We start from the raw sequence: 55,697 nt of genomic DNA, 5'->3' as shown, positions 1-55,697 counted from the left end.
TCGCCAGCTTGATAAGGGCATAGTGGCTGATGTCCTTGAAGTCCTCCGCTTCATAGCTTCCCAGCGCAGACTTGGAGAGGTGCGTCTGCTCCGCAAGTTGTTCCAACGTCAGCCCACGCTCCACACGCAGGTCTTTCAATCGTTCTTGTATGGATAATTCCATGCTCTCCCTCCTCATCTGCCCGATAAATAAGCGATAATAAAAGCTATTTATTGTTGAAGCCTTTTCTTTATTGAGAGTTTATCCTCTTTCCATGCTTCATACAATTCCTCGTTTTCTTCCCACAATTCTTTTAATTCGGAATTATCAGAAAGAACAGCGTCAATGGCTTTTACAGCTTTATGTTTGAGTGGAGAGAAATCAAAGCACTTTTGCAATCTCGTCCATTCAAAATAATCATCACCATCACACCTATATTGAGTATCATTTATAACACTGTCAATAAATGCGGCTGATACCAAAGCATAATGCGCTTCGTCGTAACCGACATATTCTGCCTGTATAACCTCATCAAAGTATCTTTCAATATCAGCGATTATATTTGATGATGCTTTAAGGTCGTCCAAAGCGTCATATGCAGTATCATCATCAAAAACGCCATAATTCCATGCGCCCATATATTTTCCTCCTATATTTTTTCCCTTATTTCGATTCGCTGTTTGGATATTTTTATTGTACCACAATTCCGAGAGCGTGGAAATAGGGAGTTTTCCGGGCTGATTTCCGACTTTATGGATATACGGGACGGACGGTCATTTAGGTGTAGACTTAGGTTAGTTCATCGGTGAACAGCACCTTGAAAACAGGATGACCGTCCGAAAAGGAATATCCCGGCAGGGGAAGCACCGCAACGAGCCAGCTTCGGGACAAAATGTCCCGAAGTCCGGGGAGCGTGCCAACGCCGGAACACGCCGCAGGAATGGGGCAGGAAGCCTTTTCGGGGAGAACGGCAGCAAGGAAACGGAGGAACGCATGAAAGAAAATTTATACAAGCGATTGCCGTCCTTGGAGCGCAGGCCGGACGGTTCCCTCTACCGCATGACACCGGCGCAGAGGAAACAGGCAAACAGCCTAATCCGCCGGGAGTGCTGCAACTGTGAGGGCGGGGACTGTATCGCTCTTGACGACGGGGACGGTCATACCTGCCCGCAGATGATTTCTTTCTCGGTCTGCTGTAAGTGGTTCCGCTGGTCGGTCTTGCCGCTGGTCGGAACACTGGAAGCGGAAATTTTCCGGGATAAGGACTTGAAACGCTGTGAGGTCTGCGGCGGCGTGTTCGTCCCAAAGTCCAACCGGGGGAAATACTGCCCGGACTGTGCCGCCAGAGTTCACAGGCGGCAGAAAGCGGAAAGTGAACGGAAAAGGAGGTCGAGTGTGGACAATTAGGCAGGAAAAAAGCCTTGATTTATAAGGCTTCCAGAGGGCAGAACCGGGGCAGGTCATATAAAATATCGTCTGCCCCCGGAAATGCCGTTCTAACTGTCCACAAAGCACACTATGACAAACACGATTTATATTCATCAACCGGAGAAATCGGTCAGCTTCACCCGGCTCCCGAATTTTCTCTTTGAAGCCCCTACATTTACGCCCCTGTCCAATGAAGCGAAGATACTGTACGCCTTTATCTTGCGCCGGACGGAGTTATCCCGCAAGAACGGCTGGGCGGACGAGTACGGGCGCATTTACCTGTATTATCCAATCTGCGAGGTGGTCGCCCTGCTCCACTGTGGGCGGCAAAAGGCGGTCAACACCTTGCGGGAATTACAGTATGCGGGGCTTGTGGAGATACAGAAACAGGGCTGTGGAAAACCAAACCGTATCTACCCAAAATCCTATGAAGCGGTTTCAAACACTGACTTCAAGAAATCCGGTTCCGGTACGCCGGAGGGCTGAAAACCGTACTCATGGAGTACGATAATCAATCCTCTTGAAGTACGAAAACTGGACGGTATATAGAAATACAGAGATTAAAACGATTTATTTATATCAATTCCATTCCAATCCTATCAGAGATATTTCCGGCGGGATTTTCCTTTGGAAAAGTCCCGGATAGGAAAGGGATGGGGAAAGGAGTTTATGGCACAGCACGCAATTTTGCGATTTGAGAAGCATAAGGGCAACCCGGCAAGGCCGCTGGAAGCCCACCACGAAAGACAGAAAGACCAGTACGCCAGCAATCCCGACATTGACGCCAGCCGGAGCAAGTACAATTTTCACATCGTCAAGCCGGAGGGCAGATACTACCATTTCATTCAGAGCCGCATTGAACAGGCGGGGTGCAGGACACGCAAAGACAGCACCCGGTTTGTGGATACGCTCATAACCGCCAGCCCGGAGTTTTTCAAGGGCAAGTCCCCAAAAGAGATACAAGCCTTTTTCCAGAGGGCGGCGGATTTCCTCATTGACCGGGTAGGCCGGGAAAATATCGTGTCGGCGGTGGTACACATGGACGAGAAAACACCCCACCTGCATTTGACTTTTGTTCCGCTGACAAAGGACAACCGCCTGTGCGCCAAAGAAATCATAGGCAACCGGGCGAATTTGACGAAGTGGCAGGACGATTTTCACGCCTACATGGTGGAGAAATATCCCGACTTGGAGCGTGGAGAGAGCGCCAGCAAGACAGGCCGGAAGCATATCCCTACCCGGCTTTTCAAACAGGCCGTTTCCCTCTCCAAACAGGCGAGGGCGATTGAAGCCACGCTGGACGGTATCAATCCGATCAACGCCGGAAAAAAGAAAGAGGAAGCCCTTGCCATGCTGAAAAAGTGGTTTCCGCAAATGGAGAACTTCTCCGGGCAGTTGAAGAAATATAAGGTCACAATCAATGACCTGCTGGAAGAAAATCAAAAGCTGGAAGCGAGAGCCAGAGCCAGCGAAAGCGGCAAAATGAAAGACCGCATGGAACGGGCGAAGCTGGAAAGCGAATTGCAGAATATCCAAAGGCTGGTTGACCGTATCCCGTCGGACGTACTGGCGGAGGTAAAGCGGCAACAGCGATACACAAAGGAAAGGTGATTGAATATAAGCAAAATTTCACGCCGCCCCTGTGCGGCATTGTACCTTGAAAATTGAATATGGGAGGTTCTATGGAGCATATCAGATACAAGAAAGAAACAGAGGTCGTAACTTTTCAGGGAAAGGAAATCACGCTGGAAAATCTCTCCCCGGTGTTCACGCCGGAGCAGGAAGCGGCGAAACGCCGGGAGTTGGAACAGCAGCTTTATGAAGTGTTCCGCAAGTATGCCGATAAACGGCAGAATGAGGGCGCCGGGGCGTAAGGTTTTCCAAAGCCACCGTTGATTTGCGGGGCTGCTGGCGGTATAATAATAGTGTCAGCAGCTCCGTTTCTTTTTTAAGAAAAGGAGCGACAATATGAACAACAGAATAGACGCAATCTATGCAAGACAATCGGTGGACAAAAAAGACAGTATTTCCATTGAAAGCCAGATTGAATTTTGCAAATATGAATTGAAAGGCGGTAACTGCAAGGAATACACAGACAAAGGGTACAGCGGCAAAAACACAGACCGTCCAAAGTTTCAAGAATTGGTGCGGGACATCAAGCGGGGCTTGATTGCAAAGGTCATTGTTTACAAACTTGACCGTATCAGCCGTTCCATTCTGGACTTTGCAAACATGATGGAACTGTTCCAGCAGTACAACGTGGAGTTTGTTTCCTCTACGGAGAAGTTTGACACCTCCACTCCTATGGGGCGGGCTATGCTGAATATCTGTATCGTGTTCGCCCAGCTTGAACGGGAAACGATACAGAAGCGGGTGACGGACGCTTATTACTCCCGCAGTCAGCGGGGCTTCAAAATGGGCGGTAAGGCTCCCTATGGCTTCCACACAGAGCCTATCAAAATGGACGGTATCAACACAAAGAAGCTGGTGGTAAACCCGGAGGAAGCGGCGAATATCCGGCTCATGTTCGAGATGTACGCCGAGCCGACGACTTCATACGGGGACATTACCCGGCACTTTGCCGAACAGGGGATTTTGTTCAACGGCAAAAAACTGATACGTCCCACGCTGGCGCAGATGTTACGCAATCCCGTCTATGTGCAGGCAGACCTCGACGTGTACGAGTTTTTCAAAAGCCAGGGGACAGTCATTGTCAATGACGCCGCCGACTTTACGGGCATGAACGGGTGCTATCTGTACCAGGGGCGGGACGTAAAGCCGGACAAGGCGCAAAATCTCAAAGACCAAATGCTGGTGCTGGCTCCGCATGAGGGGATTGTCCCCTCGGACGTATGGCTGACCTGCCGCAAGAAGCTGATGAACAACATGAAAATCCAGTCTGCCCGGAAAGCCACTCATACATGGCTGGCAGGAAAAATCAAATGCGGGAATTGCGGGTATGCTCTTATGAGTATCTTTAATCCGTCCGGCAAGCAATATCTCCGTTGCACAAAGCGGCTGGATAACAAGAGTTGCCCCGGCTGTGGGAAAATCATCACTTCGGAACTGGAAGCGGTCACTTATCAGCAGATGGTGAAAAAGCTGGACAGCTACAAGACACTGACGGGCAGGAAGAAAGCGGCAAAGGCAAACCCGAAAATCGCCGCTCTGCAAGTGGAGCTTGCTCATGTGGACAGCGAGATTGAAAAGCTGGTAGACAGTCTGACGGGCGCAAACAATGTTCTGCTCTCCTATGTGAATGTGAAGATAGCCGAACTGGACGGACGCAAGCAGGAACTACTGGCGCAGATAGCGGAGTTGACGGTGGAAGCCATAAGCCCGGAACAGGTCAGCCAGATTTCCGGCTACCTCGACACTTGGGAGAATGTAGCCTTTGACGACAAGCGGCGGGTGGTGGACTTAATGCTCACTACCATAGCCGCCACAAGCGATAGCTTGAATATCACATGGAAAATCTGACGGGCGGCACACCTCCCGTCAGATACCTACCCTGTGTAGTCCCTTGTAAACTGTACTTTACAAAAATACAACAAAAGCTTTACCAGCCATGGCTTGTAATCCCTTCCAGATGGTGTTATTTTAGCAGTGGGATTGGTTTGGGTGCACAATGTTTGGACAAAACTGAGTTGGGAAAATTGTCTGAGTGCACAACACTCGCACCGCGCTACACACTACTTAGAAACCGCGCATTTTGAAAGGGAGGGTATCCATGCAACAATTCAAGCGGAAGATTGCTCCGGTGCTCTTGGTTCTCACCGCAGCGCTCGGCCTTCTGCTCACCACCGCCTTTGCGGAAGGCGAGGCCGAGTACGTCAGCAGCTTCTACTCCAGCGCACTTTCACTTTTGCCGCCGGTAGTGGCCATCGGACTCTCACTCATCACGAAAGAGGTCTATACCTCTCTGTTCCTGGGCTGCCTGGTGGGCGGCTTCCTGTACGCGAATTTTAACCCTGTCTTGGCCGTCACCAGCACATTCGACACGCTGTGTACCGCGGTGGGCGGCAACCTGGGCATCGTGGCATTCCTGGTCATTTTGGGCATCATCGTGGTGCTGATGAACCGCTCCGGCGGCTCCAAGGCATATGGCGACTGGGCCAAAAAGAAGATCAAGACCAAACGGGGCGCTCTGCTGGCCACCATGGTGCTGGCCATTGTGCTGGGCGTGGACGACTATTTCAACAACCTCACCACCGGCAACGTCATGCGTCCGGTGACCGACAGCCACAACATCTCCCGCGCCAAGCTGGCCTACATGTGTGACGCCACCGCCGCTCCCGTATGCATCATGATGCCCATCTCCTCTTGGGCCGCAGCCGTCTCCGGCGTGGCCGACACGATGGAGGGCGTCAGCGGCCTGCAGCTCTTCATCAGCGCCATCCCCTGGAACTATTACGCGCTCCTCACCCTCTTCATGCTGGTGGTTCTGGCCGTGTTTGATCTGGATTACGGTCCCATGAAGGTCCACGAGGACAACGCCAAGAAGGGCGATCTCTACACCACCCCCGAGCGCCCCTATGCCAATGCGGACGACAGCAAAAACTCCACCAACGGCAAAGTCACCGACCTGGTGATCCCGGTCATCATCCTGATCATCTTCTGCGTGACAGGTCTGCTGTACACCGGCGGCATGTTTGAGGGCGGAATCAGCGTCATCGACGCCTTCTCCAACTGTGACGCGCCTACCGGTCTGATGTATGGCTCCTTCCTTGCGCTGGTACTGATCTTTGCCTTCTACATGATCCGCCGCACCATGACGTTCTCCCAGTTTACCGACTGCATCGCCGAGGGCTTTAACATCATGGTGCCCGCCATTCTGATCCTGACCTTTGCCTGGACCATCAGCGACGTGACCAACGGGCTGCTGGGCGCCAAGTACTTTGTGGCCGACGCCATGGCCTCGGTGGCAGGCAGCTTTGCAAATCTCCTGCCTGCGGTGATCTTCCTGGTGGCCTGCGGCCTGGGCTTTGCGACCGGCACCTCCTGGGGCACCTTTGGTATCCTGATCCCCATCGTGGTGAGTACCTTCGGGGCCGACGCCGGCACCATCCTCACCATCGGTATTGCCTCCTGCTTGGCGGGCGCGGTCATGGGCGACCACTGCTCTCCCATCTCCGACACCACGATCCTGGCCTCCACCGGTGCCCAGTGCTACCACCTCAACCATGTAAAGACACAGATCCCCTATGCGGTTACGGTAGCCGCTGTGGCATTTGTCAACTACATCATCGCCGGCTACCTCCAAAATGTCATCATCGACCTGATCATCGCCTTTGCCTCCATGTTTGGAGTGCTGGTAATTATCCGTATGGTCGAGCAGAAAAAGCAGCCGGCTGCGGTAAAGAATTAAAAACAAAATTTAATAGGAACTGTGGGAGGCGGGGTAAAACCCCGCCTCCTTTTTGCACTTTTATTGAGTGGAATTGCACAATTTAAAGCAGCAGAGAAATGAAATAAAATTGAAAAATATGGTATGCGTAGGCATTAACTATAAAGAGCTACAAAAAACACACATTGTTTTTATGAAAAATGCCTTGTCTTTTCTCGGGAACTATGATATCCTGAGTGTGGGAATTGGTTTGGTTTATTTCAGCGCAGCACGTACCTTGACAACCGCATATTTGAAAGGGAGGGTAAACATGCATAGAACAAAGAGGAATTTTGTCCCCTTTATTCTGACCATCGCAGCAATTGTAGGAATCCTTATGACCACCGCCTTCGCAGAGGGCGAGGCCGAATACGTCAGTAATTTCTTCTCCATGCCGCTTTCTCTTCTGCCGCCGGTGCTGGCCATTGCGCTGGCCCTCATCACCAAGGAAGTCTATACGTCCCTGTTCCTGGGCTGCCTGGTGGGAGGTTTCCTGTACGCCAATTTTAATCCCGTCATGGGCGTTACAAGCACCTTTGATACGCTGGTGGAATCCGTGGGCGGCAACGTGGCCCTTCTCGCGTTCCTGGTCATGCTGGGTGTGATCGTGGTGCTGATGAACCGCTCCGGCGGCTCCAAGGCCTATGGTGACTGGGCCAAGAAGCACATCAAGACCAAGCGGGGCGCCCTGCTGGCCACCATGGTGCTGGCCATTGTGCTGGGCGTGGACGACTATTTCAACAACCTCACCACCGGCAACGTCATGCGCCCGGTGACCGACAGCCACAACATCTCCCGCGCCAAGCTGGCCTATATGATCGACTCCACCGCCGCTCCCGTATGCATTATGATGCCCATTTCCTCCTGGGCCGCAGCCGTTGCCGGCGTGGCCGACACCATGGAGGGCGTCAGCGGCCTGCAGCTCTTCATCAGTGCCATCCCCTGGAACTACTATGCCATCCTGACCCTGTTCACGCTGGTGATCCTGGCCGTCTTTGATGAGGACTTCGGTCCCATGAAGATTCACGAGGACAACGCCAAGAAGGGCGATCTGTACACCACCCCCGAACGTCCCTTCGAAGGGGCCGACGACGAGAGCAAGAACTCCACCAAGGGCAAGGTGGCGGACCTGGTGATCCCCGTGATCGCCCTGATCATCTGCTGTGTGTCCGGCCTGCTGTATACCGGAGGCTTTTTTACCGGTAGTTCTGATTATTTTATGGATGTAATGGGCGCGTTTGCCGACTGTGATGCGCCCACCGGCCTGATGTACGGGTCCTTCCTGGCGTTGCTGTTCGCCTTTATCTTCTATATGGTCCGCCGTACCATGAACTTCGCCCAGTTTACTGACTGTATCGCCGAGGGCTTCAAGGTCATGGTGCCCGCCATCCTGATCCTGTGCTTTGCCTGGACCATCAGCGGCGTGACCAACGGTCTGCTGGGCGCCAAGTTCTTTGTGGCCGACGCCATGGGAGCTGTCGCCTCCAACTTCGCAAACTTCCTGCCCGCAGTGATTTTCCTGGTGGCTGTGGGCCTTGGCTTCGCCACCGGCACCTCTTGGGGCACCTTCGGCATTCTGATCCCCATCGTGGTGAGCACCTTCGGCGTGGACGCCGGCACGATCCTCACCATCGGTATTGCGGCGTGCCTGGCCGGCGCCGTGTGTGGCGACCACTGTTCCCCCATCTCCGATACCACGATCCTGGCCTCTACCGGCGCTCAGTGCTTCCACCTCAACCACGTGAAGACGCAGCTTCCTTATGCGCTCACTGTGGCTGCGGTGGCCTTTGTGAACTATATCATTGCCGGTTTGATCCAGAATGTCATTGTCAACCTGATCATTGCGTTTGCCTCCATGTTTATCGTACTTATGGCACTGCGTGCCACCCTGGGCAAAGACAAGGTCAATGCCAGAGCGGCTGCAAAATAACACCGCGCGATTTGATCCAAAGGGAGTGGGCTCCGGCCCACTCCCTTTTTGCATGGAAACCGCCGATCCGCTTGACTTTTTCCTCCTTTCTGCGTATACTAAAAAGCAGTAATCATGAAAAAGGCTGTGACGGGAAGGAGTACGCTGTTCCCCCAGGTCCAGAGAGGAGCCGGACGGTGCAAGGCTCCCCCGGGAGAAGCGGAAGGTGGTCCCAGAGCTTCGGCGCACAACAGGGCGGAGCCCTCAGTAAGCGCCGGCGTGCTGCCCGCGTTATGGGCAATGGAGTGCGGACGCGGCGCGTCCGAATTCAGGTGGTACCGCGGAGAGATTCGCCCTGAGGCCGAGAGGCTTCAGGGCTTTTTTATTATATGGGCATTGCAGAGCCTTTGCAGACCGAAAATAGCGGAGCGACGCAGTGCGTCGGGACACACGGCAATTTGATTCCGCCGATTAATGAGGAGGACGGGGAGCATGAAGCGATTTGAAGTCCGTACAACTGGGAAGGTATTCAGCAGTTGGACCGATCAGTATTGTCTGTTCCGGCGGGCCAGAGAGGTACAGGGCAGATCCTTTCGACTGGCAGTGGCGGGTGAGGCGATTGTGGCCGCGGCGGCATTTGTTTTGGCGCTGTGGGGACGGCAGTCGCCGGCACAGCTGCTTTTCTTCTTCGGCGGGTCCCTGTTGATCACCTGGCATGTGACCGGGAAGATCCAGGGCCGGGACACGAAAAAATTTATCAAAAAGGCCCGGGAACAGGTGCTCTCCCCGGAGGACGCGGCCAAAAAGCTGGTGGTGTCCTTTGACGAGGAGGGGTGTACCCTCAGCGCACCGGGCACAACTCTCCCCAATCAGGAGGTGGAGTCCAGGCGGCTGTTTGAGTACCCGGAAGTAGGCGGCCTTTTCGTATCGGAGGACTACATGCTGGTGGCCTGCAAAAAAGCGGTCAGCGTATGCTTTGCCAAATCCTGCCTGACGGGGGGATCTCCTCAGGCGTTTCAGGATTTCCTGGAGGAGAAGTGTGGGCGCCCTTGGGTGTCCTACACCCTGAAAACCAAAGCACTTCAGGCTATGCTCCGGTGAACGGGCCCTGATCCGGAACCGCGATGCCGCATGAGAGTAAAAAATAGGAGTGAAACCAATGAACAGAGAACTACCGAAGGTCTATGAACCCCAGGAGGTGGAGGGCCGCATCTATAAGATGTGGGAGGAACACGGCTGCTTTGAGGGACATCGGGACCCGGATAAAAAGCCCTTTACCATCGTGATGCCGCCACCCAATGTCACCGGGCAGCTCCATATGGGGCACGCTATGGACTCCACCCTGCAGGATATCCTCATCCGCTTCAAGCGAATGCAGGGATACGCCGCCCTGTGGGTTCCCGGCACCGACCATGCCGGCATCGCCACCCAGATCAAGGTGGAGGAGGAGCTCCGCAAGAACGAGGGCCTCACCCGATACGACTTGGGCCGGGACAAGTTCCTGGAGCGGGTGTGGGACTGGAAAGCCAAATACGGCGGGCGCATCGTTGAGCAGCAAAAGAAACTGGGAGCCTCCTGCGACTGGTCCCGGGCCCGCTTTACTATGGATGACGGCCTCTCCGCCGCCGTCCGGCACGTCTTTGTCACCCTCTATAACAAGGGCCTCATTTATAAGGGCAGCCGCATCATCAACTGGTGTCCCCACTGTACCACCGCCCTGTCCGACGCAGAGGTGGAATACAAGGAGAAGCCCGGCCACCTCTGGCATATCAAGTACCCCATCCAGGGGGAGGAAGGCCGGTATGTCGTGGTGGCCACCACCCGTCCGGAGACTATGCTGGGCGACACCGGTGTGGCCGTGAATCCCAACGATGACCGCTATCGGGACCTGGTGGGCAAGACGTGCATCCTGCCCTTGGTGGACAAGGAAATTCCCATTGTGGCCGACGAGTATGTGGACATGGAATTCGGCACCGGCTGCGTGAAGATGACGCCCGCCCACGACCCCAACGACTTCGAGGTGGGGCTCCGGCACAATCTGGAATCCATCCGGGTGCTGGATGACGACGGCAAGATCAATGAGAACGGCGGCAAGTATCAGGGGCTGGACCGCTATGAGGCCCGGAAGGTCATCGTGGAGGACCTAGAGAGGCTGGGCCTGCTGGATAAGATCACCGACCATACCCACAACGTGGGCACCTGCTACCGCTGCGGTACCGATGTGGAGCCCCTCATCTCCGCCCAGTGGTTCGTCAAGATGGAGCCGCTGGCCCGAGAGGCGCTGCGTGTGGTAAATGAGGGAGAGGTCAAGTTTGTTCCGGACCGCTTCTCCAAGACCTATACCAACTGGATGGAGAACGTCCACGACTGGTGCATCTCCCGCCAACTCTGGTGGGGCCACCGTATTCCCGCCTGGTATTGCGACGACTGCGGCCGGATGACAGTCTCTGAGACCGATCCCACCGAGTGTGAGCACTGTCACTCCACGCACATCCACCAGGAGGAGGACGTACTGGATACGTGGTTCTCCTCTGCGCTGTGGCCCTTCTCCACCCTGGGCTGGCCCGCGGAGACCGAGGACTTCAAGTATTTTTACCCCACTGATGTGCTGGTCACCGGCTATGACATCATCTTCTTCTGGGTGGCGCGGATGATCTTTTCCGGCTGCGAACACACCGGCAAGCCCCCCTTCCACACCGTGTTCATCCACGGCCTGGTCCGGGACGACAAGGGGCGGAAGATGTCCAAGTCCCTGGGCAACGGTATCGATCCGCTGGTGATCGCCGAGCAGTACGGCGCGGACGCGCTGCGCTTCAACCTGGTCACCGGAAACTCCCCCGGGAATGATATGCGCTTCTATACCGAGCGGTGCGAGGCCATGCGTAACTTCGCCAATAAGATCTGGAACGCCTCCCGCTTCCTGATGATGAATCTCACCATCGACCGGTGTGAGCTGCCCGAGCACCTGGAGCTGGAGGACAAGTGGATCCTCTCCAAGCTCAACTCGGTCATCCCCGAGGTCACGGAGAATATGGACAAGTACGAGCTGGGCGTGGCAGCCCAGAAGGTGTACGATTTCATCTGGGACGACTATTGCGACTGGTATATCGAGCTCACCAAATCCCGCCTTCAGGGGGAGGACGCCGAGGCAAAAATCAACGCTCAGAAGGTCCTGTGCTATGTCCTCACCCATATCCTCAAGCTCCTTCACCCCTTTATGCCCTTCCTCACCGAGGAGATCTGGCAGGCCCTGCCCCACGAGGGGGATTTCCTCATGCTTCAAAGGTGGCCCGAGCACCACGTGGAGCTGGACTTCCCTGAGGAGGAGAAGGCTATGGAGATGATCATGGACGCCATCGGCGCGGTCCGTACCAGAAGAGCCGAGATGAATGTCCCACCCTCCAAGCGTGCCCACCTTACCGTTTCCACTTTGGAGCAGGAGGTGTTCACCGCCGGGATTCCCTTCCTCAAGCGCCTGGGCTATGGCAGCGATGTGACCATCACCGGTGTGGCGGAGTCCGGCAGTGACGCCGACCAGGCCGCCAAGGGCATGGTCACCGTCATCACCCACGCAGCGCGCATCTCCATGCCTATGGCTGAGCTGGTGGACATGGAGAAGGAGAGGGCGCGGATGGAAAAGGAGCTGGGCAAGAGCCGGGCGGAGCTGGAAAAGCTCAATACCAAGCTCCATAACCCCGGCTTTGTCAACAAGGCCCCCGCCAACGTGGTGGAGGCCGAGCGGGAGCGGGCCGAAAAGCTTGCCGCCCTCATTGCCAAACTGGAGGAACAGCTCTAGGCCATGTGAGTCCTGTGCTGGCAGACCACCCCACGCCGTCCCGGTTTTCGAGCCGGGACGGCGTTATCATACATAAATTGGGGAATCATTAAATTTCGACGAAATACCGCATCAATACCGCGCTATAATCGGGTTATACCAATATTTGGTATAACCCGATTTTTTACTATCCGGACGGGAGGGAGAGAGAATGGGTTTGACTTGTACCGGGGGAGACAGGGAAATCTGCATGGCCCTGTCCGGCGAGGTGGACCACCACCACGCCCGGGGCCTGATGACGGAAATAGAGCGGGAGATCGACCGGGAGCTGCCCAAACATGTGACGCTGGACCTAGGAGGCGTCACATTTATGGACAGCTCCGGCATTGCGGTGGTGCTGCGATGCTACAGGCGGACCGCTGAGCTTGGGGGGGCGGTGACGGTAAAAGATGTGCCGCCCCAGGCAGAAAAGGTTCTGCGGGCCGCCGGATTGGAGCGGCTCATGCGGTTTGCGTGAAAAGATGCGCGGGCGGCGGAGTCCGCCCGCGGCCAAGGAGGAAGTACATAGGATGAAACCGGTCAACACAGCCACGATTGAATTCCTGAGCCGCTCGGCCAACGAGGGGTTCGCCCGCACTGCGGCGGCCTGCTTCGCCGCCCAACTGGACCCCACTCTGGATGAGATAAACGACATCAAAACCGCTGTCAGCGAGGCGGTGACCAACGCCATCGTCCACGCCTATCCGGACCGCCTGGGACGGGTAAAATTGAAGCTGAGGCTCTTCGAGGACAGCCTGCTGGAGATCACCGTGCAGGACTGGGGTGTGGGGATCGCCGATGTGGCGCAGGCCAGGACCCCTCTTTTTACCACAGGGAACGAGGAGCGTTCCGGCATGGGGTTCACCATCATGGAGAGTTTTATGGACACGCTGCGGGTCCGCTCCACCCCGGGAAAGGGCACCACAGTCACCATGCGCCGCCGCATCGCCCGCCGCCTGACGGCGGGCGGAAAGTGAGTACCCTGGAGGCCCCGCTCTCGCAGGAAAGGGACATGCTGCTGGCTTCCGCCCGGGCCGGAGACAACGACGCCTGTGAACGGATGCTGGAGGAGAACGCCGGTCTCATCTGGAGCATCGTGCGGCGATACTATGGCCGCGGGGTGGACCCGGAGGACCTGTACCAGTTGGGGTGTCTGGGTTTTCTGAAGGCGGTGCGGGGCTTTGACCCGGCCTTCGGCTGCCAGTTCTCCACCTATGCCGTCCCCAAAATCGCCGGGGAGATCCGGCGATTTCTGCGGGATGACGGGGCGGTAAAGGTGAGCCGTGGGATCAAGGAGCGGGGGATGACCATCCGCCTGGCACGGGACAAGCTGGGCCATATGCTGGGACGGGACCCCACCCTCTCCGAGCTCTCGGAAGAGACGGGGCTGGAACCGGAGGATATCGCTGCCGCGGAGGAGGCAAACCTGCCCGTGGCCTCCCTCCAGATGGAGACGGGAGAGGACGGGTTTACCCTGGAGTCCATCCTGGGCACGGAGGGCATGGAGGAGGGAGTGGTGGAACGTCTCGCCCTGCGCGGCGCCATCGACGCTCTGCCGGAGCGGGAACGGCAGGTCATTTTTCTGCGGTATTATAAAGGCCTCACCCAGGATCGGGCCGCCAGAGTGCTGGGCGTGAGCCAGGTCCAAGTCTCCCGCATCGAGCGCAAAGCGATGGAGCATTTGCGGGAAAAGCTGGAGGCGTGACCCGTCGGATGCGCCCGATAAAGCAGCGCGCATCCGAACGCTTTGCCGATTCGCGGCAATAGCTGAAAGCTATTCTTTACTTTGATAGTTTTCAGCTATATCATGAACAATGGTGATTGTTTTGGTGGATTATGTTGGGATCATAAAGGCAAGGCGGAAAAAATTCGGCTACAGTCAATATAAAATGGCGGCTCTGGTCGGGATCACACAACCATTTTACAATGAGATCGAGCGCGGAACAAAAAAGCCGTCACTAGAGGTTTTTTTCAAAATTTGTGAAGTGCTGCATATTTCAGTTATGAGCGAGGCATCAGATGACCATGTGTGACACGCTTTATATCGTCGTTCCGTGCTACAACGAGGAGGAAGTTCTGCCGGAGACCGCACGGCGGCTGGGGGACAAGCTCCGGGGCCTGATGGCGGCGGGTAAGATATCGCCGAAGAGCCGGGTCCTCTTTGTCAATGACGGCTCCAGGGATGGGACCTGGGGGGTCATTTCAAGGCTTCATGCCGCGGACCCCCTCTTTTCAGGGGTGGACCTGAGCCGGAACCGGGGTCATCAGAATGCCCTGCTGGCCGGGCTCATGACTGCCCGGGACCGCTGTGACATGGCAGTGTCCATGGACGCCGACCTCCAGGATGATGTGGATGCGGTGGATGCCATGGTGGAGAAGTACAGCGAGGGTTGCGACATTGTCTATGGCGTCCGTTCCTCCCGGAAAAAGGATACCTTTTTCAAACGGGTTACCGCCGAGGGGTTTTACCGGGTGATGAATTTCCTGGGGGCGGAGACCGTGTTCAACCACGCCGATTACCGGCTGATGTCCCGCCGGGCCTTGGATGGATTGGCCGAATTCCGGGAGGTGAACCTCTTCCTCCGGGGCATCGTCCCCATGATCGGCTATACCGTCGGCACGGTGGAGTATGAGCGGGGAGAACGCTTTGCCGGGGAGAGCAAGTATCCCCTCAAGAAAATGCTCTCCTTTGCCATGGAGGGCATCACCAGTCTGTCTACCAAGCCCATCCGGTATATCACACTGCTGGGCTTCCTCATCTTTCTGGTGAGCCTTCTGATGCTGGTCTACTCCATCGTCCGCTGGGCCCATGGGGATACAATCGTGGGCTGGGCCAGCCTCATCTGTTCCGTGTGGGCCATCGGGGGACTGATCCTGCTGTCCCTGGGGGTCATTGGAGAGTATATCGGAAAAATCTACCTGGAGACCAAGGCACGGCCTCGGTTCCTGATCCGGGAGATTCTGGAGGACGGCAATGGCAAGGCTGATTGATTCCTCCATCCTCAAATTCCTGCTGGTGGGGGTGGGCAACACCCTCCTCTCCATGGCGCTGATGTTCCTCCTGGAGGATCTGGGCTACTGGCCCTCCACCGCCATCGCCTATGTGGCTGGGGCGGTGATGAGCTTTTTCCTCAACCGGTCCTTCACCTTCCGCAGCGACGAGACGCTGGGCCGTTCGGCGGTAAAGTTCGCCCTGAATGTGGCGGTGTGCTATGTGCTCGCATACGGCGTGGCACAGCCCGTTGGCGGACTGATCTTGGGCCGCACATCCCTTCCCACGGTCTGGCGGGATAGGCTGACCAAGTTGGGCGGTATGGCGCTTTATACGGGCTTCAACTATTTTGGACAGCGATTTTTTGCATTCAGGAGAAGATAGATTTTGACCGGGACGGCCGTCCCGGTCAAATTTTTCAGATATCCCGAGCGCAAGCGGTACATCCCCATTCAGGGGAATACCGGCGGCCCTGGCGATTGGATGCCGGAACCATGCGAGAAAGGGGCGATGCCGGTTGCGGCGGCGCCCCTTTTAAGGTAAAATAAGAAACCGATGGACCGCCCGGCACGGAAAGGGGGAGCTCCCATGGAATATGTACCCTGCAAACACCTGATTATCCGCAATCGGGATACCTCTTGGTTCGGTACCGACCATACCATGAACATCTACCGGGGCTGTCCCCACGGCTGCATCTACTGTGACAGCCGCAGTGAGTGCTATCAAAATGAGGACTTCGACCGGGTGCGTGTGAAGGAAAACGCCCTGGAGATCCTCCGCGACGACCTGCGCCGGAAGATCCGGCCCGGCGTGGTGGGGACAGGCTCTATGTCGGACCCCTACCATCCGCTGGAGGAAAGGCTGCAGCTCACCCGGAACGCGCTGGCGCTGCTGGACGCCTACGGTTTTGGAGTGGCCATCGCCACCAAGTCGGACCTGATCGTGCGGGATATCGATGTGCTCACCCTGCTGCATGCGCACGCGCCCGTGCTCTGCAAGCTCACCGTCACGACCTGTGACGACGCCCTGGCCGCACGGCTGGAGCCCGGTGCGCCCAGCCCCACCCGGCGGCTGGAGGCGGTGCGGAGGCTGTCGCAGGCGGGCCTGCCCGTCTGTGTCCTTCTCATGCCTGTGCTGCCCTTCCTGGAGGATACGGAGGAAAATGTGCTGGAGGTGGTGGAACGGGCGGCGGAGGCTGGGGCGCGGTATATCTACCCCGTGTTCGGCATGACCCAGCGGGACAGGCAGAGGGCCTGGTACTATCAGGAGCTGGAGACGCGCTTTCCCGGCCAGGGCCTGGCGGAGAAAAATCGCCGTGCCTTTGGGAACCGGTATTGGTGTGTAAGCCCCCGGGCAAAACGTCTGTGGGGAGTGTTTTCCGCGCGGTGCCGGGCACTGGGCCTCCTCTATGAGATGAAGCAGATCGTCTCCAGCTATCAGCAGGGCTATGGGGACAGGCAGCTCAGCTTTTTCTGAGGGGAAAGAGCAGCGGGAGAGGCGTGCACCTCTCCCGGCGGGACTATAAAAAGCCTTTCATCTGCTGGATATTGGCCTCCTCTGTTTGAAGAAGCTTGTCGGCCAGGTCCTTTACCCGGCCGTCCTCGGAAGCATAGGTCCGCATCTGGCGCAGACTCTTGGTCATGCCCATGGTGTTGCCCTGGACCATCATCTCGGCGATTTTGGAGGGAGAGGGGTCCATCCACGTCTTTACCGCAGAGGTCATCCGGGCGGACAGCTTTGCGGCTGCCGGGACCCCTTTCGGTGTTTTGCCCCGCTCCTCCAACAGCCGTGCCGAACTGCCCATCATCTGCTCATATTCTGTAAGCTGCTGTTCCAGAGCCGTCCGAAGGGCGGTGTCCTTGGCGCTGCCCAAGACGGAGAGAATTCCCTCGCGGCCCATTTCCGTGCTCTTGTGGATGTGATGCAGCATCTCGATATCTTGCATAACAAAAGATCGCCTCCGGGGAGAGTTTGCCCAGGAGGCGGCTTTTCTTTTCAAAGAAATTCATGTATACTAAGAAAAAGTCCAAAATAAGCGAGGAACCGTTATGCTGCTATCTGCGGAACAGATTTCTAAAACCTACGGGACACGGAAGGTGCTGGACCGGGTGTCCCTCTACCTGGAGGCGGGACAGAAGCTGGGAGTCATCGGCGTCAACGGCACGGGAAAATCCACCCTCCTGCGGATCCTGGCAGGTGCGGAGGAGCCGGACGAGGGACGGGTGAGCCGGGACCCCAATGTGCGCCTCAACTATCTTCCCCAGCTTCCGGCGTTTGATGAGAAAAATACGGTGCTGGAGCAGGTCTTTGCCGGGGTCTCGCCCGAGGCGCGGGCTCTGGCGGAATATGAGGCCAAGACCATCCTCACCCGGCTGGGAGTGCCCCTGTTTGAGCAGCGTGTGGGAGTGCTTTCCGGCGGCCAGCGCAAGCGGGTGGCGCTGTGCTCCGCGCTGGCATGTCCCTGCGATGTGCTGATCCTGGACGAGCCCACCAACCATTTGGACAGCGGTATGGTCGCTTGGCTGGAGGACGAGCTCCGGCAGTTCAAAGGCGCGCTGGTAATGGTCACGCATGACCGCTACTTTTTGGAGCGGGTGGTCGGACGCATGGCGGAGGTGGAGGGAGGAGCCCTTGCCTTTTATGAGGGCAACTACGACAAGTACCTGGAACAGAAGGCGCTGCGGGAGGAGATGGCCCAGGCCAGCGAACGCAAGCGGCAGGCCATCCTGCGCAGAGAGTACCAATGGGTCATGCAGGGCCCCACCGCCCGGGGGACCAAGAGCCGGGAGCGTCTGGAACGGTACGAAGCCCTCAAAAGTCAGTCCGGCCCGGAGGAGCGGACGGCGTTGGAGCTCTCCGCCGTCTCTTCCCGCCTGGGGAAAAAGACGGTAGAGCTCCACGGTGTGAGCAAGTCCTTTGCGGGGAGAACTGTGCTCCGGGACTTTGACCTGATGCTGCTGCGGGAGGACCGGATCGGAGTGGTGGGCCGGAACGGCAGCGGCAAGTCCACGCTGCTCAACCTGATCGCGGGACGGCTCATGCCCGATTCCGGCGAGGTGGCGACCGGTAAGACGGTGCGCATGGGCTACTTTTCCCAGGAAAACCCGCCCATGGACCCGGAGATGCGGGTCATCGATTTCGTCAAGGAGATCGGTAACAGCATCGAGACAGCGGAGGGGAGGGTGACGGCGTCCCAGCTTCTGGAGCAGTTTCTTTTCCCGGCGGACGAACAGTGGGCTCCGATCGGGAAACTCTCAGGCGGGGAGCGGCGGCGGCTTTTTCTCCTCTCCATTCTGGCTGCGGCGCCCAATGTGCTGCTGCTGGATGAGCCCACCAATGACTTGGATATCCAGACCCTCACCATCCTGGAGGATTATCTGGAGACGTTCCCTGGCGCGGTGATCGCCGTCTCCCACGACCGCTATTTTCTGGATAAGACCGTCCGGCGTATCTTTGAGGTGGGGGAGAGCGGCGCGGTTACCGAATACGTGGGGAATTACACCGACTACCTTGACGCCCGGAAGGCGGAGGAGAAAAGGGAAAAGACGGTCTCCGCCCCGGCTGAAAAGCGGCGGGAGAGACCGTCCGGCTCCAAGAAGCTGAAATTCAGCTATAAAGAGCAGCGGGAGTATGAAAACATTGATGGTGAAATCGCCGCCCTGGAGGAGCAACTCGCCCAGATCCGGACGGAGCAGGAGGCGAAGGCCAGCGACTATGTGGCCCTCCAGGCGCTCCAGAGCAGAGAGTCCGAGCTGGAGGCTGCACTGGAGGAAAAAATGGAGCGGTGGGTCTATCTCAACGATCTGGCGGAGCAGATCGCCGGACAGGCGGGAGGAACCTGATCATTTGTAGAACCAATGGACGCCGATGGTCATGATATAGTCCCGGTTTTCCATGATCCAGTGGTTGTTGGTGAGGGTGGGGGCCAGGAAGTAGAGGCTCTCGCCAGCCACGTCGGCCCCCTCCAGCACCAGCTTGGCGGCAGTCACGCTCTCCTCGGTGGGGGTGTGATAAATGGTGCCGTTGCGCACCGGCTCAAACTGTCCCCCCCAGCGGGAGTCGAAAATCACGCCGTAGATGGTGTTGGGGAACTCGCTGTGAGCCACTCGATTCAGGACCACATTGCCCACAGCGATCTTTCCGGTGAGGGGCTCGCCCCGGCTCTCTGCGGAGATGATGTGAGAGAGCCAGCGCAGGGCGTCCGCGTCGTACTGCTCGTCAGCGGAGGGAATGGCATCTGTACCGGTGGTGACATTTACATGGCCGGTGGCGGAGTCCCACTCCACTTCGGCGCCCAGCGCGGCGGCCAGGACGCGGACGGGCACCAGTGTGCGTCCGGACTCCAGCAGAACGCCGTAGGGTATGTACAGGGCACGGCCGTTAGATTCCAGGTACAGAGCGCCGGGGGATGCGGTCAGGTCCAGACCGGTCCCCCGGACTGCGGCGCAACTCCCCTCCCAGGATACGGCGGCGTCCTCCAAGAGGGCCTCGGCCATTGGGCGCAGGGCTACGTAAGTTGTGTTTTGGCGGACGGTGGCATATGCGGCCACGGGAGTTCCATCCACAGATACCGAAGGGCTTGCGGCCAGGGCGGGGTTGGCGGCCAGCGTCAGACTCAGTGTGAGAGCGGTCAAAAAGCGTTTCATAGGGAAATCCTCCGTCGGTCGTTTTGTAACCGAATTGTAACGAATTTGGCCTTGACAGGCAAGTCACAATCATTTCCAGCAGAGGACAGGCAGAGAGGAAAGGGCGGCGGAACCCGCGTCGTACGCATTTGACAGATAGGATGCGGTGGGGTGGGGCACCGCGGGCGCGCGAGCGCAGAGTGAAAGGAATCATTTGCCGTGAGATGGGGCTGGAATAGCGGTTCAAGGGGTGGCGGTCATGGACAAGGAACGCTTAAAAGAGCAATGGCTGAAGGAGGAGCGCGCCGCCCATATCCAGGGGTGGGATTTCTCACACATCCAGGGGCGGTATGAGGAGGAAAACGACCTGCCGTGGAGTTACAGAGCAGTGATTGAGCAATATTTGGAATCAAGATACCGCCTGCTCGATCTTGATACGGGCGGAGGGGAATTTTTACTGTCCCTCCGCCACCCCTATTCGAATACCAGCGCAACGGAAGCATATCCTCCCAACGTGCGGCTATGTGAAAAGACGCTGTGTCCGCTTGGAGTAGACTTTCACAGGGCCGACGCATCCGAAGACCTTCCCTTTGAAGATGAGGCTTTTGATATCGTCATAAACAGGCACGGCAGCTTCTGTGTATCAGAGCTACATCGCGTGGTAAAGCGCGGCGGGATTTTTATTACCGAGCAGGTAGGCGCTGAAAATGACAGGGCCTTGGTGGAACTTTTGCTTCCGGGTACGGAGCTTCCCTTTCCCGAGATGCGCTTAAAGCTGGTATCAAAACGGTTCCAAAAGGCAGGGTTTGTGATTCTGCAATCGCAGGAGGCATTTCGACCGATCAAATTCTACGACGTGGGGGCATTTGTCTGGTTCGCCCACGTGATTGCATGGGAGTTTCCCGGTTTCACGGTAGAGAAATGCCTGAAAGAGCTATACCGCGCGCAGGAGATATTGGAACAAACGGGATGCCTCGAGGGACAGATCCATCGGTTTCTGCTTGCGGCAAGGAAAGCGTGAGGCAGGCTTATATTTGCCGGTTGTGTGGTTTATAGCTGCGCGGCCCATTCCGCGCTCCGCCGGAATGGAATAAAAACGGAGAGCCGCCTCAAATTCAGGGACTCTCCGATCAATGGGGGCGGCTATTGCCGCTTCCATATCATAGAATATTCTCTTTCGCCCGTATTTTGCTCCGTGTGTTCTCCTGAAATCTCAAAGCCCTCTCTTTGATAGAACCGTACTGCCCGTGTATTTTTTTGATATACATCCAAACGCAGTTGACTTCGTATGCCTTTTGCAAAATGGATCAAACGTCTGCCGATCCCACTGGATTGAGCCTCGCCGGAGACAAAAATACCGGCGATATAGTCCTCCTGCAATCCAATAAAACCTTGTATGCTGGCGCCCTCTTCATAGACGTACACTTCCGCTTGCGGAAACATTTCTTGCACTATTTCAAAATGGTCCATCCAGTACTGGGCGGAAATAAAATTATGGGCTGTTATATTGACCGCGAACCAAATGGTTGCAACCCGATTTATATCTGCTTCTTGTAATTTCCTGATCATGTTGGTAAGCTCTCTTTCATAATCAATGATCGTTTGTGCGTCCTATTGTACCACAGGAGGGAGCGGCCCACAAGAAGTCCTGCTGGTAAAACCGATCGTAAAATGGACTTGAAAATGTCCTCTTGACAATGGAGATAAAATTGCATATAATACTACTGTTAAAGCCATACGAATGGCCCTTTCGTGGCAGGCTTGGCTTGTCACTTCGGAGGGAGGGGAAACAATAATGTCGGAAGTCCATGTCAGGGAGAATGAGTCTCTGGAGAGCGCGCTGAAGCGTTTTAAGCGTAGTTGCGCCAAGTCCGGGGTGCTGGCCGAGGTGCGTAAGCGTGAGCACTACGAGAGTCCCAGCGTTAAGCGCCGCAAGAAGTCCGAGGCGGCCCGGAAGAACAAGAAGAAATTCTATTGATGAACAATAAAGCCCGGCGCCGTACGGCGCCGGGCTTTTGTTATCTCTTTCGCCTACAGCAGGGAGGAAGACCAGCGGATCAGCCGTTCATATTTTTTCTCTGTGCCGCCGGACCAGGGGCCATAGGACAGAGCGGTTTCCCGACGCGTGGACGGGTAAGCGCCTGTACGACGGAAGAGCTCCAGGCGGGCCAGGAAAAAGGCGCTCTTTTCCAGCGCCGGGAGCGCGGTGGAGGGGTCATTGTCGTAGAGAAAACAGTGTACCGCGCTGTGATAGAGGGCGGAAGCGCCGATTTGTATGGCCATATCCACATCGTCGGGGGTAAATTCGTGGAGTCCCTCCAGCGTACCATAGAGAGGGCGCGTATCCCAGACGAGCTGCATCAGGTCGTAGCGGGGCCAGCGATCCAGTTCTACGCGCCCGCATAGAAAGCCGCAGGCCAGCGCCCCCTGATCCATGCCCCGTACCAGACCGCGATAAGTCTCCAGCTCGGGGAGCCCCACATGGTCCAGGATCACAACGAGGTCGATGTCGCTCTCCGGTGTGGCCTCCCCCCGGCCGTAGCTCCCCTGAAGCCCGGCGAATATCAGCCTCTGGGGAAAGGCGTCTAACAGCCGACGGAGGAATTCCTCCGTCCAGGCGCAGAGATCCGTTAACATAATGAGCACCTCCTATTGAAATAAATGGATGCTCAATTTATCAGAAAATGGTGAGAAAGTCAAGGGAGTACGCTACGGAGAAAAAATCAGGCCAGAATTTCCGGCAAAATATCCGCCACCTCGGGATAGGGGAGAAGGGCGTCGGAGATATCAAGTGTGCGGGCCACATGCAGCTTCTTGCGGATGGAGGACGCGTCATCAAAAAGGATAAAGTGGGCGCCGTTCTGTTTATTCATATAGGTGAAGTAATGGGCGCACAGTTCGCCTGAGAAGAAAATGGTAGGACTGCGCTCCTCGATGCGAGCCTGCAGTGCTTCCTGGCTCAGGGGGATACCCTGCCCGGTGGGCGAGGGAAGGAAAAAGTCTTCGGCGGCGCGCTCTACAGCCAGCGCGATCCGGGATGCGCCGTACTGGGCGGCGGCCTCTTCCAGGCGCTGGTGCAGGGAGCCGCCAGAGAGGGCGGTGGGAATCAAAATTTTGGCGGTATCCGAATAGCGGGCGTAAAGTTCACTAATGTAAAAAGGCCAGCCCTGGCGTTCCAACAGGGGTGAGAGTTCGGCGATGACCCTGCCCAGCAAGGGGAAGGGACGGTCGAAACCGCAGATCACGCCGGTATAGCCTCTGGCTGTGCACTCCCGCATTACCTCCTGGCAGAAGGGACCGGGGTCGCCTCTGCCATCGAAGCCGGCGTCGTCGATCATCATGAGCCCGCCGCGGGCGGGGATGGGCAGATTGGCCCGGAACAGGTGGGGGCCGCCGCCCACCCGATACGCCATGTGGGCCAGGGTGAGGCCAAAGGACTGGGCCGCCATCATTTCGGTGGGAGCGGCCGCCAGGATCAGGTTGGATTTTGAAAGCATGTGGGTTGTCCCCCTTGTCCGTGTTGTGTTATAATGCAATCTATGCGGGCAAGATTATTTTCATGAGGTGAATACATGGCTTTTTCCCTGATTCCTGATCGTGTTTATTCCTCCATTTTTGAGATCGATGGGACGGAGCTCTCCCGGCACGGCGTCTCGTTATTGCTGGCTGATCTGGACAATACCCTGGCCAAATACGGACAGCCGGACCCGGAGCCCGCCGTCCAGCAGTGGAAATGCGGCCTGGCGGAGGCAGGGGTGGAGCTCTTTCTGCTCTCCAACAGCCGAAAGCCCACCCGGGCCGGACACTATGCGCGGTGCCTGGAGGTTCCCTATCTGGGCCATGCGGGAAAGCCGAGGACAGAGGGGTTTTTCAGGGCCATGGAGCAGATGGGCCGCACGCCTGCCCAAACCGCCATGGTGGGGGATCAAATTTTTACGGATATACTGGGGGCCAAACGCGCTGGCGTACTGGCCCTGATGGTTGAGCCGATGGAACTGCGGGGAAATCCCGGGCGCTATCTCCGCTATGCGGTGGAGGAACCCTTCCGGGCCTTGGGGAGGAGGAGATGAGTCTGTGGGTGTAAAATTCGGCCCTGCCGGGCAGGCGGGGAACTATCCGGGCAGGTCCTCGGTGGAATATCCTGGATGGCTTGCCTCACAGGGCCTGGACGCCTTTGAATATCAATGCGGGAAGGGCGTCAATGTGGGGGAAGAGACTGCTCGGGCAGTGGGTGTAGCGGCCAGAGAACATGGGATACAGCTCTCCCTCCACGCCCCTTACTTTATCAACCTGGCGAATCCGGACCCGGTGAGTTTAAAAAAGACCACCAACTACGTCCTGGCGGCCTGTCAGGTGGCGGACTGGATGGGGGCCGTCCGGGTCACGGTCCACACCGGCGCCCTGATGAAGCGGACCAGGAGGGAGGCGTTGGACATTGCCCTCATCTCGCTGCGGGAGGTCATCCGGGCCTGCGACGGGGAGGGGTACGGACATATCACCCTGTGTCCGGAGACCATGGGAAAGATCAATCAGCTTGGAGACTTGGATGAGGTACTGGAGCTCTGCCGGCTGGATGAACGGCTTTTGCCCTGCATTGATTTCGGCCATCTGTACGCCCGCTCCCTGGGGGAGCTTGAGGGCGAAGAGGCCACCCGGCGAATACTGGATCGCGTGGAGGAGAAGTTGGGGGCCGACCGGGCGTCTCGTTTTCACAGCCACTTCTCCAAAATTGCCTTTACACCCGGCGGAGGAGAAAAGTGTCATCTGACCTTTGACCAGGAGGATTTTGGGCCTGACCCGGTACCGCTGATGCGGGAGCTGGCGCGGCGGGGATGGAGCCCCACCGTGATCTGTGAAAGTGCCGGTACCCAAGCGCGGGACGCGCAGGAGATGCAGACGCTGTATCGGAGGTTTCTGAAGGGCCACGGCGAAAAAGAGAGGGAAGGGGTCTGATGCGGAAGGCGCTGCTATTCCTCTTGATGCTGCTGGCGCTGCTCCTGTGTGCCTGTACGAGGGAGACCCATCCCAGCGTTTATGAGGTGGAGCAGAATGGAAGAGTCTACACGGTAGACAGAGAGAACGGCGTCCTCACGTGTGGGGGCCAGACATACCAATATTGTGTCGATAAGGATGGGAGTATTGAGATTCTCTATCCGGACGGCGCGACTTTCTGGTGGACAGTGAGGGGAAACACCGGCTTCGGCGGGTGGAGCGATGACTATACCGAGCGGGAGCGGGTTCCGGGAGAGGAACTGCTGGAGGTACTCGGCCATGAGATACCCCGCTCTTCCGGGAATGGCGCCGGCGGAGGAGGAAATGCCCTGTTTGCCCTGGCGGCGCTTGGATTCGGCATATGGGGCCTGGCGGCTCCCTATTCGGCCTGGTATGCGGCTTATGGCTGGCGGTATCAGGATGCGAAGCCGTCCGTCCCTGCGCTGACGGCAGAACGGGTTGGCGGTATTGTGCTGATTGTGGTTGGACTGATCGCGTTTTTTTCCTGAAAGAATATTTATCATGACGGATTAAGAAAGGAAGTCATTAGGATGAATCATTTAAAACAGATCGCGGCCAGGCTGCCCGAATACGGTGTCGACGCCATGCTGCTCACCAGTGAGCCCGGAGAGTTTTATGCCGTGGGCTTTCATGGAGAGGGCGTGGTGGTCGTCACCGCCGGGGAGTGCTTCTACTTTACCGACTCCCGGTATATCGAGGCGGCAAACCATCTGATCACCGGGGCCTCCATCTCCATGACCGACCGGAGCCGTAACTACAGGGCGATGGTCCAGGAGGTGGTGGATCGGTGCGGCGTCAAACGGATGGGATTCGAGGAGGAGTATTTGTCCGTTGCCTCCTATCAGATCTGGAAGGAGGGCGTTACCCCTGAGCTGGTCCCCGCCCAGAAGCTGGTGAACGGCCTCCGGGCCGCCAAGGACCAGGAGGAGATCGAGCTGATGGTCAAGGCGCAGGAGATCACGGATCGGGCGTTTCGTGAGATCCTCACGTTCATTCAGCCCGGCATGACGGAGCAGGAGATCGCCGCGAAGCTTCAGTACGACATGCTGCGTTTCGGCGCTATGCGGATGTCCTTTGACCCCATTGTGGCCTCGGGTCCCAACGGGAGCAGGCCTCACGCCATTCCGGGGCCCCGCAAGATACAGCGCGGTGAATTTGTCACCATGGACTTTGGCTGTGTATACGGGGGCTATTGTTCTGATATGACGCGCACCGTCGCCATTGGGGAGCCCACAGAGGAGATGAAGAAAGTCTATCACATCGTGTTGGAGGCCCAACTGGCGGGGATCGCCGCCGCCAGAGCCGGGGTGCCGGGAAAGAGCATTGACGCCGCCGCCAGAAAGGTCATTGAAGAGGCCGGATACGGCGAGTATTTCGGCCACGGCTACGGACACAGCGTCGGCATTGAGATCCATGAGTCCCCCAACGCCAACACCAGAGACGAGAGCCTAATGCCGGTGGGGGCCGCCGTGTCCGCGGAGCCGGGCATCTATCTGCCGGGGAAATTCGGCGTGCGCATTGAGGATGTGACCATTCTCACCGAAAACGGCTGTATCGATATCACGCAATCCCCGAAAGAGTTGATTATTCTTTGAAAGCAGGGGAAAAACCCTTGCAATACGGGGAAGAATAAGGTAAAATAACTTAGATAATCTATATGTCGGGTGTTGATGTGCCCGGCAAAAAATGAAAGCTGCTTTGGAGGATGAATACCAATGCCTATTACTGCCAGTGATTTTCGGAACGGCGTGACCTTTGAGATGGACGGCCAGGTGATGCAGGTCGTCGAATTCCAGCACGTAAAGCCCGGCAAGGGCGCGGCCTTTGTGCGCACCAAGATGAAGAATGTCATGACGGGCGCGGTCACTGAGACCTCCTTCAATCCCACCGCCAAGTTCGAGACGGCCTATGTGGAGCGCAAGGATATGGAGTACAGCTACAACGACGGCGATCTGTACTACTTCATGGACCCCGAGACCTTTGATTTGGTGCCTGTCAGCAAGGACACCCTGGGTGACGATTTCCGTTTTGTGAAGGAGAACATGTCCTGTAAGCTCAACAGCTATAAGGGCAAGATTTTTATGGTGGAGCCCCCCACGTTCGTGGAGCTGGAGGTCACAGAGACCGATCCCGGCTTCCGGGGCGACACTGCCACCAATGTGACCAAGCCCGCTACGCTGGAGACCGGCACGGAGATCAAGGTGCCTTTGTTCATCAACCCCGGCGACAGGATCAAGATCGACACCCGCAGCGGCGAATATCTGGAGCGCTGCAAGAAGTAAGCAAGCCGAAAGGCGATATTAAAGGAGATTTTTGCTATGACGATTACTGAGAAGGTCGCCTATCTGAAGGGGCTGTCCGACGGGCTGGGGATCGATACCGAAAAGTCCAAAGAGGGCAAGCTCATCTCTGTCATCATCGATATCCTGGAAGAGATGGGGATGTCCATTGAGGACCTGGAAGAAAACGCTACCGCTCTGGGTGAAGAGCTGGACGCCGTGTCCGACGATCTGGCCGACGTGGAGGAGCTCCTCTACGGGGATGACGAGGACGAGGATGACGAGTGCTGCTGCGGCGATGAGGACGAGGACGACTTTTTTGAGGCAGAATGTCCCAACTGCAAGGAACCGCTGGTCATCGATGAGGACGTGCTGAGAGCCGGCGTGATCGAGTGCCCCAGTTGTCACAGCCAGTTTGCAGTGTCCGATGAATGCGACTGTGATGATGACGACTGTGATTGCGGTTGTGGCTGTGACCACGACGACGAATAAGATGTGACGAAAAGCGCCGCCCGGCAACATTGTGCCGGGCGGCGCTTTTTCATCTGGGGAGAGGGATCTGCCCTGCGGTGGCGGAGAGATTCCGCCAGTCAGAAGGATTGGATCACAGCTCTATGGCCTGTCCGTGCTCCAGAAGGACCTTGCCGGGACAGTCCAGGCGGTTGGCCTGGGTGTGATTATACGCATAGCTGGGGTCTGTATGGATAGGGATGGTGTGCTTTCCACCGATACGGCGGGCGCAGGTAGAGGCCTCGGCCGGGTCCATATTGTACACGCCGTCCACTGGCAGCAGGACCCAGTCCAGCTTCCTGGGGGCAAGGACCACCATATGGGGCATGGTGGAGGTGTCCCCCGCGTGATAGAGCGTGACGCCGTCCACCGTGAGGATGTAACCCACGCACTCCTTCGGATTGTGGTTCCGGTTTCCGGCGGGCACTGTCTGGATGTGGACGCCGTGGATGTCAAAGTTATGGTATTGTCCGCCGGCCAGCGCATCAGTGGACCGGATCACAGTGCAGTCCGGCCTTTGTGGTACCTTGCCCAAGTCGTTGTGGTCCTCGTGTTCGTGGGTGATGAGGACCAGATCGGCCGGCAGATCATAGCCCTCGCCGGCAAAGGGGTCAATATAGATGACCGTGCCGGAATGGGTGGTGATGCGGCAGCTTGCATGTCCCTGAAAGAGCAGTTTAGCCATAACGATACCTCCTTGTATCACAGCCTCTGTTTACGGAAACAAAATGTAACGGCGAAAAAGATCGCCAGGTACAGCGTAATGGCGGCGCCGGCGGAAGCTTCAATATAATAAGAGGTCATCAGGCCGGCAATGCCGGCGCAGACGGCCGACAGAAGGGAGACGAGATGATACTGACGCATGTTTCGGGAGACGTTCCGGGCCGCTGCCCCGGGCAGCACCAGCAGGGAGTTGATCACCAGCAGGCCCACCCAGGTCATGGAGATGGTCACGACCACAGCGATGGCGGCGGAAAACAGGGCTTCCTGCCAGAAAACCTGGATGCCGCGGCTGTCCGCCAGGGCAGGATGGACCGAGGCGAGCATGAGCTGATTGAAGGAACAGACCCATAAGACGACGACCAGGGCCAGGATTCCGGCCAGCAGACCGATTTTACGGGGCTCCACGCTGAGGATGTCGCCGATGAGCAGAGCATTGAACTTGGTGAAGCTGCCGCCGCCCAGAGTAGCGATAAAAATACCCAGAGCCACGGCTGTGGAGGAAAAGACGCCGATCACAGTATCGCTGGCCAGGCTGGTCCGTTTGCGCACAAAGGTAAAGAGCAGCGCAAAGACCACGGCGAACAGAACGGCGAACCACATGGGGTCGGCGCCGGAGAAGAGGGTGACGGTAGAGCCGAGCAGGGTGCCGATGGCGATTCCGGTAAAGGCGGAGTGACCCAATGCGTCGGAAAAAAAGGACATCCGACTCTCCACCACCATGGTGGAGAGCAGCCCGAAGAGGGGGGAGATGACCAGTACCGCCAGCAAGGCGTTCTTCATGAAGAACATGGAGCCCGGCTGCGCCCATTCAAAAGGCAGCAGATCGACAATGGAGTACCACAGATTCAATTGCTCCACCCCCTTCCCAAAGAGAGATGAAACACGTCCCGGAATTCATGGGAGGACAGGACTTCTCTTGGAGGCCCGGACTTGAGCACGGAGCTCTGTAGCAGGATCACCTTGTCCGCGTACTCCTCCAGCGTGGCGAAGTCATGGGTGGAGAGGAGAATGGAGAGATCATACTGCTGCCGCACCTCGTCGAGCATGTCGAGGAGCTGCCGCTCCCCCTCGATGTCCACACCGGAGAGGGGCTCGTCCAGGATGAGGATATGGGGAACCGGCTCCAGCGCCATAGCCAGCAGGACCCGCTGGAGCTCTCCGCCGGAGAGAGAGCCGATGCGCTTATCCACCAGGGGCTCGGCGTGGACCCGGCTCAGGCAGCGGAGGACCCGTTCCCGCAGCTTTTTCGGGGTGGGCAGAAAAACGGGCCAGTCCGCGATGGAGGCGATGAACAGGTCCAGCACGCTCACCGGGTCGCCGCGGTCGAAGCTGGGGCTCTGGGGCACATAGCCGATGAGCGGACGGGTGTGTTTTCCGCCGGCGCGCTGGAAGTCGATCTCACCGGAGTGGGGCAGTTGTCCCAGGATCGTCCGGAACAGGGTGGACTTTCCCGCCCCGTTGGGGCCGATGAGGGCGGTGATTTCCCCGCAGTGGAGATGGAAATTCACGTCTTCCAGAATGACCTGGTCACCCATGGATACCCCAAGGTGGGCCACCTTGAGGCAGCAGGAACGGTCACAGCCGGAACCGGAGAGATTGTCATGCTTGCGTACGCTCATTGTACCCTTACCTGCCCCTCGCTCAGCGCATTGGCGATGGTCTCCACATTCTCGGAGATCGTGTCGAAGTAGGAATCCAGGCCGTCTCCATCGCCGCTCATGATCATGGAAAGCGGGCAGACCGCCACACCGGTTTCGCGGGCAATGGCCTGTGCGGTGGAATCGGAGCCGTTGACCTCGGTAAAGATGGCGGGAATCTCATAGGTGCGGATGAGCGACACGATCTCCCTGATCTCGGCGGCGCTGGCCTCGCTGCCCTCCTCCTCTTCAATGGCCTTGAGAATGTCCAGGTCAAAAGCCTGAGCAAAGTACTGGAAGCCGTCGTGGAAGGTGATGAGTTCCCGGTGCGGGAGTCGAAGGTCGGGCTGATCCGAAGCGATGATATCCCGGAGCGTGGATTTCCAGTTCAGGAGCTGGGCGGAGGCATCCTGAGCACGTTTTTGATACGCTTCGGCATGGAGCGGATCGGCCAGGGCCAGACCGGCGCCGATGTTTTCCACCATTTGCGCCGCCCGGCCCGGGTCCATCCAGATATGGGGATCGAAGTGGTCCCCCGCTTCCTCGCTGTCGCCGTGGTCGTGGTCCTCATGTCCCTCGTAGGGGAGTAGCTCGACGCCTTCCGAACTGTCGATGACCATGGCGGAAGAGGCGGCCAGGGCGTCGTCCATGAAGTCCTCTAGGCCCACGCCGTTCATGACGATCACATCGGCCCCTTCTATGATCTTCATATCGCCGACCGAGAGGGTATAATCGTGGAGACAGCTCATGGGCTGATTGATGACGGCGCTTACCTTCACGCCCTCTATCTCCCCGACAACGGCCCTTGTGAAGAGGTAGACGGGGTAAGTGGTGGCGGCAATGGTCAGCGTATCCCCCTCCTGGGAAGAAGGGGCTTCCCCGCCGGACACGCCGCAGGCGGAGAGGGTGAGACAAAGAACAAGGAGCAGGGGAAAAATCAACTTTTTCAAGAGAACACCTCAAATACAATTTGCTGGCTGTTGTTATTATACCCTCTGGAACGCGGTTTGTAAAATAAAAGTGCGGGCGGCGATCCAAACCGGATTGCCGCCCGCGCCGTCTATGCGGGATCAGAGGGGGTAAGGAGGCGCTTGTAGTAGGAGTCAAGCTGATAGAGGACGGCCGCGGGATTGTGACCGGTGACCCGATCTTTGGCGACCAGAGTCGTGACCAGGGCGTCGGAGTAGCGGTAAAAGAGACTGTCATGCCCGACGCACAGGCCAACCACGATGTTGAGCTCTGTACCCTCCCGATTGAGGCGCTTGGCCTGGAAGATGGGATTGCACATATTTTTTCCCACCGCGTGGCAGGCCGGATCGATCCCCACAGCGGTCTTGTCCACCGCCCCGGCCTTGCAGGCGACGCCGAATACCTCAAAACCGTGCACACGGAGAATCCGGGCCAGAGCGCGGCTCTCCCGGATCAGGCCCACGCAGGTGGCGATCCCAATCTTGTGAAACCCCATGCGGCGGGCAAAGTCCATAATCTCCTCCACACGGGTGAGCTTACAATAACCTTCAAATTCCACCTGCGCCGCGGTCAGCATGATCTCGCGGTTCCGATCCTCGTCGTAGAGGGACAGCGCCTCTTCCAGTTCCCCCTCTTCCAGGGAGGTGGTAAGACAGAATTCCGGGTATTGATATTTCTGTGCGCTGCAATTGACTACGCCGCAGTCAATACAGGAGCGGCAGACAGGATCCTGCTTCTCCATGGACATACCCTCCAAAGCACTTGTTAATATAGGGGAGGCGGAAACAAGGATTCACTGTGCGTAGTAGTTGATGAGACAGCCCGCCAGAATGATATCCCGTTCCTCACGGGTAAGGCCGGGCAGCTTCAGCGTCAGAGGGGTCTCCTTGCCGTCCTGGAGCAGGGTGGCAGCGATCTCCTCTCCGTCGCCCTCCAGCAGCGCGCGGATACCGGGAATGTAGACCTGGTCGCCGGGCTGGAGGTTCTTTTCCGGCAGGCCGTCGCAGAGGAAGGGCAGCATGCCCCAGTTTACCACATTGGAGCGGTAGCGCTTGGTGGCATATTCCTGGGCGATGTTGGCGCAGCCGCCCAGCACCCGCTGGCAGGAGGCCGCCTGCTCCCGGGCGGAGCCGTCGCCGGGCCGCAGAGCCATCACCAGAGAACCCAGACCGGTACGCTTGGGATCGTAGGACAGGAGGGCTTCGGTGGGCTCGCCCGCCCGGCGCCTGCGCTCCTCGGCAAGGATCTGCTTGGCCCGGGGCACATACTGTGGGTCCTTTCGGGAAAGGGCGAACTCCGCCAGACGAAGCGGGTTGGAGCGATAGGAGGAGGTCTCGCCGGAGGGGATGAGCTCATCGGTGGTGGTCACCGGGTCGTAGATGGCGGCACAGACCGTCAGGAGCAGATCCTCGGTCAGGGGCACCTGCTCCGGCCAGTCGGCAATGTTGGGGCCAAAGACCAGCTCGGCATCCGGGTCGGGCCTGCCCACACCGTAGTAGACGCGGGAGCGATAGGCGGAGTCGTCATAGCGATAGGGCTCGCGGGCGTGGTCGATGGGGATTTCAGGAAGCTCGTCCGCACCGGTGAGCACACCTCCGTTCAGGGCGGTGGCGGCGATGCTCCGGGCATCCATCAGGGCCACATAGGAGATTTGGCCGTCCCCCGGCTTGCTGCCCTCGCGGTTGGGGAAGTTGCGGGTGGAGTGGCGGATGGAGAAGGCACCGTTGGCGGGCACATCCCCCGCACCGAAGCAGGGACCGCAGAAGCAGGAGCGGATGGAGGCGCCGGAGGCCATCAGGGAGGCGATATAGCCGTTTTTAGTCAGCTCCAGATGGATGGGCATGGAGCCGGGATAGCAGGAGAGCCAGAATGCATCCGCGCCGATGGAGTGGCCGTCCAGGATCTGCGCGGCCCGGACCAGATTCTGATAGGTGCCGCCGGAGCAGCCGGCGATGACGCCCTGATCCACATGGAACTGGCCGTTCACGATTTTGGCGGTGAGAGAGGCGGCGTTCCGAATGCCGAGCTGTTCCGCGGCGTCCAGGTCCACCTGGTGCAGAAGGTCGGCCATATTGGCCTTGAACTCCCGAATGGGATAGGCGTTGGAGGGGTGGAAGGGGAGCGCGATCATGGGCTCCACAGTGGAGAGGTCAATTTCAATGAGGGCGTCGTAGTACGCACCCTCCGCCGGAGCCTGCGACTGGAATTGATCCCCACGGCCCAGAATATCCAGGTGCTCCCTGGTGATATCATCGGTGGACCAAACGGAGGAGAGGCAGGCTGTCTCCGTGGTCATGACGTCGATGCCGGAGCGGTAATCCATGGAGAGGCACTCCACACCGGGGCCGAAGAACTCCAGAACGGCATTTTTGACAATGCCCTCCCGGAAGGTGGCGCCGATCAGGGCCAGCGCCACGTCCTGAGGACCGGTGCCGGGACGAGGCGCGCCGGTGAGATGGACTGCGATGACCTTGGGATAGGCGATATCGTAGGTCTTTTCCAGAAGCTGGCGGGCCAGCTCAGGGCCGCCCTCGCCGATGGCTACGGTACCGTAAGCACCGTAGCGGGTGTGGGAGTCGGAGCCCAAGATCATCCGTCCGGGGGCGGCGTACCGCTCCCGCATATAGGAGTGAATGACCGCCTGATGGGCGGGGACAAATTCGCCGCCGTACTTCTTGGCGGCGGAGAGGCCGAAAACATGGTCGTCCTCATTGATGGTACCGCCCACGGCACACAGAGAATTGTGACAGTTGGTGAGCACGTAGGGCAGGGGAAAGGCGGTGAGGCCGGAAGCCCTGGCCGTCTGGATGATGCCCACGTAGGTGATATCGTGGGAGGCCATGGCGTCGAATTTGATCTTCAACCGTTCCGGGTCGCCGGAGGTGTTGTGCGCCCTGAGGATGGCGGAGGCCATGGTGCCGGTCCGCTCCGCCGCAGGCCGGGGATGGGCGGGGATGAAGCCTCCGCCCTGATAAAGTACGGGGGAATTGGTGATCTGGATCATAGTTTTGGATACCTCCATCGGGGCCCTTGGTGTACAAAAGCAAATGCGGCTTTTGCGTGAGAAATGCCGCCAGGCGCCCCACCGGCCTTGCTGGCTGGCGCACTGCCCTTTGTATATCCAGGGTAAGATCATAAAGAATAAAATGTATTATATCATAAAGCACAAGGCGGGACAAGCCCGGGGAGGGACTGCATCAAAGTAAAAAAGCAGGGCGCGCCGGTCGGCGCGCCCTGCCCGAGATCAGATTACAGCATATTCATCAGGTTGAAAGCCACGACGAGCCCGGAGAATACGATGGACACGGTGGAGCACAGCTTGATGAGAATATTGAGGGAGGGACCGGAGGTATCCTTAAACGGATCGCCCACAGTGTCGCCCACGACGGCGGCCTTATGGCAGTCGGAGCCCTTGCCGCCGTGATGGCCGGACTCGATGTACTTCTTGGCATTGTCCCAAGCGCCGCCGGCATTGGACATAAACACGGCCATGGCGAAGCCGGTGACAGACACGCCGCCCAGAAGCCCCACTACGCCGGTGGGCCCCAGGATCAGGCCGGTGAGGATGGGCACCACGATGGCCAGCAGAGCGGGCGCCACCATCTCGTGGAGGGCGCCCTTGGTGCACAGGGCCACGCAGGACGCGTAGTCAGGATCGGACTTGCCCTCCATGATGCCGGCAATCTCACGGAACTGGCGGCGGACCTCCACCACGATGGACTGCGCGGCGGTCTGCACGGCGCTCATGGTGAATGCGGAGAAGACAAAGGTGAGCATGGCGCCGATGAACATACCGACCAGCACGGTGGGGCTGGTGAGGGTGAAGTTCAGGACCTCGGCGGTCTTGGTCTGGACGATGTCCACGTAAGAGACCAGGAGGGCCAGAGCGGTGAGGGAGGCGGAGCCGATGGCGAAGCCCTTGCCGGTGGCGGCAGTGGTGTTGCCCAGGGAGTCCAGAGCGTCGGTGCGCTCGCGGACCTCGGCGGGGAGGCCGCTCATCTCGGCGATGCCGCCGGCATTGTCGGCCACGGGGCCGTATGCGTCGGTGGCCAGCGTGATGCCCAGGGTAGAGAGCATGCCTACGCCGGCGATGCCGATGCCGTAGAGGCCCTTGTTGAACTCAGCGGTGAAAAGACCGCTGGCGTCCACGACGTTCAGAGAGCCGCCGGCGGCAAAGTAGCTGATGAGAACGGCGGCGGCGACAATGAGGATGGAGGCTACGGTGGACTTCAGCCCCAAGGAGATGCCGCCGATGATGACGGTGGCGGAGCCGGTCTCAGAGGAGGCGGCCAGCTTCTGCGTGGGCGCGTAGGTGTCGGAGGTGTAGTATTCGGTGAAATAGCCGATGGCGCAACCGCCGATCAGACCGGCCAGAATCGCCACATAGACGCCCCAGTTGCCCACGATGGTATATGTAAGGGGCGCGGCGACAAGGGCGGAGAGCAGGGCGGCCAGATAGGTGCCGGTGCGCAGGCTCTTCAGCAGAGACTTCTGATCGGCGTTCTCCTTGGTCTTGACAAAGAAGGAGCCGATGATGGAGCAGACGATGCCCTCCACGGCCAGGCACACGGGCAGGAGCATACCGGAAAAACCATAACCCGCCACGGCGGAGAGCGCGAAGGTGGCCAGAATGGAGCCGACGTAGGACTCATAGAGGTCGGCGCCCATACCCGCCACATCGCCCACGTTGTCCCCCACGTTGTCGGCAATGGTGGCGGGGTTGCGGGGGTCGTCCTCGGGGATGCCGGCCTCCACCTTGCCCACCAGATCGGCGCCCACATCGGCGGCTTTGGTGTAGATGCCGCCGCCCACACGGGCGAAGAGAGCCATAAAAGAGGCGCCCATGCCGTTCATGACCATGATGTTGGCCAGGGTGGTGGCATCGGTGATGTGGAAGGCATAGTGAAGCAAAAAGTACCAGATGGAGATGTCCAGCATACCCAGGCCCACCACGGTAAAGCCCATGACGGAGCCGGAGGAGAAGGCCACGCGGAGTCCCTTATTGAGGCTCTCGGAGGCGGCCTGCGCGGTGCGGGCATTGGAATTGGTGGCAATCTTCATGCCGACAAAACCGGCCAACATGGACCATACCCCGCCGGTGATGAAGGCGAAGGGCGTGAATTTGGAGAGCATTTCGCCGTTGGAGGCGAAAGCGATCACCAGCAGGATGACAAAAACGACGACAAAGACCTTTGCCACGGTGGTGTACTGCCGCCGGAGGTAGGCATTGGCGCCTTCCCGGATGGAGGCGGCGATCTTCTTCATGGTATCGCTGCCCTCCGAGAAGGTCATGACCTTCCGGCTCTGGACATAGGCGAATGCGATGGCCAGCACGGCCCCCACAAAGCCAATCCAGAAGAGATTTTCAGGTGTCAAAATTCCCCACTCCTTTTGCACAAGCGCCGGGCAGATCCCGACGCAGTTCTTGTTTATAATTTTAGCATAACAAAGCGGATTTTCAAGGTGCCCAACCGCGCTTTTCCCTGCAAATACGCCGGTTTTACAGTTCCTACGAAAATGAAAAGTTTTCGGTCGATCTTTCCGTGCAATCTTGCCATGACATGGAAAAACGAAACAGTAAACGAAAATAACACCCCTTCAAATGAAAAGAAAGGAAACTTACGAGCGGCGAAAGAAAAAAGTGCCCGCAGGCGGAGGGCGGTATTGTCAAGAAAAAATTTTTCTGTTTTTCACAAAAAATGCGCTCCGCCGGACTTCCTAGGAGTCCGGCGAAGCGCAGGATCGCGGGGAGACGCCTACACCCTCTGCCAGGCATTCTTACTGAAGAGGACCAGGATGGGAAAGACCTCAAGTCTCCCCACGATCATGCACAGAGAGAGGACCAGCTTCGTCAGGGGAGAAAAGATGGAGAAGTTGCCCATGGGGCCGACCAGTTCCAGGCCGGGACCGATGTTGCCGATACAGGCCACCACTGCCGTAAAGGTTGTTCCAAAGGAGAAGTTATCCAGGGCGACGAGCAGCGTGGCCCCGAAGGTGATGAGCATATAGGACCCCAGGAAGATCATCACGGTATGGAGTATCTTTTCATCCACGACCCGGCCGTCCAAGCGGACCACATTGACGGAACGGGGATGGAGGATCTGGCGGATCTCCCGCCCGATACATTTAAAGAGAAGCAGGACCCGGGAGCACTTTACGCCGCCGCCGGTAGAGCCGGCGCAGGCCCCGCAGAACATAAGGATCACCAGCAGGGCCCGGGAGAACTCCGGCCAGAGGTCGAAATCCACGCTGGAGAAACCGGTGGTGGAGATGATAGAGGAGACCTGAAAGAAGGCGTGGCGCAGGGAGGTCAGAAAGGAGCCGTACATGCTCTGGATATTGCAGGCGATGAGGAGAACGGAACCGCCCACCACGCTGGCAAAAAAACGGAGTTCATCGCTTTTGAGCGCCTGCCGCCATTTTCCGCACAGGATCAGGAAGTAGAGGGCAAAATTCACGGAAAAGAGAAGCATAGCGATGCCGAGGACGATCTCCACCGCGGGGCTTTGGTAGGCGCCGACGGACAGGTTGCGGGTGGAGAAGCCGCCCGTGCCGGCAGTGGCAAAGGCATGTGTCACCGAGTCGAACCAGTCCATTCCGGCGGCCCGCAGGGCAAGGATCACCAGCACCGTGAGGACCAGATAGATGCCGTACAGGATCTTGGAGGACTGAGAGGATTTGGGCACCAATTTACTGATGATGGGCCCGGGCGACTCGGCCTTCATCACATGAAGCGTGCGCGCGCCCAGGGAGGGGAGAAGGGCGATGGTCAGGACCAAGATCCCCATGCCGCCCAGCCAATGGATGAAGGAGCGCCAGAAGAGAATGCCCTTCGGAAGAGGCTCCACAGCTGTGAGGATAGAGGCTCCGGTGGTGGTGAAGCCGGAGATGGACTCGAACAGGCAGTCCACAAAACTGGGAAAATAGCCGGAGAATTGGAAGGGAAGCGCCCCGAAAAAACCCACCAGAAGCCAGATGAGTCCGGCCGAAAAGAAGCCCTCTCTGGAATTGAAACGCGTGTCGGCCCTCAGTAGAGATAAAAGAAGACCGGCCAGCGCGGTAATGCCCATCGCAGACAGGAACGGCATGGGGTCCTCCCGGTAGAGCAGGGTGACCAGCAGAGGAAGGACCATACAGGCGGCGGCTACCAGCAGGGTTTTGCCCGCCAGCTTGAATACCAGCTTAAAATTCATTGATTTCCGGCCCCCAGGTCAAGGATGGAGTCATCGAAGATGTCGTTGATGTCCAGAATCCCCTGATTGCTGGAGATGATGATCACAGTGTCGCCCAGTTCAATGGTGGAGGAGCCCTCGGGAATGATGGTACGCCCCTGGTGGACGATGACGGCGACCAGAATCCCCTTTTTCAACCTCAGGTCCTTCAGCGGCGTGCCCAGATGGCGGGTAGTCTCGTTGACCACGAATTCAGCGGCCTCCGCACCGCCGTCCGCGATGCGGTAGAGGGTGCTCATAACGCTGCCCTTGCTGTTCTGCATCCCGCGGACGATGTGCAGGATCTGGTTTGCGGTAAAGAGCTTGGGAGAGATGACGCTGTCCAGGCCCAGATCCCGCACGATGCCGGTGTAGTTTTGCCGGTTACATTTGGCCACGACTTTGGCGACCTTGCGCTGCATGGCGTAGAGGGAGATGATCAGGTTGTCCTCGTCCCGCCCGGTGAGGGCCACAAAGGCGTCGGCATCCTCCAGGTTTTCCGATTCCAGGAGTTCCTGGTCGGTGCCGTCGCCGCAGATGATCAGGCTGTGAGGAAGGATCTCGGAGAGCTGGCGGCAGCGCGCTTCGCTGAGCTCCACGATCTTTACGTGCATATTCATGCGCTCCAGGATGGCGGAGAGATAGTAGGTGATGCGCCCGCCGCCCACCACGAACACATTGCGGATATGGGGGGCGTAACGGCCGATCAGCTTGAAGAACTCATGTACGCCGAGAGGGGCCCCGATCACATAGATCCGGTCCTCGGCCTGGGGGACGAAGGAGCCGTCCGGGATGATGACCTCTCCATTCCGCTCCGCGGCGCAGAAAAGGATGGGGAGGTTCCGCACCTGCTGCGAGAGGGCGGAGAGGGGCTGGCCCAAGAAAAAATCCTCCTCCCGGGCCCGAAAGCTCATGAGCTCCACGCGACCGCGGTAGAAGGTCTCGATATTGGCGGCAGAGGGAAACCGGAGCAGCCGGGCGATTTCCACCGCGGTGGCGTTCTCCGGGTTAATCAGGGTGTCGATGCCCATATCGTGCTTGAGGGCGCTGGCGTCCACCGTATATTCGACGTTGCGGACCCGCGCGATGGTGAAACGGGTGCCCAGGCGCTTGGCGGTGAGGCAGCAGACCATGTTGATCTCGTCCATGCTGGTGGCGGCGATGAGAAGATCGGCTGTGTCGGCGCCGGCCTCCCGGAGTGCGGTGATGGAAGCGCCGTTTCCTTTGATGCACATGACGTCCAAGGATTCGTCGGCTTTGCGCAGGGCCTCCTCGCTGGTGTCCACAATGGTGACATTGTGCTCCTCACGGGAGAGATGCTCAGCCAGTGTGTAGCCGACTTTGCCGTCGCCGACAATAATAATGTTCAAGGTGCGTACATCCTCTCTGCTCGGCCCCATGGTGCTCACGGCGGGCCGTCTTTACACCATCCTAATATAGACTATCGTACAGGGATAAGCAAGGGGGAAATCCGAGGTTTTCGGAGAAAATCAATGAAAAAAGGGACGGCATCCGGAGGAGGGAGGGCACACCCCGCGGACTCAGTCCCGCCACAGCCGCACGATACCGCAGTCGTGGGCCTCCTTGATCAGGATGGCGGCCAGGGGGGAGAGCACCATCCCGACCACACCGAAGGCCCGGAACCCCACATACATGCACAGCAGCGCGGCCAGGGGGGGAAGGCCGACGCGGTCTCCCACCAGCTTGGGCTCCAGCAGGCTGCGCACCAGGGACACGATCAGGTAGAGGACGAAGAGCCCAAGCGCCATGGAAAAACGGCCTGAAAGCAGTTCCAGCAGGGCCCAGGGGATCAGCACGGTGCCGGTGCCGAATACGGGCAGGGCATCCACCAGCGCGGTGAGGGCCGCCAGCAGGATGGAGAGATCCACGCCGAGAAACAAAAAACCCAGGGTCAGTTCGCCGAAGGTGATGAGCATCAGCATGCCCTGGGCTTTCAGCCAGCCGCCGGCGGTTGCCCGGAAGCGGCGGCACCCGGTCCGGAGCGCAGGCCGCCAGGAGGGAGGCGCCTGTCGGCGAAGAAAAGCGAGGAGCGCGGGCCGTCCGGCGGAGATAAAATAGGTGGCAAGACCGGTGGTGAAAAGAAAAAGTCCCCAATCCGGCAGGGCCGCAAGTGCGGATACCGTCCAGGTGGACAAGGTGCGGTAGAGCCAGTCGGGCAGCGCGGCGCTCTGCGCCGCCAGGGTCTCCAGCGCCTCCCGCAGCGGTTCCTGCATTTGGGGCGGGGCGGCGATGATGAAGCGATAGGCCCACCGCTCCAGCGGAGCGCCCAGGGAGGGCAGGGCGGAAAGCAGGGAGGGCAGGCGTCCAAGCAGGAGAGAGCCCTCATACCAGAGCCGCCAGACGCACAAAAAGAGCACGGCGCCCACTGCGAGCAGCAACAGAACCGTGCACAGCGCCGCTGCCGCCCAGCGCGGCAGGCGCAGCCGGTCCATAAAAAAAGTCACCGGGCGTTCCAGTAAGGCGGCGAGGAGCAGAGCGAGGAGGAAGGGGAGTGTCCACGGAAGGAGGAAATGGAGCGCCAGCCATAGGGCGGCCCCTCCAAGCGCCAAGTAGGCGACTGTGAGAAGAAATTTCAGATGTTTATTCTCGGGCATGACGGACCTCCTCACATTATGGTTACTATGACGGAAAAATCCGGCATAGTGCGTCAAAAATCGTGGTATGTTCCCGGAATTCGGGCTTGCACCCGCCAGAGGACTGTGCTAAAATAAACTTCACACGTGGACAAATGACTCTGTAACAAAGACAAATGTACCCGCTTAGAATGAAGAGACAGGACCAGGGAGGTGTATGAAATGGCGAACCCGCCGAAATACTTTATTGTAGAGGCCAACGCACTGCCGGAAATATTCAGAAAGGTCGCGGAGGCCAAGCGATTGCTGGAGACCGGAGAGGCGGAGACGGTCCATCAGGCCACGGGCATGACCGGGATCAGCCGGAGCGCATTCTATAAATATAAGGATGCGGTGCGACCCTTCAACGATATGCTCCATGGCCGCATCGTGACCTTCCAGACCCGGCTGAGGGACGAGCCGGGCGTCCTCTCGTCAGTCCTCAATAGCTTTGCCGTCTCCGGCGCGAATATTCTCACCATCAATCAGGGCATTCCGGTGAGCGGCTGCGCGCTGGTAACCATCGGGGCTGAGACTTCGGGACTCCATATCCCGGTAGAGGAGCTGCTCTCTCGTACGACGGCGCTCAGAGGCGTCCTCAAATGTGAGATTCTGGCCGGGTAGGCAATTCAGTACGCGAGGAGAGTTTGATGGTATGGTAAATGTTGCAATTCTGGGCTTTGGCACGGTGGGGTCCGGTGTGGCCGAGGTGCTGGCCAAAAATGGGGAACATATCGACCAAAAGGTGGAGACGCCCGTCCGCCTGAAATATATTTTGGATGTGCGCGACTTTCCGGAGAGCCCCTTTCAGGACAAGATCATCCATGATTTTTCTACCATTGAAAACGACAAGTCGGTAGATATCGTTGTGGAGACCATCGGTGGGGCCACAGTGGCCCTGGACTATACGCGCCGGGCGTTGCGGGCCGGGAAGAGCGTGGTTTCCTCCAATAAGGAGCTGGTGGCCGAGCGCGGGTACGAGCTCATCCAACTGGCGTCTCAAATGGGCGTGAGCTATCTGTTTGAGGCGAGCGTGGGCGGCGGCATCCCTATTCTGCGTCCCCTCTCTCAGTGCCTGGCCGCCAACGAGCTCACAGAGATCTGCGGAATCCTGAACGGCACGACAAATTATATCCTCACCCGCATGATACGCGCGGGCCTCTCCTTTGAGGCCGCGCTGAAAGAGGCCCAGGAGAACGGTTATGCAGAAAAGGACCCCACCGCCGACGTGGAAGGACACGACGCCTGCCGGAAGATCTGTATTCTCGCCTCCATCGCCTTCGGCCGTCACGTGTACCCCCGGCAGGTACCCACCGAGGGGATCACCGGCGTCACGCTGGCCGACGTGGCCTACGCTGAGTCGTGCAACCGGAAGATCAAGCTGCTTGGACGGGCGGTAAAGGAGCTGGACGGAAAGATCTGCGCCTATGTGGCCCCTCATCTTATAGATGCGGAGGCGCCTTTGGCCGGGGTGGAGGACGTGTTCAACGCCATTATGGTCAAAGGGGACGCCATTGGAGACGTGATGTTCTATGGCCGGGGCGCGGGAAAACTGCCCACCGCTTCCGCCGTTGTGGCCGATGTGATGGACGCCGCCCGGCATATCCGTTCCCGAAAGCGGGTGGAGTGGGGCCCCGGCGGAGAGGATGTGACGGTGTCGCCGGAGGGCGTCCCCTTCCGGTGGTATGTCCGCTGCGCCGGGACCGCCGAAAAGGTACGCGCCGCCGGGCTGGATGCCGCGCTGCTCTCCCGGCCGGGTGCGCCGGCGGACGAGGTGGCCTTCCTCACCAGGGCCATGCCCCGGGGCGAGCTGATGTCTGCCCTCTCCGGCATGGAGCTTGGCTCGCTGTTCCGGGTCCTGGAGTGAGGGCATAGAATGGCATAGGCTTCTCCAGCTCCCTCCCCGGAGCATACCTCCGAGGAGGGAGGACCTGGCTTTTACACGTAACTCTTAGGGGGTACATATACATGTCACTCATTGTACAGAAATTCGGCGGGACCTCCGTCGCGGATGCGGACCGGATCCGCAACGTGGCCCGCATCATTACGGAGACCTACCGCCGGGGACACAGCCTGGTGGTGGTCCTCTCCGCACAGGGAGACACTACGGATGACCTCATCGCCAAAGCAGGGGAGATCAATCCCAAGGCCTCCAAGCGGGAGATGGACATGCTGCTCTCGACCGGCGAGCAGATTTCCTGCGCCCTGTGCGCCATGGCCATTGAGGCGATGGGGTATCCGGTGGTCTCTCTGACAGGCTGGCAGGCCGGCTTCAAAACCAACTCGGCCTATGGCGCGGCCCGGATCAAGAACGTCCGTACCGAGCGTATTTTGGCGGAGCTGGACAAGCGGAAGATCGTCATCGTCACCGGATTCCAGGGCATCAACAAGTATGGCGACGTTACCACACTGGGGCGGGGGGGTTCGGATACCTCGGCGGTGGCTCTGGCGGCCACCCTGCATGCCGACCTGTGTCAGATCTACACCGATGTGGACGGCGTGTTCACCGCCGATCCCCGCTCCGTCAAGGGGGCCCGGAAGCTGGACGAGATCACCTATGACGAGATGCTGGAACTGGCCACCTTGGGCGCTCAGGTCCTGCACAACCGCTCCGTGGAAATGGCCAAGCGCTATAATGTCAATCTGGAGGTCCTCTCCAGCTTTTCCGGACAGCCCGGAACGAAAGTCAAGGAGGTTGCAAAAACCATGGAAAAGCCCTATGTCAGCGGCGTAGCCAAGGACAAAAACATCGCGCGCCTGGCCCTGGTGGGCCTGCCGGATAAGCCGGGCACCGCCTTCCGCATCTTCTCCACGCTAGCAAAGTACGGGATCAACGTGGATATCATCCTCCAATCCATCGGACGCAACAACACCAAGGATATCAGCTTCACGGTGGGGCACGAGGATATGGATAAGGCCCGGCAGGTCATGAGTGAGATGAAGGACATTCTGGGCTTTGACCACATCGACGTTACGGATGAGATCGCCAAAGTCTCAATTGTAGGCGCGGGCATGATCAATAATCCCGGCGTGGCCTCCCTGATGTTCGAGGCGCTTTACAACGCGGGAATCAATATCCATATGATCTCCACCAGTGAGATCAAGGTCTCCGTGCTGGTAGATAAATGCGACGCGGACAATGCCGTTCAGGTCATACACGACCGGTTCTTTGAGGAATATGGAAGCCTGTAGGGGAACAGAAAGACAAAGGCGGCCCGTTCATGGAACGGGCCGCCTGTTCTATTGTGGACTTTATGCAGGATAGGTCCTACCATTTTGAAAATCACATCATTTCTTCCAATTGTATTCGTGGAGCAAACCGCTATAATCACTATAGTAAATCAGCGGAAGTATACTATGTGGAATGCGGAGGAAGCCTTGAAAATGAAGGGAAACAACATCCTGAAGCTCTCCTGGCCGATTTTTGTGGAGTTGCTGCTCCAGATGCTGGTGGGTAACGCGGACCAGATCATGGTAGGCTGGCGGGACCCCAACGGCGTAGGGGCCATCGGCAACGCCAATCAGATCACCAACCTCCTACTGCTGGTATTTTCCGTGGTCTGTACAGCCGCTATGATCCTGATTTCCCAGTACATCGGCGCCAAAGATACCAAGCGGGTGAACCAGACTTATACGGTGGCGCTCCTGATGAATCTGGTATTCGGCCTTCTGGTCAGCGCCGTGCTGGTCCTCGGCTGCGGACCTATTTTCAGATTGATGGGTGTCCATGCGCTGATTTTTGAAGAGACATGCCTTTATATGCGCCTCATTGGGCTGGGTATGATGTTCCAGGCGGTTTACCTCACATTTACTGCCTTTTTCCGCAGCAGCCAGATGATGAAGGAGACCATGGTGATCTCCGTGGTGATGAACTGTCTGAACATCGGCGGAAACTATGTGCTCATCAACGGCCTGGGCCCCATTCCGGCCATGGGGATCGCGGGTGCCGCCATCTCCAGCGGTCTGTCCCGGATCATGGGTGCGGCCATCATCGCCGTGCTCTTCCGCAGAACCTTTGGGCCAGTCATCTCACTGCGTTGCCTCCGGCCCTTTCCCTGGGACCAGCTTAAACGGCTCCTGGCCATCGGCGTGCCCACAGGAGGGGAGTCGGTCTCCTATAATGGTTCTCAGATCTGCATTCAGACGGTGTGCAATCGTTTTGCCGCATATGTGGTAAATACGCGGGTCTATGCCAACTTGTTTGCCAATGTGACCTATCTGTTCGGCTCAGCTCTGTCACAGGCCTGCCAGGTCGTTGTGGCGAGGCTCATGGGCGCAGGCGAGATTGTCGAGACGGACCGGAACGTAAAGCGCACGGCACTGGCAGCGGTGGCGGTGTCGGGTATCCTATCAGTGGTCCTCTGGCTGCTTGCACGGCCCATTTACGGCATTTTTACAAAAGATGAGCAGGTCCTGACGCTGGCGGGGACCATCATGCTCATTGAGATCCCTCTAGAGCTGGGGCGCGCGGTGAATATGGTCATGTGCCGGGCCCTTCAGGCCTGCGGCGATATCCGCTTCCCCATCACCATCTGTATCGTTGACGCTTGGCTGGTGGGTGTGGGAGGCAGCGTTCTTCTGGGGGTGGTCCTGGGGTGGGGACTGGCAGGCCTCTGGGCGGCAATGGCCATCGATGAGTGTATTCGGGCGGTGCTGTTTCTGAGCCGCTGGAACAGCCGGGCCTGGAGCCGGAAGCATCTTTTGGAGGAATAGGACTCAGGCGGCGCACGGTCGGGTGACGGCCATGCGCCGTTTTTTTGTCTTCGGTGGAGGGAAAAAGATTATGTATACTAAGTTGAGAGGCTAAAAGAGAAGAGAATTAGAGATTGAGCCCTGTGGAAAAAACGGTGAAAAAGTGGAAAAGCTGTTGAAAAAGAAGGGGCGAGTGGGTGTGGATAAACCTGTGGATAATGTGAATAACTCTTTGTAGATGAGATTACTGCTTGAAATTATGTAAATGGAACAAGTGTATTCTGGATGAAAATAGAAAATTAAAAGTTAAAAATATCGGCTATAATCGGAGAAATAACAATCTTTTTGATGAAATGCCAAATAGAAATTTCAGGAGGAACGACAGATATGTCCGCTCAGGGAAGGCAGAGCGGCTTTGGCACAGGGGAGAAAGCACAGGGATATACAGAAGGTAATATAAAAGCAAACAAAGAAAAGACAAGGTTGGTGATTGACGGCGCGAAAAAAATGTGCTATCATAATTTACCGTCAAGTCTATGATTGATTTGCTACTGTGGCTCAGGGGTAGAGCAGCGCACTCGTAATGCGCAGGTCGTCAGTTCAAATCTGACCAGTAGCTCCATAAAAAACGAACGCTTGATACCGTAGGCATTCAGCCTACGGTATCAAGCGTTTTCGGGGATTTTGTCTCTAAAAATTCGTAAAACGAACAAATTATGAAAATGGAGATTTCGGAGTAACTGACGGGAGTTGAACTCCCGACAATCGCAGCCAAAGGCCAGCGCCCTTTTTGAGAGGGCGCTGGCCTGATGATATGCTCCCTGTCAAGTAGACAAAGTAAGAAATAAAAGTTAGCAGAGGATTCTATTGTATGTAGGATTCTCTGCGCATTTATTTTTTGGAGGTTGCGATGAATTCTGCCGGCGTCATGCAGCCAAGCTTTTTTTGATACCGGTCGTTGTTATAAAAGTCCATGTATGCATAGGGTGAGTTTATCATTTCTGGTGAACAGGCCAAGGTGCTTGCATCTGGGAAATAAAGGAGAAAAACAAATGAGAATCAAAGTAATTGGTAAGGCCCGCCTGTCTGGTACTTCCAAGAAAACCGGCAAGCCCTATGACTTCGTTCAAATCCATTATAATGGCAAGGCCCGTGGTGTTGACGGTCTGGCCGCTATAACCCTTTCTCTGGACTCCCGTGACTATCCCCTGGAAACGGAGTTTTACCGTATTTATGAGAATGCTCCCGGGCTGATGCGTCAGGCTGTGAAGATCGGCTGGACACAGAATGTGGTCATTCTGGAGGCGGAGCTGACGAAACAAATTCATTCCGCCGAGCATTTGGAAATTGTTCTCGACTGTCAGGAGGGCGTGTGCTATACTGAGCCTATCGAAAACAGCACAGGAGAACGGAAATGAACAGGATACTCTTCGTCTGCCACGGCAGTATCTTGAAGAAATCCGAAAAAGCCTGTAAAATCAATGATTTTACAATGGAAAAAGGCATTTACTACACCACTACTACACCATTTTTGAAAGAGCCTTGAAATGATATGATTATGAGAAAATATGAAATACGGTAAGGCGGCAGTTTCCGAAAAGAGGAAGCTGCCGCCTGTTTTACAGATAGAGAAATTGTGGAAACAAAGATAAATTGATGATTGGAAAATTTTGTTCAATAGCTTGTGGGGCAAAATTTATTTTTAACAGTGCGAACCATACATTATCTTCTTTATCAACATATCCTTTCCCTATATTTTTTGAAGAATGGGAGTTAGACTGTAAAGATGTTGCTAATGCATAGGACAATAAAGGTAATATTATTGTCGGTAATGATGTTTGGATTGGATATGAAGCTGTTATATTTGCGGGTGTTACTATAGGTGACGGGGCAATTATCGGCACTCGTGCCGTAGTTACAAAAGATGTTCCACCATATACGATTGTCGGAGGAATACCAGCTAAACCGATAAGAAAACGATTTTCAGAAAATGTAATAAATACATTATTGTTAATAAAGTGGTGGGATTGGTCAAGGGAGAAAATAAGCGAAAAAATCCATGCAATACAAACAGGTGAAATTGACCAGTTACTATAAAATGTTAATGTTGCTTTGCGGCTTTGCTAATTGGTAATCAGAGGGGGCGGCAGTCTAAACGCTGCTGTCCCTCTGAAATATAAATGTAACTATTAACCATGCACCGCCCCATGTGGGAGAAAGGGGGAATCATTTATGCCTTGCACGGAAGCATACAGAGAACATATCATGTATACGTTCAATGGCTATTGCAAGACCGTCATGCGCTTTGCGGCTATCAAGCAGATGGAGGCAAAAGGAAATATCCCTTGAATACCTCACAGAAGAAAAGTTTTACCATTTAGGCACAACAGACGAATATTTTGAAGCACCCTATGAAGAATACCCCATTACGATATGCGGTCAGACAGTTATCCTCACCAATGGGGAACTTGCTGCCGCCCTGTTATCTCTGCCGGATAGAAACCGGGAAATCATTTTCCTTTATTTTTCGGGGATTATACACAGCAGGAAATCGGGGAAGTGTACGGACGTTGCCGGAGTACGACCGGGTATCTAATCCGCAGGACTTTGCGGTTCCTGCAAAGGAAAATGGAGGTGCTTTCGCATGGAGAATCCGAATCGCTGCCATTGAAAACGGGCATATCGACAGGGATACCGAGGACAGCATAAAACAGCGGCTTGTCGCTGCCCTGTTCAAGTTCCGCTTTGATGAACAGGAAGTATAAAGAATCCCTTTTGTTTTTCGAGAAAAGGTATATAATAAAGCAATGGAAAATCGGAATTTAAGGAGGAATATTTATGGAGCGTTTTAAAAAGATTTATCAGCAGGGAAAGATTGATGTGGTTGAAATTTGGGTTGATACACAAACTGGTGTAAACTATGTTTTTCACAGAAATGGAAATGCGGCAGGATTTACCCCATTGCTTGACAAAGATGGAAAACCAATAGTAAGTCAATAATGCTACAAATTCGTGTTTGTAGAATTGTATACTAAAAACTGAATAACCGCCGCTACATAGAACGGCATACCAAGACAGGGAATCAAAAAAGATTTCCTGTTTTTTGCGCTTATTTTTGGCAATTTTCATTTTTCGGTGGTGTGGGAAGTGAAAAGAAAATGAAGAAATTTTCGCAAATCTCCGTCAATTTTGCTTTTTGTGGTGTTGTAGGTATTAGGGGGAGAAATATCTCCGCTACTTTGGCAGAATCCTCACTTGCGGCATGAAAGGTATTGACGGAAGCCCACACCGAGGAAGCCGCCACTTTCTTAGAGCGAGTGGGGCAACTCGAACGCCCGGCATCTTGCTCCCCAATCGAGCGCGATACCACCTTCGCTACACCCGGATTTTTGGTTTTATTTCCGTATGGGTCAAACACAGCCGCCTCCGCTAAGACACTCAGCGGAGGCGGCTTGCTTAGGAACACAGTTCTGCCATAAATGTAGCAACTACGTTACCGTTGCAATCAATGTCACAGGTAAGATTCGTGAAGCGCACGTTAGAGTGGGTACGGTCGAAGTTACCAATACAGTCGCGGAATATAACGCTGTCTTCAAAAGATCTGCTCTTTTTGTTGCCTTTGCAATCGACGTATTTAACGGCAATGCCAAAACCAGCGCTGAGGACGCACCCACATTGGGTCTTATAGCAATGTAACCCCTTATGGTAGACATAGCAGTACCTAAAACTGCCGAAGCCGCAGATGGGGGGGAAGCGCCTTCGTACACATTGACGGAATTCACGGCAGGACGGCTCCAGCGGCACCGACACACAGGCGGAAACAAAGGGTTGGCAAGGCGGAAGGACAATTTCGATCATAGTGTGCTTGCCTCCTTCGGCGAGATGGGGGAACGGGATAACCGTTCCCCCATCTGGCAGTCAAATCAGATGGATTCTTTTACGAGAGCGTCACAACAGCGGGGCAGCAGGTGAAGTCGTTGTCAATATAGTGGGCCATGAACTGCGCCTGTAGTACACGCTCTGTACAAAGTCCTACGCCGTCGTCCGGCAGGACAAAACGGATACACGTGACCAGCACATCCGAGCAGGTCGGACGCGCATGTCCGGGAATGGTAAAAAATTTGATACCCCGGGGCTGAGGCACATCGTCCTGGTCCAGCTCCGTCAGCACCACAGCCAGTGCCACCCGTCTGCCAGGGCAGACATTTAACAGGTTGACATCCAGTTGTAGAACCCGGCCTGTATCCTCCAGAGCGAGGTCCCCGGCATTGAATTCCACAAAGTCCTCGCAGCCGTCCAGAGTGACGTCCACGGGCTCGGGGCAGGTGTCGGCGGGGAAGGTGGGCTCACAGTTTACGAAAACTTCCGGGTTGCCAAAGCTGACCTGGTTTCCCTCCGTATCCGTATACGTGAGCGATTGATCCACGTGTTTGATGCCGGTCGTGTCAGCGATATGCTTGATGGTAAAGGTCACGGTAGCACTCTCCGTGATGGAGACCCCCAGCTGGTCGATGGACCAGCGGAAGGAGGTCCCTGTCAGAAGGGAAATGGTTCCCTTTGTGGTGACCGGAGGGGCTATAATAACAAAGTCCGGGTTAAGGGCTTCATTGATCACGATATTGGTCGCCCCAGGAACGGAAATATTGGCCGCCAGATCAGCAAAGAGCTGCTCCAAATCGGCACTGGTCGGCGCAACCGCCACATGGGTGACGTCCGGGTCGGTGGCCCAGTCGTTGAGGGCGTCCACGTCGATCCCCGTATTGCCAATGAGGCCGATGCAGTAGATCGTAATACCCATGGCCCGGGCCGCCGCCGCAATGGGAGAGGGATCTGGCCCGGTGGTGGTTTCCCCGTCCGTAAACATGACCATGACGCGGTTATTTGTGGAGGTGCTTAGCAGCGCTGTGGCCTGGGTGAACGCGGCACCGTGATTGGTCAGGCCGTCGGCGGTCAGTGCGGCGGTAGCAGCTTTCAGGGCGGCCACCGAGGTGATGAGGCCGGTGTCCTGAACTGCGGTATCCGCAAAGCTCACGATCCCGATATGGCTGCCGGAACCGATCTGGTCCGGAGCGCCGCCCGTCGCCTGAGCGATGATATCAATAAACGTATTCACGCCGATCTTCAGGTCGGCGAGAGACTGTCCCGCCATGCTGCCGGAGCGGTCGAGGATGAGCACAATGTCGGTCGGATTGCTTACGATATCGGGTGCCGCCGTAATGCCAATGGTCACATCCAGAGTGCCGTTGCAGGGAATGGCGGTAATACCGCCGATAGATTTACTGGAACTGATAATGCCCATATCTTCCAATACCTCTTCTACTTTGATTTGAGCATCTCTGCTCTGTATCAGTATATTCCCAACACGTCCATTTGCACTTGAAACAGCCATGGCCTGACCGCCAACATATCCGACCATGTTCGACTTCACTATTCTTTTGAGGACAGTTTTACAGTGTAGCGCCGGTTCAGAGAGCAAAAATTATTTATGCGGGTTTGACTCGGCGTGCTGAACGCCTACGGCGCGGTCCGGTGGAGCATTGAGGTGGACATCAAGTCCTTTATCGCCCCAAAGTTTGAAAACAATGTCATTCTAGCCAGCACCGAGCAGCTCATCATGAACACCCCGGCCCAAGATTTCGGCCAACGCCCGCAATCTGAACGCCTGTATCATCGGCTCGCCCGGCCCGGGTAAGACCCACTTCTGGCGCACCCCCCGGTTGCTCCAAGCTCATTCCTCGTATGTCGTTGTCGATCCAAAATCCAGCGTCCCCTCCCAAGGGGACTTTCTGCAAGGGCAGGGTAATAGAATCAGGGTTTTCAAGAGCATCGACTTTTTCAAGAGTATGCACTATAGCTTACTCATTATTAAAAAAGATAGAAAAAAGATAGTTCAATTGTTGAAGTTAAGAATTTCTATCGGTCCAAGGGATGGGTTCGAAAGTGTTCGTACTTTCCACGTCGGGGCAAACTCCGCTTTGCTCCGACGTCTTTTTATCCTCGGAACAAAAAGAACGCATCGGCCCGCTCCCTTTTCCTGGGGGCAAAGTCGAACCCGCTCCCTTAGGCTTTGACTTTGCGGCCGCTCTTCCAGCTTGTTTCAAGCGATATATCGCTTGAAACGAGCTTTTCTCTCTCCATGAAAGGCATCCTTACGCCTCCTCTGGTATCGGCCATTCTGCCGGGGGCGCATTTGACAAGGCTTGCCTTCAGCAGCGCTTTTTCACGGCTGGAAAACAGCGATTGGCCCGTTAAGAACAAAAAGAAACACCAGCCTGTCAGCTGGTGTTTCTTTTTGAGATCGGATGCGCACGAAGCGAGGGGCAAAAACGTTCGGCCTGTGTGTCGTTATTGCGGAGGTCCAGGGATGCCTCTGCCACGACGGAGCGATTTTCACACGTCAAAGCTGCATGATCAGAGGGACAAGCACTGGTACGGCAAAGGAGAGAATGACGCCGGAGACAAAGGAGTAGATGGTGATACGCTCGTGAGTGGAACCCACCACAACGGGCAGAACGGTGTCCATCGCCGCGGCGCCGGGCAGGGCGACACATTCAATGAAGCCCAGGCGCTGGGCAACGATGGGAATGAGAAGGATGGAACCCACCTCCCGCATAACATTGGAGAGAAAAGCCACGGCGGAGAGGGTGGCCGAATAGGAGGAGAGGAGCATGGGTGCCAGGGAATACCAACCAAAACCGGCGCTGGCGGCCATGGCCTCCTGGGCGGTGAGGGGCAGGAAAAGGCTGCTTACGGCGGCAAAGCCGATGGTCCCCACGGCTACAGCGACAGGGATCAGAAGGACCTTAAAGCCGGCGGCCCTGATATCCCGCCAGACGTTGCCCTGCCTCCCCATGTCCACACCCACCAGAAAGAGGATTAGACAGAGTCCCACGGTAATAAAGGTGCCACAGTGGGCGGCCAGGGCCTCGGGAACAAAGAAGTACCCGGCCAGAATGCCGCCGACAACGGCGCCAATGATCCACTTAGTCATAGCTTGCCCTCCTCCTGTTCACAGTCGGTCCGCTTCTGCGCGGCGGTACGGCCTTCCCGGTCCAGCTTCAGGAGCCGGCGGACCAGAGAGACACACAGGATGGAGCCGGCCAGGGCAAAAACGGTGATGATCAGGGCGGAGAGCCCGATCTCCCCCAGGGAGGAGATCACCTTGTCGTCCGCACCGATCTCCACGCCGAGAACGGCGATCAGAGCAATGAGGGCCACAAACTGTACCCTTCCGAGCCAGGGAAGTTCCCGGCTCCGCACCGATTTGCGGGAGCCCACGAGAACGCCCATTGCCAACATCCCGATGTACAGGAGGAGGCTGAAATCCATATACTGCATGTGACGAATCTCCTTCTCTTTGATGGCGCGATCTCTTCCCACTGAGACCGCTCAACCAATCCACACCTCGTAAGGGTAGCAGATATGGCGGGGGATTGCAAGCGGCAGAGAGAAAAAACGGGACCGGCAGTGGCCGGTCCCGTTTTTAGAGCGTGCGTTTAAATCACGGTTTTGGTCTTCCAGCGCCCACGGAGGAAGCGGAAAAGAAACACGGCGGCGCGGAGGACCCAGTCGATGAACATGGCGATCCACACACCCAACAGACCAATATAGGGCACCAACAGATAGGAAAAACCCACCCGGAACACCCACATGGAGAACATGGAGACGATCATGGTGAATCTGGCGTCTCCGGCGGCGCGGAGGGCGTTGGGCAGAACAAAGGACATAGGCCAGAAAACAGCGGTGAAGACCGAGCACCAGCGGAGGACCTCCACGGCCATCCGGGCGGCGGCAGGCGTAAGCCCGAAAAAGGACACCACCGGGCCTGCGGCAAAGAAGAGGGATAGGCTCAGCGCGCCCATGGACAGATAGACGATGGTCATGAGCTTCCTGGTATAACCCACGGCCTGCCTGGAGTCGCCCGTCCCCATACACTGGCCGACCACAGTGATCAAAGACAGGGACACGGCGTTGCCCGGGACATTGACCATGGCGGCCACGCTGTTGGCAATGGCGTTGGCAGCGGTGGCGGAAGTGCCCAGGGGAGTGACCAGCCCCAGCACCATCAGCTTCCCGACCTGGAACATACCATTTTCCATGCCGTTGGGGACGCCGATGCGGAGAATCTTTTTGACCAACTGATTCTGAAATTCCGGGCGGAACAGTCCGGAGATATGGATGGGGTTGTGGGGCTGGCAAATGAGCCAGGTCATGAGAAGCGCGCCCACCAGGCGGGAGGCCAGGGTGCCGAAACCGGCGCCCGCCACACCGATGCCCACACCGTAGATGAGCACGGCGTTGAGACCGATGTTGACGATATTCATGAGGAGGGAGGCGAACATGGAGACCTTGCTGTTGCCCATGGAACGGAACAGGGCGGCCCCGGCGTTGTAGATGGCGAGGAAGGGATAAGAGATGGAGGTGAGAAGAAAGTAGGTCATGGCGGCGGTCATCACGTCGTCATCCAGCGTTCCGAAGACCAGCCGCAGAATGGGTTCGCGAAAAAGAAGGCAGACGGCCATCATAGCAGTGGAGAGAGCCGCAATGGCATAAAAAAGCTGCTTGGCGGCAGCGCAGGCATTGGGCTCATCCCGGGACCCCAGGTATTGCGCGGCCACCACCGCGCCGCCGGTGGCCAGGGCGGAGAAAATATTGATGAGCAGGATGCTGATGTTGTCCACTAGGGACACGCCAGAGACGGCGTGTTCGCCCACCGAGGTCACCATCATCGTGTCGGCCATACCGATGGTCATGGCCAGAAACTGTTCAATGACAAGAGGGATGATCAGCCGCCGCAGCGCACTGCCGGAAAAAAGCGGTGGGCGAACGTCCGTCTGAACTGCAACCTGTTCCTGCATGAAAGTTCCTCCTATCCTGCTGTCTTGCAATCAATCGACAAACACCCATTTTACCACGGCGGAATAGAATTGCAACGAGGATATTATACAAAAAAGAGGAACAAAAGCCTGCGGACTTGAGAGCGGATCCCATGGAAAGGCCGGGAGAACGTCCTGACGCTGGGGCTGGTGACCGGGGCTAAGTCCGGGTGCTCCTCAGGGTCAGAAGCTCATCCAGCAGCCTGTGAGCGGCCTCGTCCTTGGAGAGGAGTGGGAGGGGAGTCTCCCGCTCCGCGGTGATGAGGGTGAGCAGGTTGGTGGCGGTTCCAAACCCCGCGCCCTCCTCCCTGAGGTTGTTGGCGGCGATCAGATCCAGGTGCTTTTTCACCAGCTTCTTCCGGGAATTTTCAAGGAGGTCGCGGGTCTCCATAGAGAAGCCGCACAGGAGCTGTCCGGGACGGCGGCGCCCTCCGCCGGCCAGTCTGCCTGAGCCTATGATTCTGACCGTTGATATTGGGAACACGAATGTAGTCGCGGGCGGCTTTGCGGGGGAGGAGCCCTCCTTCGTGGACCGCCTGCCCAGCAGCCGGGAGTGGGACGGGACCGCATGGCGTGAGGCGCTGGGCGAGCTCCTCCGGGAGAGGGGACTGACGGTAGACAAGATAGCAGGAAGCGCGCTTTGCTCCGTGGTGCCGGAACTGACGGAGCGCCTTCGAAGCGCCCTGCGGGAGGTGACGCGCCGCCCTGTGCGGACAGTTGATGCAGGGCTGGACGTCGGACTCGTCCTGGCCGGCTATGACCGACGGGCGCTGGGCAATGACAGGGTGGTGGATGCGGTATCCTGCATGCAGAGCGGGGCGATTTACGGCGCTGCGGCCCAGATCGACGGCCTGACGGCGCGGGTGGAGCGGCCTGGTCTGTCCCTACTGCCGGCGAGCGGTGTTCCATGACGAACATTTCTACCGGGGTATACGGGGAAGCGCGGCCGGACAGACCTGACGCACCGTACCTCTGCCACGGGGGTACTGCACGCCGGGAAAGGAAAGGAGGGGGGGGGGG

The 55,697-nt window shown here is 57.2% G+C and carries 59 protein-coding genes, 1 tRNA gene, 1 pseudogene and 1 other annotated feature (1 of these 62 cut by a window edge); of the genes and pseudogenes, 38 read left to right on the top strand and 23 right to left on the bottom strand.

Translation table 11 applies throughout. The features are described from left to right. Both ABUA09_RS06250 and ABUA09_RS06245 read right to left on the bottom strand, forming a co-directional pair. Nucleotides 1–163: the start of a helix-turn-helix domain-containing protein gene (locus tag ABUA09_RS06250; RefSeq protein WP_117452548.1), read on the bottom strand. It extends 641 nt beyond the left edge of the window; 163 of the gene's 804 nt are visible here — the first part of the coding sequence; the start codon lies at nt 161–163; its stop codon lies beyond the left edge, outside the window. Between the two features lie 47 nt (nt 164–210). Further along, nucleotides 211–618, bottom strand: coding sequence for a DUF4259 domain-containing protein (locus ABUA09_RS06245; protein WP_117452547.1), 408 nt, complete (start codon nt 616–618; stop codon nt 211–213). 355 nt (nt 619–973) lie between these two features. Here ABUA09_RS06245 and ABUA09_RS06240 point away from each other — a divergent pair, with 355 nt between their 5' ends. From ABUA09_RS06240 to ABUA09_RS06165, 16 genes are all read left to right on the top strand, one after another. Further along, nucleotides 974–1,387 (top strand): cysteine-rich VLP domain-containing protein, encoded by a 414-nt coding sequence (locus ABUA09_RS06240; protein ID WP_349949209.1) that lies wholly within the window; start codon nt 974–976, stop codon nt 1,385–1,387. 111 nt (nt 1,388–1,498) lie between these two features. Continuing rightward, the gene (locus ABUA09_RS06235) at nt 1,499–1,894 is read left to right on the top strand and encodes a replication initiator protein A (protein WP_002596451.1); all 396 of its coding nucleotides are present in this window, start codon (nt 1,499–1,501) and stop codon (nt 1,892–1,894) included. A gap of 183 nt (nt 1,895–2,077) precedes the next feature. Next, a complete protein-coding gene (mobV, locus tag ABUA09_RS06230) occupies nt 2,078–3,019 on the top strand; it encodes a MobV family relaxase (protein WP_117452545.1) in 942 nt (313 codons plus the stop codon). A 71-nt stretch (nt 3,020–3,090) separates the two neighbouring features. Further along, nucleotides 3,091–3,282: a hypothetical protein gene (locus ABUA09_RS06225; protein WP_117452544.1), complete on the top strand. Its 192-nt coding sequence runs from the start codon at nt 3,091–3,093 to the stop codon at nt 3,280–3,282. A gap of 94 nt (nt 3,283–3,376) precedes the next feature. Further along, nucleotides 3,377–4,888, top strand: coding sequence for a recombinase family protein (locus ABUA09_RS06220; protein ID WP_117452543.1), 1,512 nt, complete (start codon nt 3,377–3,379; stop codon nt 4,886–4,888). A 250-nt stretch (nt 4,889–5,138) separates the two neighbouring features. Next, nucleotides 5,139–6,776, top strand: coding sequence for a Na+/H+ antiporter NhaC family protein (locus ABUA09_RS06215; protein ID WP_058117413.1), 1,638 nt, complete (start codon nt 5,139–5,141; stop codon nt 6,774–6,776). 289 nt (nt 6,777–7,065) lie between these two features. After that, a complete protein-coding gene (locus ABUA09_RS06210; RefSeq protein ID WP_208319207.1) occupies nt 7,066–8,724 on the top strand; it encodes a Na+/H+ antiporter NhaC family protein in 1,659 nt (552 codons plus the stop codon). Between the two features lie 117 nt (nt 8,725–8,841). Then, nucleotides 8,842–9,064: a binding site (T-box leader), on the top strand. A 131-nt stretch (nt 9,065–9,195) separates the two neighbouring features. Next, nucleotides 9,196–9,804 carry a hypothetical protein gene (locus ABUA09_RS06205; protein ID WP_033117826.1) on the top strand — a complete coding sequence of 203 codons (609 nt, stop codon included), beginning with the start codon at nt 9,196–9,198 and terminating at the stop codon, nt 9,802–9,804. Nucleotides 9,805–9,862: 58 nt separating this feature from the next. After that, nucleotides 9,863–12,499: a valine--tRNA ligase gene (locus tag ABUA09_RS06200; RefSeq protein WP_075703591.1), complete on the top strand. Its 2,637-nt coding sequence runs from the start codon at nt 9,863–9,865 to the stop codon at nt 12,497–12,499. Nucleotides 12,500–12,689: 190 nt separating this feature from the next. Further along, complete coding sequence (locus tag ABUA09_RS06195) at nt 12,690–12,995, top strand: anti-sigma factor antagonist (RefSeq protein WP_075703592.1); 306 nt, start codon at nt 12,690–12,692, stop codon at nt 12,993–12,995. A 52-nt stretch (nt 12,996–13,047) separates the two neighbouring features. Then, a complete protein-coding gene (gene spoIIAB / locus ABUA09_RS06190) occupies nt 13,048–13,494 on the top strand; it encodes an anti-sigma F factor (RefSeq protein ID WP_033117829.1) in 447 nt (148 codons plus the stop codon). Between the two features lie 35 nt (nt 13,495–13,529). After that, a complete protein-coding gene (locus ABUA09_RS06185; RefSeq protein WP_033117874.1) occupies nt 13,530–14,222 on the top strand; it encodes a sigma-70 family RNA polymerase sigma factor in 693 nt (230 codons plus the stop codon). A 109-nt stretch (nt 14,223–14,331) separates the two neighbouring features. Beyond that, nucleotides 14,332–14,550 carry a helix-turn-helix domain-containing protein gene (locus ABUA09_RS06180; RefSeq protein WP_207735840.1) on the top strand — a complete coding sequence of 73 codons (219 nt, stop codon included), beginning with the start codon at nt 14,332–14,334 and terminating at the stop codon, nt 14,548–14,550. Then, on the top strand, nt 14,543–15,508 hold the full coding sequence (locus ABUA09_RS06175; protein ID WP_075705405.1) for a glycosyltransferase family 2 protein: 966 nt from the start codon (nt 14,543–14,545) through the stop codon (nt 15,506–15,508). The genes ABUA09_RS06180 and ABUA09_RS06175 overlap by 8 nt, the downstream gene beginning before the upstream one ends. Then, nucleotides 15,492–15,893, top strand: a complete 402-nt coding sequence (locus ABUA09_RS06170) for a GtrA family protein (protein ID WP_058118726.1) — start codon at nt 15,492–15,494, stop codon at nt 15,891–15,893. The genes ABUA09_RS06175 and ABUA09_RS06170 overlap by 17 nt, the downstream gene beginning before the upstream one ends. Nucleotides 15,894–16,097: 204 nt before the next feature. Next, entirely contained in the window at nt 16,098–16,985 is an 888-nt protein-coding gene (locus ABUA09_RS06165) for an SPL family radical SAM protein (protein ID WP_195969917.1), read from the top strand. Between the two features lie 43 nt (nt 16,986–17,028). Here the strand turns inward: ABUA09_RS06165 and ABUA09_RS06160 are convergent, their stop codons facing one another. After that, nucleotides 17,029–17,454: a hypothetical protein gene (locus ABUA09_RS06160; RefSeq protein WP_075703594.1), complete on the bottom strand. Its 426-nt coding sequence runs from the start codon at nt 17,452–17,454 to the stop codon at nt 17,029–17,031. 103 nt (nt 17,455–17,557) lie between these two features. Here ABUA09_RS06160 and ABUA09_RS06155 point away from each other — a divergent pair, with 103 nt between their 5' ends. Next, nucleotides 17,558–19,351 (top strand): ABC-F family ATP-binding cassette domain-containing protein, encoded by a 1,794-nt coding sequence (locus ABUA09_RS06155; protein WP_349949208.1) that lies wholly within the window; start codon nt 17,558–17,560, stop codon nt 19,349–19,351. Here the strand turns inward: ABUA09_RS06155 and ABUA09_RS06150 are convergent, their stop codons facing one another. After that, complete coding sequence (locus ABUA09_RS06150) at nt 19,352–20,155, bottom strand: cell wall hydrolase (protein ID WP_033117842.1); 804 nt, start codon at nt 20,153–20,155, stop codon at nt 19,352–19,354. 238 nt (nt 20,156–20,393) lie between these two features. On the opposite strand from ABUA09_RS06150, the gene ABUA09_RS06145 reads away from it, so the two are divergent. Then, the gene (locus ABUA09_RS06145) at nt 20,394–21,155 is read left to right on the top strand and encodes a class I SAM-dependent methyltransferase (protein ID WP_058117418.1); all 762 of its coding nucleotides are present in this window, start codon (nt 20,394–20,396) and stop codon (nt 21,153–21,155) included. 122 nt (nt 21,156–21,277) lie between these two features. On the opposite strand, the gene ABUA09_RS06140 is transcribed toward ABUA09_RS06145, so the two are convergent. After that, a complete protein-coding gene (locus tag ABUA09_RS06140; protein WP_033117844.1) occupies nt 21,278–21,703 on the bottom strand; it encodes a GNAT family N-acetyltransferase in 426 nt (141 codons plus the stop codon). Between the two features lie 226 nt (nt 21,704–21,929). Here ABUA09_RS06140 and rpsU point away from each other — a divergent pair, with 226 nt between their 5' ends. Beyond that, on the top strand, nt 21,930–22,112 hold the full coding sequence (gene rpsU / locus ABUA09_RS06135) for a 30S ribosomal protein S21 (RefSeq protein ID WP_033117845.1): 183 nt from the start codon (nt 21,930–21,932) through the stop codon (nt 22,110–22,112). A 53-nt stretch (nt 22,113–22,165) separates the two neighbouring features. Here rpsU and ABUA09_RS06130 read toward each other — a convergent pair whose 3' ends face one another. Beyond that, complete coding sequence (locus ABUA09_RS06130) at nt 22,166–22,771, bottom strand: nucleotidyltransferase domain-containing protein (RefSeq protein ID WP_052082685.1); 606 nt, start codon at nt 22,769–22,771, stop codon at nt 22,166–22,168. Nucleotides 22,772–22,857: 86 nt separating this feature from the next. Then, on the bottom strand, nt 22,858–23,631 hold the full coding sequence (locus ABUA09_RS06125; RefSeq protein WP_033117846.1) for a glycoside hydrolase family 18 protein: 774 nt from the start codon (nt 23,629–23,631) through the stop codon (nt 22,858–22,860). Between the two features lie 75 nt (nt 23,632–23,706). Between ABUA09_RS06125 and ABUA09_RS06120 the strand changes: the two genes are divergently transcribed. The 6 genes from ABUA09_RS06120 (at nt 23,707) to ABUA09_RS06095 (ending at nt 27,918) form a co-directional block, all read left to right on the top strand. Continuing rightward, nucleotides 23,707–24,204, top strand: a complete 498-nt coding sequence (locus tag ABUA09_RS06120) for a YqeG family HAD IIIA-type phosphatase (protein WP_033117847.1) — start codon at nt 23,707–23,709, stop codon at nt 24,202–24,204. 4 nt (nt 24,205–24,208) lie between these two features. Beyond that, nucleotides 24,209–25,087, top strand: coding sequence for a TIM barrel protein (locus ABUA09_RS06115; RefSeq protein WP_033117848.1), 879 nt, complete (start codon nt 24,209–24,211; stop codon nt 25,085–25,087). Continuing rightward, on the top strand, nt 25,087–25,635 hold the full coding sequence (locus tag ABUA09_RS06110) for a DUF6199 family natural product biosynthesis protein (RefSeq protein ID WP_279202727.1): 549 nt from the start codon (nt 25,087–25,089) through the stop codon (nt 25,633–25,635). Before ABUA09_RS06115 ends, ABUA09_RS06110 begins: the two co-directional genes overlap by 1 nt. 42 nt (nt 25,636–25,677) lie before the next feature. Then, complete coding sequence (locus ABUA09_RS06105; RefSeq protein WP_279202725.1) at nt 25,678–26,742, top strand: M24 family metallopeptidase; 1,065 nt, start codon at nt 25,678–25,680, stop codon at nt 26,740–26,742. 120 nt (nt 26,743–26,862) lie between these two features. Continuing rightward, the gene (gene efp / locus ABUA09_RS06100; RefSeq protein WP_033117851.1) at nt 26,863–27,429 is read left to right on the top strand and encodes an elongation factor P; all 567 of its coding nucleotides are present in this window, start codon (nt 26,863–26,865) and stop codon (nt 27,427–27,429) included. 36 nt (nt 27,430–27,465) lie between these two features. Further along, entirely contained in the window at nt 27,466–27,918 is a 453-nt protein-coding gene (locus tag ABUA09_RS06095) for a CD1247 N-terminal domain-containing protein (RefSeq protein ID WP_033117852.1), read from the top strand. Between the two features lie 112 nt (nt 27,919–28,030). Here ABUA09_RS06095 and ABUA09_RS06090 read toward each other — a convergent pair whose 3' ends face one another. The 10 genes from ABUA09_RS06090 to ytvI form a co-directional block, all read right to left on the bottom strand. Further along, nucleotides 28,031–28,621 carry an MBL fold metallo-hydrolase gene (locus tag ABUA09_RS06090; protein WP_033117853.1) on the bottom strand — a complete coding sequence of 197 codons (591 nt, stop codon included), beginning with the start codon at nt 28,619–28,621 and terminating at the stop codon, nt 28,031–28,033. A gap of 17 nt (nt 28,622–28,638) precedes the next feature. Further along, nucleotides 28,639–29,508, bottom strand: a complete 870-nt coding sequence (locus ABUA09_RS06085) for a metal ABC transporter permease (protein WP_033117854.1) — start codon at nt 29,506–29,508, stop codon at nt 28,639–28,641. Then, complete coding sequence (locus ABUA09_RS06080; RefSeq protein WP_033117855.1) at nt 29,505–30,278, bottom strand: metal ABC transporter ATP-binding protein; 774 nt, start codon at nt 30,276–30,278, stop codon at nt 29,505–29,507. The genes ABUA09_RS06085 and ABUA09_RS06080 overlap by 4 nt, the downstream gene beginning before the upstream one ends. Next, nucleotides 30,275–31,246, bottom strand: coding sequence for a metal ABC transporter substrate-binding protein (locus ABUA09_RS06075; RefSeq protein ID WP_349949207.1), 972 nt, complete (start codon nt 31,244–31,246; stop codon nt 30,275–30,277). Before ABUA09_RS06075 ends, ABUA09_RS06080 begins: the two co-directional genes overlap by 4 nt. Before the next feature lie 110 nt (nt 31,247–31,356). Then, a complete protein-coding gene (locus ABUA09_RS06070; RefSeq protein ID WP_116722435.1) occupies nt 31,357–32,007 on the bottom strand; it encodes a DUF1847 domain-containing protein in 651 nt (216 codons plus the stop codon). 51 nt (nt 32,008–32,058) lie between these two features. After that, a complete protein-coding gene (locus ABUA09_RS06065; RefSeq protein ID WP_207743442.1) occupies nt 32,059–34,269 on the bottom strand; it encodes a hydratase in 2,211 nt (736 codons plus the stop codon). 245 nt (nt 34,270–34,514) lie between these two features. After that, nucleotides 34,515–36,641 (bottom strand): sodium-translocating pyrophosphatase, encoded by a 2,127-nt coding sequence (locus tag ABUA09_RS06060; RefSeq protein WP_033117858.1) that lies wholly within the window; start codon nt 36,639–36,641, stop codon nt 34,515–34,517. A gap of 380 nt (nt 36,642–37,021) precedes the next feature. Then, entirely contained in the window at nt 37,022–38,458 is a 1,437-nt protein-coding gene (locus tag ABUA09_RS06055; RefSeq protein WP_033117859.1) for a TrkH family potassium uptake protein, read from the bottom strand. Further along, on the bottom strand, nt 38,455–39,846 hold the full coding sequence (gene trkA, locus ABUA09_RS06050) for a Trk system potassium transporter TrkA (RefSeq protein ID WP_033117860.1): 1,392 nt from the start codon (nt 39,844–39,846) through the stop codon (nt 38,455–38,457). The genes ABUA09_RS06055 and trkA overlap by 4 nt, the downstream gene beginning before the upstream one ends. Nucleotides 39,847–40,017: 171 nt before the next feature. After that, entirely contained in the window at nt 40,018–41,091 is a 1,074-nt protein-coding gene (gene ytvI / locus ABUA09_RS06045; protein WP_208319200.1) for a sporulation integral membrane protein YtvI, read from the bottom strand. A 201-nt stretch (nt 41,092–41,292) separates the two neighbouring features. On the opposite strand from ytvI, the gene ABUA09_RS06040 reads away from it, so the two are divergent. The 11 genes and pseudogenes from ABUA09_RS06040 to ABUA09_RS05980 all read left to right on the top strand — a co-directional run bounded on the left by ABUA09_RS06040 (nt 41,293) and on the right by ABUA09_RS05980 (nt 48,801). Continuing rightward, nucleotides 41,293–41,733 carry an ACT domain-containing protein gene (locus tag ABUA09_RS06040; RefSeq protein WP_033117862.1) on the top strand — a complete coding sequence of 147 codons (441 nt, stop codon included), beginning with the start codon at nt 41,293–41,295 and terminating at the stop codon, nt 41,731–41,733. Between the two features lie 31 nt (nt 41,734–41,764). Next, nucleotides 41,765–42,976: a homoserine dehydrogenase gene (locus tag ABUA09_RS06035; RefSeq protein WP_033117863.1), complete on the top strand. Its 1,212-nt coding sequence runs from the start codon at nt 41,765–41,767 to the stop codon at nt 42,974–42,976. A 101-nt stretch (nt 42,977–43,077) separates the two neighbouring features. Then, a complete protein-coding gene (locus tag ABUA09_RS06030) occupies nt 43,078–44,301 on the top strand; it encodes an aspartate kinase (protein WP_033117864.1) in 1,224 nt (407 codons plus the stop codon). Between the two features lie 29 nt (nt 44,302–44,330). Then, nucleotides 44,331–44,567 (top strand): hypothetical protein, encoded by a 237-nt coding sequence (locus ABUA09_RS06025; protein ID WP_165816319.1) that lies wholly within the window; start codon nt 44,331–44,333, stop codon nt 44,565–44,567. Further along, nucleotides 44,494–45,822: an MATE family efflux transporter gene (locus ABUA09_RS06020; RefSeq protein WP_279202711.1), complete on the top strand. Its 1,329-nt coding sequence runs from the start codon at nt 44,494–44,496 to the stop codon at nt 45,820–45,822. The genes ABUA09_RS06025 and ABUA09_RS06020 overlap by 74 nt, the downstream gene beginning before the upstream one ends. Nucleotides 45,823–46,188: 366 nt before the next feature. Next, nucleotides 46,189–46,341: a hypothetical protein gene (locus ABUA09_RS06015; protein ID WP_156113762.1), complete on the top strand. Its 153-nt coding sequence runs from the start codon at nt 46,189–46,191 to the stop codon at nt 46,339–46,341. 7 nt (nt 46,342–46,348) lie between these two features. After that, nucleotides 46,349–46,423, top strand: a tRNA-Thr gene (locus tag ABUA09_RS06010). A gap of 430 nt (nt 46,424–46,853) precedes the next feature. Next, nucleotides 46,854–47,219, top strand: a complete 366-nt coding sequence (locus tag ABUA09_RS06000; protein WP_058117503.1) for a hypothetical protein — start codon at nt 46,854–46,856, stop codon at nt 47,217–47,219. A gap of 409 nt (nt 47,220–47,628) precedes the next feature. Continuing rightward, nucleotides 47,629–47,853 (top strand): annotated as a pseudogene (locus ABUA09_RS18325) (CatB-related O-acetyltransferase); the annotation flags it as partial. 518 nt (nt 47,854–48,371) lie between these two features. Then, nucleotides 48,372–48,566, top strand: a complete 195-nt coding sequence (locus ABUA09_RS05985) for a hypothetical protein (protein ID WP_195607779.1) — start codon at nt 48,372–48,374, stop codon at nt 48,564–48,566. A 73-nt stretch (nt 48,567–48,639) separates the two neighbouring features. Further along, entirely contained in the window at nt 48,640–48,801 is a 162-nt protein-coding gene (locus ABUA09_RS05980; protein ID WP_033116327.1) for a DUF6440 family protein, read from the top strand. Nucleotides 48,802–48,910: 109 nt separating this feature from the next. Here the strand turns inward: ABUA09_RS05980 and ABUA09_RS05975 are convergent, their stop codons facing one another. Together ABUA09_RS05975 and ABUA09_RS05970 are read right to left on the bottom strand one after the other, a co-directional pair. Continuing rightward, nucleotides 48,911–49,219, bottom strand: coding sequence for a hypothetical protein (locus ABUA09_RS05975; protein WP_147586098.1), 309 nt, complete (start codon nt 49,217–49,219; stop codon nt 48,911–48,913). 519 nt (nt 49,220–49,738) lie between these two features. Continuing rightward, nucleotides 49,739–51,100: a vWA domain-containing protein gene (locus tag ABUA09_RS05970; protein ID WP_195607778.1), complete on the bottom strand. Its 1,362-nt coding sequence runs from the start codon at nt 51,098–51,100 to the stop codon at nt 49,739–49,741. 204 nt (nt 51,101–51,304) lie between these two features. Between ABUA09_RS05970 and ABUA09_RS18320 the strand changes: the two genes are divergently transcribed. Next, the gene (locus ABUA09_RS18320; RefSeq protein WP_033116325.1) at nt 51,305–51,493 is read left to right on the top strand and encodes a hypothetical protein; all 189 of its coding nucleotides are present in this window, start codon (nt 51,305–51,307) and stop codon (nt 51,491–51,493) included. 705 nt (nt 51,494–52,198) lie between these two features. On the opposite strand, the gene ABUA09_RS05960 is transcribed toward ABUA09_RS18320, so the two are convergent. The 4 genes from ABUA09_RS05960 to ABUA09_RS05945 all read right to left on the bottom strand — a co-directional run bounded on the left by ABUA09_RS05960 (nt 52,199) and on the right by ABUA09_RS05945 (nt 55,161). Continuing rightward, nucleotides 52,199–52,792, bottom strand: a complete 594-nt coding sequence (locus ABUA09_RS05960) for a LysO family transporter (RefSeq protein WP_033116324.1) — start codon at nt 52,790–52,792, stop codon at nt 52,199–52,201. Further along, nucleotides 52,789–53,139, bottom strand: coding sequence for a LysO family transporter (locus tag ABUA09_RS05955; protein ID WP_227151755.1), 351 nt, complete (start codon nt 53,137–53,139; stop codon nt 52,789–52,791). Before ABUA09_RS05955 ends, ABUA09_RS05960 begins: the two co-directional genes overlap by 4 nt. Nucleotides 53,140–53,297: 158 nt before the next feature. Then, the gene (locus ABUA09_RS05950) at nt 53,298–54,659 is read right to left on the bottom strand and encodes an MATE family efflux transporter (protein WP_279204494.1); all 1,362 of its coding nucleotides are present in this window, start codon (nt 54,657–54,659) and stop codon (nt 53,298–53,300) included. 178 nt (nt 54,660–54,837) lie between these two features. Continuing rightward, nucleotides 54,838–55,161, bottom strand: a complete 324-nt coding sequence (locus ABUA09_RS05945) for a phosphopantothenoylcysteine decarboxylase domain-containing protein (protein WP_502880741.1) — start codon at nt 55,159–55,161, stop codon at nt 54,838–54,840. Here ABUA09_RS05945 and ABUA09_RS05940 point away from each other — a divergent pair. Further along, complete coding sequence (locus ABUA09_RS05940) at nt 55,133–55,588, top strand: type III pantothenate kinase (protein WP_279204495.1); 456 nt, start codon at nt 55,133–55,135, stop codon at nt 55,586–55,588. The genes ABUA09_RS05945 and ABUA09_RS05940 overlap by 29 nt on opposite strands. Nucleotides 55,589–55,697: the final 109 nt, after the last annotated feature.

Origin of the sequence: Intestinimonas sp. RTP31139st1_F5_RTP31139_211217 (assembly GCF_040226735.1) — a bacterium.
In the GTDB taxonomy this organism is placed as follows: domain Bacteria; phylum Bacillota; class Clostridia; order Oscillospirales; family Oscillospiraceae; genus Intestinimonas; species Intestinimonas butyriciproducens.
Note: the sequence above shows the minus strand (reverse complement) of the source record. Positions and strands in the feature narration are given on the sequence as shown.

What these genes read in the sequence shown, in the direction of transcription:
- ABUA09_RS06245 (WP_117452547.1), bottom strand. Translation starts at nt 618, where the DNA reads ATGGGCGCATGGAATTATGGCGTTTTTGATGATGATACTGCATATGAC.
- ABUA09_RS06240 (WP_349949209.1), top strand. Translation starts at nt 974, where the DNA reads ATGAAAGAAAATTTATACAAGCGATTGCCGTCCTTGGAGCGCAGGCCG.
- ABUA09_RS06235 (WP_002596451.1), top strand. Translation starts at nt 1,499, where the DNA reads ATGACAAACACGATTTATATTCATCAACCGGAGAAATCGGTCAGCTTC.
- mobV (WP_117452545.1), top strand. Translation starts at nt 2,078, where the DNA reads ATGGCACAGCACGCAATTTTGCGATTTGAGAAGCATAAGGGCAACCCG.
- ABUA09_RS06225 (WP_117452544.1), top strand. Translation starts at nt 3,091, where the DNA reads ATGGAGCATATCAGATACAAGAAAGAAACAGAGGTCGTAACTTTTCAG.
- ABUA09_RS06220 (WP_117452543.1), top strand. Translation starts at nt 3,377, where the DNA reads ATGAACAACAGAATAGACGCAATCTATGCAAGACAATCGGTGGACAAA.
- ABUA09_RS06215 (WP_058117413.1), top strand. Translation starts at nt 5,139, where the DNA reads ATGCAACAATTCAAGCGGAAGATTGCTCCGGTGCTCTTGGTTCTCACC.
- ABUA09_RS06210 (WP_208319207.1), top strand. Translation starts at nt 7,066, where the DNA reads ATGCATAGAACAAAGAGGAATTTTGTCCCCTTTATTCTGACCATCGCA.
- ABUA09_RS06205 (WP_033117826.1), top strand. Translation starts at nt 9,196, where the DNA reads ATGAAGCGATTTGAAGTCCGTACAACTGGGAAGGTATTCAGCAGTTGG.
- ABUA09_RS06200 (WP_075703591.1), top strand. Translation starts at nt 9,863, where the DNA reads ATGAACAGAGAACTACCGAAGGTCTATGAACCCCAGGAGGTGGAGGGC.
- ABUA09_RS06195 (WP_075703592.1), top strand. Translation starts at nt 12,690, where the DNA reads ATGGGTTTGACTTGTACCGGGGGAGACAGGGAAATCTGCATGGCCCTG.
- spoIIAB (WP_033117829.1), top strand. Translation starts at nt 13,048, where the DNA reads ATGAAACCGGTCAACACAGCCACGATTGAATTCCTGAGCCGCTCGGCC.
- ABUA09_RS06185 (WP_033117874.1), top strand. Translation starts at nt 13,530, where the DNA reads ATGCTGCTGGCTTCCGCCCGGGCCGGAGACAACGACGCCTGTGAACGG.
- ABUA09_RS06180 (WP_207735840.1), top strand. Translation starts at nt 14,332, where the DNA reads ATGGTGATTGTTTTGGTGGATTATGTTGGGATCATAAAGGCAAGGCGG.
- ABUA09_RS06175 (WP_075705405.1), top strand. Translation starts at nt 14,543, where the DNA reads ATGTGTGACACGCTTTATATCGTCGTTCCGTGCTACAACGAGGAGGAA.
- ABUA09_RS06170 (WP_058118726.1), top strand. Translation starts at nt 15,492, where the DNA reads ATGGCAAGGCTGATTGATTCCTCCATCCTCAAATTCCTGCTGGTGGGG.
- ABUA09_RS06165 (WP_195969917.1), top strand. Translation starts at nt 16,098, where the DNA reads ATGGAATATGTACCCTGCAAACACCTGATTATCCGCAATCGGGATACC.
- ABUA09_RS06160 (WP_075703594.1), bottom strand. Translation starts at nt 17,454, where the DNA reads ATGCAAGATATCGAGATGCTGCATCACATCCACAAGAGCACGGAAATG.
- ABUA09_RS06155 (WP_349949208.1), top strand. Translation starts at nt 17,558, where the DNA reads ATGCTGCTATCTGCGGAACAGATTTCTAAAACCTACGGGACACGGAAG.
- ABUA09_RS06150 (WP_033117842.1), bottom strand. Translation starts at nt 20,155, where the DNA reads ATGAAACGCTTTTTGACCGCTCTCACACTGAGTCTGACGCTGGCCGCC.
- ABUA09_RS06145 (WP_058117418.1), top strand. Translation starts at nt 20,394, where the DNA reads ATGGACAAGGAACGCTTAAAAGAGCAATGGCTGAAGGAGGAGCGCGCC.
- ABUA09_RS06140 (WP_033117844.1), bottom strand. Translation starts at nt 21,703, where the DNA reads ATGATCAGGAAATTACAAGAAGCAGATATAAATCGGGTTGCAACCATT.
- rpsU (WP_033117845.1), top strand. Translation starts at nt 21,930, where the DNA reads ATGTCGGAAGTCCATGTCAGGGAGAATGAGTCTCTGGAGAGCGCGCTG.
- ABUA09_RS06130 (WP_052082685.1), bottom strand. Translation starts at nt 22,771, where the DNA reads ATGTTAACGGATCTCTGCGCCTGGACGGAGGAATTCCTCCGTCGGCTG.
- ABUA09_RS06125 (WP_033117846.1), bottom strand. Translation starts at nt 23,631, where the DNA reads ATGCTTTCAAAATCCAACCTGATCCTGGCGGCCGCTCCCACCGAAATG.
- ABUA09_RS06120 (WP_033117847.1), top strand. Translation starts at nt 23,707, where the DNA reads ATGGCTTTTTCCCTGATTCCTGATCGTGTTTATTCCTCCATTTTTGAG.
- ABUA09_RS06110 (WP_279202727.1), top strand. Translation starts at nt 25,087, where the DNA reads ATGCGGAAGGCGCTGCTATTCCTCTTGATGCTGCTGGCGCTGCTCCTG.
- ABUA09_RS06105 (WP_279202725.1), top strand. Translation starts at nt 25,678, where the DNA reads ATGAATCATTTAAAACAGATCGCGGCCAGGCTGCCCGAATACGGTGTC.
- efp (WP_033117851.1), top strand. Translation starts at nt 26,863, where the DNA reads ATGCCTATTACTGCCAGTGATTTTCGGAACGGCGTGACCTTTGAGATG.
- ABUA09_RS06095 (WP_033117852.1), top strand. Translation starts at nt 27,466, where the DNA reads ATGACGATTACTGAGAAGGTCGCCTATCTGAAGGGGCTGTCCGACGGG.
- ABUA09_RS06090 (WP_033117853.1), bottom strand. Translation starts at nt 28,621, where the DNA reads ATGGCTAAACTGCTCTTTCAGGGACATGCAAGCTGCCGCATCACCACC.
- ABUA09_RS06080 (WP_033117855.1), bottom strand. Translation starts at nt 30,278, where the DNA reads ATGAGCGTACGCAAGCATGACAATCTCTCCGGTTCCGGCTGTGACCGT.
- ABUA09_RS06070 (WP_116722435.1), bottom strand. Translation starts at nt 32,007, where the DNA reads ATGGAGAAGCAGGATCCTGTCTGCCGCTCCTGTATTGACTGCGGCGTA.
- ABUA09_RS06065 (WP_207743442.1), bottom strand. Translation starts at nt 34,269, where the DNA reads ATGATCCAGATCACCAATTCCCCCGTACTTTATCAGGGCGGAGGCTTC.
- ABUA09_RS06055 (WP_033117859.1), bottom strand. Translation starts at nt 38,458, where the DNA reads ATGAATTTTAAGCTGGTATTCAAGCTGGCGGGCAAAACCCTGCTGGTA.
- ytvI (WP_208319200.1), bottom strand. Translation starts at nt 41,091, where the DNA reads ATGCCCGAGAATAAACATCTGAAATTTCTTCTCACAGTCGCCTACTTG.
- ABUA09_RS06040 (WP_033117862.1), top strand. Translation starts at nt 41,293, where the DNA reads ATGGCGAACCCGCCGAAATACTTTATTGTAGAGGCCAACGCACTGCCG.
- ABUA09_RS06035 (WP_033117863.1), top strand. Translation starts at nt 41,765, where the DNA reads ATGGTAAATGTTGCAATTCTGGGCTTTGGCACGGTGGGGTCCGGTGTG.
- ABUA09_RS06030 (WP_033117864.1), top strand. Translation starts at nt 43,078, where the DNA reads ATGTCACTCATTGTACAGAAATTCGGCGGGACCTCCGTCGCGGATGCG.
- ABUA09_RS06025 (WP_165816319.1), top strand. Translation starts at nt 44,331, where the DNA reads ATGGAACGGGCCGCCTGTTCTATTGTGGACTTTATGCAGGATAGGTCC.
- ABUA09_RS06020 (WP_279202711.1), top strand. Translation starts at nt 44,494, where the DNA reads ATGAAGGGAAACAACATCCTGAAGCTCTCCTGGCCGATTTTTGTGGAG.
- ABUA09_RS06015 (WP_156113762.1), top strand. Translation starts at nt 46,189, where the DNA reads ATGTCCGCTCAGGGAAGGCAGAGCGGCTTTGGCACAGGGGAGAAAGCA.
- ABUA09_RS06000 (WP_058117503.1), top strand. Translation starts at nt 46,854, where the DNA reads ATGAGAATCAAAGTAATTGGTAAGGCCCGCCTGTCTGGTACTTCCAAG.
- ABUA09_RS05980 (WP_033116327.1), top strand. Translation starts at nt 48,640, where the DNA reads ATGGAGCGTTTTAAAAAGATTTATCAGCAGGGAAAGATTGATGTGGTT.
- ABUA09_RS05970 (WP_195607778.1), bottom strand. Translation starts at nt 51,100, where the DNA reads ATGGGCATTATCAGTTCCAGTAAATCTATCGGCGGTATTACCGCCATT.
- ABUA09_RS05960 (WP_033116324.1), bottom strand. Translation starts at nt 52,792, where the DNA reads ATGACTAAGTGGATCATTGGCGCCGTTGTCGGCGGCATTCTGGCCGGG.
- ABUA09_RS05955 (WP_227151755.1), bottom strand. Translation starts at nt 53,139, where the DNA reads ATGCAGTATATGGATTTCAGCCTCCTCCTGTACATCGGGATGTTGGCA.
- ABUA09_RS05950 (WP_279204494.1), bottom strand. Translation starts at nt 54,659, where the DNA reads ATGCAGGAACAGGTTGCAGTTCAGACGGACGTTCGCCCACCGCTTTTT.
- ABUA09_RS05940 (WP_279204495.1), top strand. Translation starts at nt 55,133, where the DNA reads ATGATTCTGACCGTTGATATTGGGAACACGAATGTAGTCGCGGGCGGC.